This is a genomic window from Pseudomonas sp. TYF_14 (assembly GCF_043105275.1).
Classification (GTDB): Bacteria; Pseudomonadota; Gammaproteobacteria; order Pseudomonadales; family Pseudomonadaceae; genus Aquipseudomonas; species Aquipseudomonas alloputida.
This window is the reverse complement of record NZ_JBICLK010000016.1, coordinates 1-56939: the sequence shown is the minus strand read 5'-3', so window position 1 is coordinate 56939 and position 56939 is coordinate 1. Positions and strand designations below refer to the sequence as shown.

48 protein-coding genes and 1 pseudogene (1 of these 49 running past the window's edge) are annotated in these 56939 nt (G+C 63.6%); 16 read left to right on the top strand and 33 right to left on the bottom strand.

The annotated features are described in order from the left end of the window. The 6 genes from ACF8O8_RS04635 to ACF8O8_RS04610 all read right to left on the bottom strand — a co-directional run. On the bottom strand, positions 1–16 hold the 5' end (the start) of the coding sequence (locus ACF8O8_RS04635; RefSeq protein ID WP_392509313.1) for a C13 family peptidase. It extends 1718 nt beyond the left edge of the window; 16 of the gene's 1734 nt are visible here — the first part of the coding sequence; its start codon is at positions 14–16; its stop codon lies off the left edge, out of view. A 213-nt stretch (positions 17–229) separates the two neighbouring features. Beyond that, entirely contained in the window at positions 230–1294 is a 1065-nt protein-coding gene (locus ACF8O8_RS04630) for a 2,3-butanediol dehydrogenase (RefSeq protein WP_223843612.1), read from the bottom strand. 52 nt (positions 1295–1346) lie between these two features. Continuing rightward, the gene (locus ACF8O8_RS04625; RefSeq protein WP_266023382.1) at positions 1347–2453 is read right to left on the bottom strand and encodes an acetoin dehydrogenase dihydrolipoyllysine-residue acetyltransferase subunit; all 1107 of its coding nucleotides are present in this window, start codon (positions 2451–2453) and stop codon (positions 1347–1349) included. Beyond that, positions 2450–3472 carry an alpha-ketoacid dehydrogenase subunit beta gene (locus ACF8O8_RS04620; RefSeq protein ID WP_010951829.1) on the bottom strand — a complete coding sequence of 341 codons (1023 nt, stop codon included), beginning with the start codon at positions 3470–3472 and terminating at the stop codon, positions 2450–2452. Before ACF8O8_RS04620 ends, ACF8O8_RS04625 begins: the two co-directional genes overlap by 4 nt. A 33-nt stretch (positions 3473–3505) precedes the next feature. After that, the gene (locus tag ACF8O8_RS04615; RefSeq protein ID WP_392509312.1) at positions 3506–4483 is read right to left on the bottom strand and encodes a thiamine pyrophosphate-dependent dehydrogenase E1 component subunit alpha; all 978 of its coding nucleotides are present in this window, start codon (positions 4481–4483) and stop codon (positions 3506–3508) included. A gap of 22 nt (positions 4484–4505) precedes the next feature. Then, positions 4506–5561, bottom strand: coding sequence for an ATP-NAD kinase family protein (locus ACF8O8_RS04610; protein WP_010951831.1), 1056 nt, complete (start codon positions 5559–5561; stop codon positions 4506–4508). 283 nt (positions 5562–5844) lie between these two features. On the opposite strand from ACF8O8_RS04610, the gene ACF8O8_RS04605 reads away from it, so the two are divergent. Beyond that, positions 5845–7698, top strand: coding sequence for a sigma-54-dependent Fis family transcriptional regulator (locus tag ACF8O8_RS04605; protein ID WP_010951832.1), 1854 nt, complete (start codon positions 5845–5847; stop codon positions 7696–7698). A 90-nt stretch (positions 7699–7788) separates the two neighbouring features. On the opposite strand, the gene accC is transcribed toward ACF8O8_RS04605, so the two are convergent. From accC to ACF8O8_RS04575, 6 genes are all read right to left on the bottom strand, one after another. Then, positions 7789–9144, bottom strand: a complete 1356-nt coding sequence (gene accC, locus ACF8O8_RS04600) for an acetyl-CoA carboxylase biotin carboxylase subunit (RefSeq protein ID WP_003255333.1) — start codon at positions 9142–9144, stop codon at positions 7789–7791. Between the two features lie 17 nt (positions 9145–9161). After that, the gene (accB, locus tag ACF8O8_RS04595) at positions 9162–9623 is read right to left on the bottom strand and encodes an acetyl-CoA carboxylase biotin carboxyl carrier protein (protein ID WP_010951833.1); all 462 of its coding nucleotides are present in this window, start codon (positions 9621–9623) and stop codon (positions 9162–9164) included. A gap of 99 nt (positions 9624–9722) precedes the next feature. After that, positions 9723–10178, bottom strand: coding sequence for a type II 3-dehydroquinate dehydratase (aroQ, locus tag ACF8O8_RS04590; protein ID WP_010951834.1), 456 nt, complete (start codon positions 10176–10178; stop codon positions 9723–9725). 179 nt (positions 10179–10357) lie between these two features. Next, positions 10358–12130, bottom strand: a complete 1773-nt coding sequence (locus ACF8O8_RS04585) for a protein-disulfide reductase DsbD (protein ID WP_392509311.1) — start codon at positions 12128–12130, stop codon at positions 10358–10360. 117 nt (positions 12131–12247) lie between these two features. Continuing rightward, on the bottom strand, positions 12248–13801 hold the full coding sequence (locus ACF8O8_RS04580) for a methyl-accepting chemotaxis protein (RefSeq protein ID WP_371264247.1): 1554 nt from the start codon (positions 13799–13801) through the stop codon (positions 12248–12250). A 652-nt stretch (positions 13802–14453) separates the two neighbouring features. Then, positions 14454–15809 carry a diguanylate cyclase gene (locus ACF8O8_RS04575; protein WP_010951837.1) on the bottom strand — a complete coding sequence of 452 codons (1356 nt, stop codon included), beginning with the start codon at positions 15807–15809 and terminating at the stop codon, positions 14454–14456. 247 nt (positions 15810–16056) lie between these two features. Here ACF8O8_RS04575 and ACF8O8_RS04570 point away from each other — a divergent pair, with 247 nt between their 5' ends. The 5 genes from ACF8O8_RS04570 to ACF8O8_RS04550 all read left to right on the top strand — a co-directional run bounded on the left by ACF8O8_RS04570 (position 16057) and on the right by ACF8O8_RS04550 (position 20957). After that, positions 16057–17124, top strand: coding sequence for a DUF2333 family protein (locus ACF8O8_RS04570; protein WP_049587200.1), 1068 nt, complete (start codon positions 16057–16059; stop codon positions 17122–17124). Positions 17125–17126: 2 nt separating this feature from the next. Then, positions 17127–17660, top strand: coding sequence for an NUDIX hydrolase (locus ACF8O8_RS04565; RefSeq protein WP_010951839.1), 534 nt, complete (start codon positions 17127–17129; stop codon positions 17658–17660). A gap of 239 nt (positions 17661–17899) precedes the next feature. Next, positions 17900–18271, top strand: a complete 372-nt coding sequence (locus ACF8O8_RS04560; RefSeq protein WP_003255318.1) for a translation initiation factor Sui1 — start codon at positions 17900–17902, stop codon at positions 18269–18271. A gap of 150 nt (positions 18272–18421) precedes the next feature. Next, on the top strand, positions 18422–20335 hold the full coding sequence (gene speA, locus ACF8O8_RS04555) for an arginine decarboxylase (RefSeq protein WP_010951840.1): 1914 nt from the start codon (positions 18422–18424) through the stop codon (positions 20333–20335). A 166-nt stretch (positions 20336–20501) separates the two neighbouring features. After that, a complete protein-coding gene (locus tag ACF8O8_RS04550; RefSeq protein ID WP_392509310.1) occupies positions 20502–20957 on the top strand; it encodes a transposase in 456 nt (151 codons plus the stop codon). A gap of 126 nt (positions 20958–21083) precedes the next feature. Here ACF8O8_RS04550 and ACF8O8_RS04545 read toward each other — a convergent pair whose 3' ends face one another. Then, positions 21084–22421 carry an MATE family efflux transporter gene (locus ACF8O8_RS04545; protein WP_392509309.1) on the bottom strand — a complete coding sequence of 446 codons (1338 nt, stop codon included), beginning with the start codon at positions 22419–22421 and terminating at the stop codon, positions 21084–21086. A gap of 180 nt (positions 22422–22601) precedes the next feature. On the opposite strand from ACF8O8_RS04545, the gene ACF8O8_RS04540 reads away from it, so the two are divergent. Beyond that, positions 22602–27503 (top strand): alpha-2-macroglobulin, encoded by a 4902-nt coding sequence (locus ACF8O8_RS04540; protein ID WP_392509308.1) that lies wholly within the window; start codon positions 22602–22604, stop codon positions 27501–27503. A 151-nt stretch (positions 27504–27654) separates the two neighbouring features. Here the strand turns inward: ACF8O8_RS04540 and ACF8O8_RS04535 are convergent, their stop codons facing one another. Continuing rightward, positions 27655–27948 carry a hypothetical protein gene (locus ACF8O8_RS04535; protein ID WP_004577004.1) on the bottom strand — a complete coding sequence of 98 codons (294 nt, stop codon included), beginning with the start codon at positions 27946–27948 and terminating at the stop codon, positions 27655–27657. 77 nt (positions 27949–28025) lie between these two features. Here ACF8O8_RS04535 and pbpC point away from each other — a divergent pair, with 77 nt between their 5' ends. Next, positions 28026–30380 carry a peptidoglycan glycosyltransferase PbpC gene (gene pbpC, locus ACF8O8_RS04530; RefSeq protein ID WP_054889225.1) on the top strand — a complete coding sequence of 785 codons (2355 nt, stop codon included), beginning with the start codon at positions 28026–28028 and terminating at the stop codon, positions 30378–30380. 92 nt (positions 30381–30472) lie between these two features. After that, positions 30473–32137, top strand: coding sequence for a ShlB/FhaC/HecB family hemolysin secretion/activation protein (locus tag ACF8O8_RS04525; protein WP_392509307.1), 1665 nt, complete (start codon positions 30473–30475; stop codon positions 32135–32137). Positions 32138–32209: 72 nt separating this feature from the next. Here the strand turns inward: ACF8O8_RS04525 and ACF8O8_RS04520 are convergent, their stop codons facing one another. From ACF8O8_RS04520 to ACF8O8_RS04485, 8 genes are all read right to left on the bottom strand, one after another. Further along, complete coding sequence (locus tag ACF8O8_RS04520; RefSeq protein ID WP_392509306.1) at positions 32210–32986, bottom strand: response regulator; 777 nt, start codon at positions 32984–32986, stop codon at positions 32210–32212. 119 nt (positions 32987–33105) lie between these two features. Further along, the gene (locus ACF8O8_RS04515; RefSeq protein ID WP_010951848.1) at positions 33106–33576 is read right to left on the bottom strand and encodes a prepilin peptidase; all 471 of its coding nucleotides are present in this window, start codon (positions 33574–33576) and stop codon (positions 33106–33108) included. 305 nt (positions 33577–33881) lie between these two features. Continuing rightward, positions 33882–34451: a DUF4136 domain-containing protein gene (locus ACF8O8_RS04510; protein ID WP_180688901.1), complete on the bottom strand. Its 570-nt coding sequence runs from the start codon at positions 34449–34451 to the stop codon at positions 33882–33884. A gap of 19 nt (positions 34452–34470) precedes the next feature. Further along, positions 34471–35106, bottom strand: coding sequence for a DUF4136 domain-containing protein (locus ACF8O8_RS04505; RefSeq protein ID WP_003255302.1), 636 nt, complete (start codon positions 35104–35106; stop codon positions 34471–34473). A 22-nt stretch (positions 35107–35128) separates the two neighbouring features. After that, positions 35129–35878, bottom strand: coding sequence for a methyltransferase domain-containing protein (locus ACF8O8_RS04500; RefSeq protein WP_012051096.1), 750 nt, complete (start codon positions 35876–35878; stop codon positions 35129–35131). After that, on the bottom strand, positions 35875–36180 hold the full coding sequence (locus tag ACF8O8_RS04495; RefSeq protein WP_003255298.1) for a MazG-like family protein: 306 nt from the start codon (positions 36178–36180) through the stop codon (positions 35875–35877). Before ACF8O8_RS04495 ends, ACF8O8_RS04500 begins: the two co-directional genes overlap by 4 nt. 78 nt (positions 36181–36258) lie before the next feature. Further along, positions 36259–37110: a MaoC family dehydratase gene (locus ACF8O8_RS04490; protein ID WP_392509305.1), complete on the bottom strand. Its 852-nt coding sequence runs from the start codon at positions 37108–37110 to the stop codon at positions 36259–36261. 2 nt (positions 37111–37112) lie between these two features. Next, a complete protein-coding gene (locus tag ACF8O8_RS04485) occupies positions 37113–38465 on the bottom strand; it encodes a 3-oxoacyl-ACP reductase (protein WP_392509304.1) in 1353 nt (450 codons plus the stop codon). Between the two features lie 117 nt (positions 38466–38582). Between ACF8O8_RS04485 and ACF8O8_RS04480 the strand changes: the two genes are divergently transcribed. Together ACF8O8_RS04480 and ACF8O8_RS04475 are read left to right on the top strand one after the other, a co-directional pair. Next, positions 38583–39860 carry an acetyl-CoA C-acetyltransferase gene (locus ACF8O8_RS04480; RefSeq protein ID WP_014755214.1) on the top strand — a complete coding sequence of 426 codons (1278 nt, stop codon included), beginning with the start codon at positions 38583–38585 and terminating at the stop codon, positions 39858–39860. Between the two features lie 89 nt (positions 39861–39949). Then, a complete protein-coding gene (locus ACF8O8_RS04475) occupies positions 39950–40729 on the top strand; it encodes an AraC family transcriptional regulator (protein WP_392509303.1) in 780 nt (259 codons plus the stop codon). 65 nt (positions 40730–40794) lie between these two features. Here the strand turns inward: ACF8O8_RS04475 and ACF8O8_RS04470 are convergent, their stop codons facing one another. The 5 genes and pseudogenes from ACF8O8_RS04470 to ACF8O8_RS04450 all read right to left on the bottom strand — a co-directional run bounded on the left by ACF8O8_RS04470 (position 40795) and on the right by ACF8O8_RS04450 (position 46151). Then, positions 40795–41523 carry a methyl-accepting chemotaxis protein gene (locus ACF8O8_RS04470; RefSeq protein ID WP_392509328.1) on the bottom strand — a complete coding sequence of 243 codons (729 nt, stop codon included), beginning with the start codon at positions 41521–41523 and terminating at the stop codon, positions 40795–40797. Between the two features lie 129 nt (positions 41524–41652). Beyond that, a pseudogene (locus tag ACF8O8_RS04465) lies at positions 41653–42540 on the bottom strand (cache domain-containing protein); the annotation flags it as partial. Between the two features lie 365 nt (positions 42541–42905). Continuing rightward, positions 42906–43316: a Cu(I)-responsive transcriptional regulator gene (cueR, locus tag ACF8O8_RS04460; RefSeq protein ID WP_004576995.1), complete on the bottom strand. Its 411-nt coding sequence runs from the start codon at positions 43314–43316 to the stop codon at positions 42906–42908. Beyond that, positions 43313–45712 (bottom strand): heavy metal translocating P-type ATPase, encoded by a 2400-nt coding sequence (locus tag ACF8O8_RS04455; protein ID WP_392509302.1) that lies wholly within the window; start codon positions 45710–45712, stop codon positions 43313–43315. The genes cueR and ACF8O8_RS04455 overlap by 4 nt, the downstream gene beginning before the upstream one ends. A 52-nt stretch (positions 45713–45764) precedes the next feature. Continuing rightward, positions 45765–46151, bottom strand: a complete 387-nt coding sequence (locus tag ACF8O8_RS04450; protein ID WP_010951859.1) for a hypothetical protein — start codon at positions 46149–46151, stop codon at positions 45765–45767. A gap of 145 nt (positions 46152–46296) precedes the next feature. On the opposite strand from ACF8O8_RS04450, the gene ACF8O8_RS04445 reads away from it, so the two are divergent. Together ACF8O8_RS04445 and ACF8O8_RS04440 are read left to right on the top strand one after the other, a co-directional pair. After that, the gene (locus ACF8O8_RS04445; protein ID WP_392509301.1) at positions 46297–46494 is read left to right on the top strand and encodes a heavy-metal-associated domain-containing protein; all 198 of its coding nucleotides are present in this window, start codon (positions 46297–46299) and stop codon (positions 46492–46494) included. Positions 46495–46601: 107 nt separating this feature from the next. Further along, a complete protein-coding gene (locus ACF8O8_RS04440) occupies positions 46602–47783 on the top strand; it encodes a multidrug effflux MFS transporter (protein ID WP_003255285.1) in 1182 nt (393 codons plus the stop codon). Here ACF8O8_RS04440 and ACF8O8_RS04435 read toward each other — a convergent pair. Next, the gene (locus ACF8O8_RS04435; protein ID WP_003255284.1) at positions 47734–47931 is read right to left on the bottom strand and encodes a hypothetical protein; all 198 of its coding nucleotides are present in this window, start codon (positions 47929–47931) and stop codon (positions 47734–47736) included. The two genes, ACF8O8_RS04440 and ACF8O8_RS04435, sit on opposite strands and share 50 nt — an antisense overlap. 489 nt (positions 47932–48420) lie before the next feature. On the opposite strand from ACF8O8_RS04435, the gene ACF8O8_RS04430 reads away from it, so the two are divergent. Next, positions 48421–49134: a transcriptional regulator gene (locus ACF8O8_RS04430; RefSeq protein WP_392509300.1), complete on the top strand. Its 714-nt coding sequence runs from the start codon at positions 48421–48423 to the stop codon at positions 49132–49134. 20 nt (positions 49135–49154) lie between these two features. Here ACF8O8_RS04430 and ACF8O8_RS04425 read toward each other — a convergent pair whose 3' ends face one another. The 5 genes from ACF8O8_RS04425 to ACF8O8_RS04405 form a co-directional block, all read right to left on the bottom strand. Beyond that, positions 49155–50102 (bottom strand): adenosine deaminase, encoded by a 948-nt coding sequence (locus ACF8O8_RS04425; protein WP_010951862.1) that lies wholly within the window; start codon positions 50100–50102, stop codon positions 49155–49157. Positions 50103–50187: 85 nt separating this feature from the next. Further along, entirely contained in the window at positions 50188–50874 is a 687-nt protein-coding gene (locus tag ACF8O8_RS04420; protein WP_392509299.1) for an SDR family oxidoreductase, read from the bottom strand. A gap of 368 nt (positions 50875–51242) precedes the next feature. Further along, a complete protein-coding gene (locus ACF8O8_RS04415; protein WP_010951864.1) occupies positions 51243–51827 on the bottom strand; it encodes a YigZ family protein in 585 nt (194 codons plus the stop codon). 9 nt (positions 51828–51836) lie between these two features. After that, entirely contained in the window at positions 51837–52499 is a 663-nt protein-coding gene (locus ACF8O8_RS04410; protein ID WP_012051106.1) for a TetR/AcrR family transcriptional regulator, read from the bottom strand. Between the two features lie 90 nt (positions 52500–52589). Then, positions 52590–53507, bottom strand: a complete 918-nt coding sequence (locus tag ACF8O8_RS04405) for a LysR family transcriptional regulator (protein WP_003255278.1) — start codon at positions 53505–53507, stop codon at positions 52590–52592. Positions 53508–53625: 118 nt separating this feature from the next. Here ACF8O8_RS04405 and ACF8O8_RS04400 point away from each other — a divergent pair, with 118 nt between their 5' ends. Continuing rightward, positions 53626–54972 (top strand): aspartate aminotransferase family protein, encoded by a 1347-nt coding sequence (locus tag ACF8O8_RS04400; protein WP_010951866.1) that lies wholly within the window; start codon positions 53626–53628, stop codon positions 54970–54972. Positions 54973–55045: 73 nt separating this feature from the next. Beyond that, entirely contained in the window at positions 55046–56539 is a 1494-nt protein-coding gene (locus tag ACF8O8_RS04395; protein ID WP_003255276.1) for a CoA-acylating methylmalonate-semialdehyde dehydrogenase, read from the top strand. Positions 56540–56939: the final 400 nt, after the last annotated feature.

The window sequence follows — 56939 nt, the reverse complement described above, 5'->3', positions numbered from 1 at the left end:
GGAGCAGTGGACGCATGGCGAGGACCGGGCAATAGGTCTGCCGAGTATGACGCAGAATGGGATCCTGAGACAGCGAGCCCCTGTGCCAGCGCACAGCCTTGGAACCTTGCCAGTACCCTGTAGGAGCGGCTTCAGCCGCGAACACCGGCAAAGCCGGTGTCCTCCACCATGTTGCATTGTTCGCAGGCCCACCCGCTCCCACAGGTGCCACGTTGCCTTAAAGGTGCAATCAGCGCACACCTGGTGAAACGATGATCTTCACGTTCTCCTCTTTGTTGTTCACCAGTTCCTCGAAGCCCAGCTCGACAATCTGCTCCAATCCGATCCGGCCGGTTACCAGCGGGCGAATATCCAGCCGACCATCAGCAATGAAGGCAATCACGTCGGCAAACTCGCCGTTGTACGCCAACGCCCCCAGCACTTGCTTCTCGGTGGACACCAGCTCGAAGAAGTTGAACTCGCTGGGCTCTTCGAAAATACCCACCAGCACGCATTTGCCCGCCTTGCGGATGGTGTCGATGGCCAGCTTGGCCGTATGTTTGTTGCCAATGCACTCAAAGCTCACATCGGCGCCCAGCCCTGCAGTCAGTGCGCGGATTTCCGCCAGGGCATCGCATTGGCTGGGGTCCAGCACCACGTTGGCGCCCACTTCCTTGGCCTTGGCTTTGCGCGCAGAGGACATCTCAAGGGCGATGACCTGTGCCGCACCTGCAGCCTTGGCGCACATGATGGTGCACAGGCCGATGGTGCCGGCCCCCACCACTACAACGGTTTGCCCAAGCAGGCTGCCGGCCTTTTTCACCGCGTGCATACCCACCGCCAGCGGTTCGATCAGTGCCCCGGCTTCGGCAGGGAAGCCCTGCGGCAGCCGGTAGAGCAGGTTGGCGGGCACGTTGACCAGCTCGGCGAAGGCACCGTTGTTCATCAGGCCGGTGAACGCCAGGCGTTCGCAGATGTTGTACAGGCCATGGGTGCAGTAATAGCAGGTGCCGCAATGCTGGCAGGCGTCTGCCGCCACCGGGTCGCCTACGGCATAGCCTTCCACGCCTTCGCCAAGCTTGGCGATGTGGCCGCAGAATTCGTGGCCGAGGATGCACTGGCCCTGAATGCCGGTCAGCGGGTGCGGGGCCTCTACCGGGATGAACACCGGGCCGGCAACATATTCGTGCAGGTCGGAGCCGCAGATGCCGCACCAGTCCACCTTGATCTGCACCCAGCCTGGCGCAGGATCGGCCGGCAAAGGTACCTGTTCGACACGAATATCGTGGCGGCCATGCCAGACGGCCGCGCGCATGTGGGTGTGGCTCAGGTCATTCATTGTTGTTCTCCAGGCTCACGAAAAGGGCTTAGTGCTTGCGCAGGAATGCGAGCAGTTGCTGGTTGACCTGTTCGGCCGCCTCCATCTGCACCATGTGGCCGGCCTCTGGCAGCACCTGTACTTCGGCTTCCAGGCCCTCGGCATGGCTGGCCGGGATGATCGCATCCTTGCCACCCCACACCACCAGTGCCGGGTGATTGCCAAGGACCCCGCGCAAGTCGTGGCGCTGCCGGTCGCCGTCGGCGAGCGCCCCTGCCAGCTGCTGCAGGGCCTGGTCCACACCTTCCAGGCGCTTGAACTTGAGCATGTCCTCCAGCATTTGCCGGGTGACCAGCGCCGGGTCGGCAAACAACTGCACCATCTGCGGTTTGAGTGCATTGCGGTTGGCCGCAGTGACGAAGCCTTGCAAGTACTGCCCGTTGATCGCTTCGCCCAGGCCGGCGCTGGCCACCAGGCTCAGGCTGGCCACCCGCTGCGGGGCCAGGCGCGCCACGTTGAGGCTGACGGCTCCGCCCATGGAATGGCCGGCCAGGTGGGCCTTGGCGATGTCCAGGTGGTCGAGCAGGGCGAGCACGGTTTCGCTCAACTCATCCAAGTCGCCCCGCAGCAGGGCCTTGGCCGACTCGCCGTGGCCCGGCAGGTCGAGGGCGATGACCCGCCGCTCGGCAGCCAGCGCCGGGTGGTTGAACAGCCAGTTGTTGAGGTCACCACCAAACCCGTGCACCAGCACCAGCGGTGTGCCGCCTTCACCCAGCTCGAACCAGCGCAGCAGGCGCCCGCCTACTTCCGCCTTCTGAGGGGCCGGCCCCTGGCTTTGGTCGGCGCCACCTTCGGCGACGAACTCGGCCTGGAAGCGCTGTACCACGGCATCGATCTCGGCCTCCTCTGCTTCGCCTTCGACTACCACCGCCAGCAGTGCGCCGACGGGCAGGGTTTCATCCGGCTTGGCTACCTGGCGGCGCAGCACGCCGCTGAAAGGCGCTTCGACGCTGCTGCTGATCTTGTCGGTCTCGACGTCCAGCACCTCGTCGCCCTTGCTGATTTCGTCACCTTCCTGCTTGAGCCAGGTGTCCACCCGGCCCTCGGTCATCGACAGGCCCCACTTGGGCATAGTCAGGGTATGGATCTGGCTCATGCGGCACTCCTTGCGGCTTCGATCACCTTGCGCACGGCGGCTTCGATCTTCGCCGCGTCAGGGATGTACAGGTCTTCCAGGGCGTCGGAGAACGGCACCGGGGTATGCGGCGCGGTGACCATTTCGATCGGGCCCTTGAGTGCGCCAAAAGCCTTCTGTGCCACCAGCGCGCTGATGTCGGTGGCCATCGAGCAGCGCGGGTTGGCTTCATCGATCACCACCAGGCGGCCGGTCTTCTCCACACTTTCCAGAATGCTGTCCTCGTCCAGCGGGCTGGTAGTGCGCAAGTCCAGTACCTCGCAGTCGATGCCCTGGCGGGCCAGGTTGTTGGCGGCCTCCAGCGCCACATGCACCATGCGCCCGTAGGTAACGAGGGTCACGTCGTCGCCATCGCGCAAGAAGTTGGCTTCGCCGAACGGTACGGTGTACACCTCTTCCGGCACCTCGCCCTGCATGCTGTACAGCAGTTTGTGTTCGCAGAAGATCACCGGGTCGTTGTCGCGGATCGCCTGGATCAACAGGCCCTTGGCATCGTAAGGCGAGGATGGGCACACCACCTTCAGGCCGGGGATGTGCGTCCATAGCGAGGTGAGCATCTGCGAGTGCTGGGCAGCCGCGCGCAGGCCGGCGCCATACATGGTGCGCATCACCAGCGGGGTCACTGCCTTGCCGCCGAACATGTAGCGGAACTTGGCGGCCTGGTTGAGGATCTGGTCCAGGCAGCAGCCGGCGAAGTCGACGAACATCAGTTCGCACACCGGGCGCAGGCCCTGGGTGGCAGCACCGACGGCCGCGCCGACGTAGCCGATTTCCGACAGCGGCGCGTCAAGCACGCGGCCGGGGAATTGGTGATACAGGCCTTTGGTCACGCCCAACACGCCACCCCAGGCGTCATCCTCGCCGGGCGCACCGGCACCGCCGGCGACGTCTTCGCCAATGATGAATACTGTGCTGTCGCGGCGCATTTCCTGGGCCAGGGCCTCGTTGATGGCCTGCTGGTAGCTGATCTTTCTTGCCATGGTGGTTCTCCTGTTGTTCTTGTAATCCGCGGCTCAGGGGTAGGCGACGTAGACGTCGGTGAGCAGGTCGGCGGGCTGTGGCTTGGGATCGGATTTGGCGCGGCGAACGGCGTCTTCGATCAGGTCCTCGACGCGGGCGTCGATGGCGTCCAGTTGCTCGGCCGTGAGCAGGCCGGCGCGGGTGGTCTTGTTGCGAAATTGCATGAGGCAGTCGCGGGATTCGCGCAGGCTCTTCACTTCATCAGGGGCGCGGTAGGTTTGCGCATCGCCTTCGAAATGGCCGTAGTAACGGCTGAGCTTGACCTCGATCAGCGACGGCCCTTGCCCGGAGCGGGCGCGCTCGATGGCAGCGCCGGCGGCCTCGTATACGGCAAAGAAGTCAAAGCCGTCGATGGTGACGCCTGGCATGCCGAAGCCGGCAGCGCGGTCGGCAATGTGGTCGCAGGCTACGGACCAGTTGGAGGCAGTGGCCTCGGCGTAGCCGTTGTTCTCGGCCACGAAGATGCAGGGCAGGTTCATGATCGACGCCATGTTCATGGCCTCGAACACGGCGCCCTCGTTGGATGCCCCATCGCCGAAGAAGGCTACCGACACGTCATCGCGGCCCTTGAGCTTGGCCGCCAGCGCCGCCCCGGCCACCAGTGGTGCGCCGGCGCCGACGATACCGTTGGCACCGAGCATGCCCTTTTCCAGGTCGGCAATGTGCATCGAGCCGCCTTTGCCACCGCACACGCCGGTCTTCTTGCCGTAGATCTCGGCCATCATGCCGTACACGTCCACGCCTTTGGCGATGCAGTGGCCATGGCCGCGGTGGGTCGAGGCGATGCAGTCGCTGTCGCGCAGGTGGGCCATGACCCCGGCGGCAGAGGCTTCTTCGCCGGCATACAGGTGGACGAAGCCGGGAATTTCGCCGGTGGCGAACTCCACATGCAGGCGTTCTTCGAAGGCGCGGATGGTCCGCATGACTTCATAGGCATGCAGCAGTTGTTCAGTACTGAGTTGATTGGACATCTTGTTGTTCTCCGGGGTTGTCTCAACACGGGTTTGCAGGGTGCAGCCGGTGGCCGCGCGGGACGGCCAGCAGGTGGTGGCGGGCGGCATGCGCCAGCACGGCCTCGACGTCCACGCTGAGTGGGCCTTGGTGGTCGAGGGTGATGGTGGGCGTGTCATGCTCGGCAAATTCGATTTCGCGTTCGCCATCCAGCGCCAAGGTGCCGCTGGTCAGGCTCAGGCGCTGGGCGACGCCGGGTGTCAGCGGACCGCAGGCAGTGATGCCGCAGGCTTGCAGCAGCCCGGGCGCCAACGGCGCCAACAGCGCCTGTTCGGCGTCGGGGGCCAGGCGTACCCAGGCGCCGTGCGGATCTTGCCGTGACACCGGGCACCACAGACCGCACAGGGCCGACAGGCCGATGGCGTGGGGCTCGGCGAAGCAGGCGAAGACTTCGCAGAGGTCCTCGCTGCGGCTGAGTGCACGGGCACCGATGAAGCGCTGCGGCGACACGGCCACCTCGACCAAGGCCCACTCGGCCAGCTGTTGTTCAGGCACGTTCACCAGTAAGCGTTTGTTGCGGCGCAAGCCGATGCTGGCCGGTACCCGGCCACTGGCAAGCAGGCCACCGGCCAGGCCCGCGCTGGTGGCTTCGCGAAGTTCGGGGAAGGCGTTGTTGGTGCCGGTGGACAGGGTCAGCAGCGGCACGTCACCGGCCTCGGCGGCGACCGCCTTGTGGGTGCCATCACCGCCCAGCACGGCGATCATCGCCACGCCGCGCTGGACCATGTGCCGGGTAGCCAGGCGGGTATCGGCCACGGTCTGGCTCAGTGGCAGGTCGAGGATTTCGATGGCCGGCCAGTGCTGGTCACGGGCCCCCGGGCCCTGGCTGGCCTTGAGCACGGCGGCAGCGATGCCGGTCATGTCGCTGGGCAACAACACCTGGCCAATGCCGGTGGCACCGAAAGCGGCCAGCAGGCGCTGGATAGCCGAGGCCTTGTCGGTGCTCGAATAGAGCCCGGCATTGGCGGTCAGGCGGCGCAGGTCGCGGCCAGAGGCAGGGTTGGCAATGATCCCGACAATCGGGGCGGGTAGCGGCATGGCGCACCTCGTATTTTTGTTTGCAAGGGCAGGAGCAAGCGGGGTGCCAGCTTTCTTCGCGATGGCTGAAGTGGCCGGGCTAGAGGGCTCTGGTCGTGTTCGGGCAGGTTTTCACGGGTAGGGTGGCGAGACGCCGGGTGCCAGCGCCGGGCCTGCGTTGCCGAGACACTGAGACGCTGCGTCTCAAGCCAGCCGGTAATCACACAGTGCTTGTCGGGGCATGCCCAGAGGCGCTTAATGGCCGGACAACGATAAAAACAGTAACGAGAACCGGAGGGCCTGAATGCTTGCCGCGAACTCCCGAGCCCATGTGGACTGCGTCAGCAGGGTGTTGAAGAATGCCGACCGCCTGCCGCAGGCGCCGGTACCACCGCTGATCCTCGATTCATGGCGCCGCTCCATGGATGTGTACCGCCTCGACCCCGGTTCCCAGCAGGGGCCGCGTATCCTTTCCCAAAGCCTGCTCAACGAATGCCGCGAACGCGCCGAGCTGTTCCTGCGCATCGCCAGCGATGCCGTGGCGCGCTTGCATGAGCGGGTGCGCGGCGCTGACTACTGCGTGCTGCTTACCGATGCCCAGGGGCGCACCATCGATTACCGGGTCGAGTCGGCCATCCGCAACGACTGTCGCAAGGCCGGGCTGTATCTGGGGACCTGCTGGTCGGAGGGCGAGGAGGGCACATGCGGCGTGGCGGCGGTGCTGACCAGCAAGGCTCCGGTCACGGTGCACAAGCGCGATCACTTTCGCGCCGCCTTCATCGGCCTGACCTGCACAGCGGCGCCGGTGTTCGACCCGTTGGGTGAGTTGTTGGGCGTGGTAGATGTGTCGGCCTTGCAGTCGCCGGACGATCGGCGCAGCCAGCACCTGATCCGCCAGTTGGTCGAGCAAACGGCCCGCGAGATCGAAAACGCCTTCTTCATGCACAGCGCCCAGGGCCACTGGGTGATGCGCGCCCATGGTACGCCGGGCTATGTGGAGAGCCAGCCCGACTACCTGCTGGCCTGGGATGCCGATGGCCGCTTGCAGGCGATCAACAGCCTGGCGCGGCAGCGCTTGGTGGAACGCCTGGGGCGCTTGCCCGAGCATATTGGCGAACTGTTCGACATCGACCAACTGCGCCGGGTGAGCGCGTCGTCCGCCCAGCGCCTGCCTGGTCTGGGCGGTTTGTATGGCCGGGTCAGCGCACCGCAGCAACGCCAGCGTGCGCAGCCTTTGCGCCAGGCCCAGGACACCCGTATTGAGCAACACCTGCGGTTGGCCACGCGGGTCAAGGACTGCAACCTGGCGGTGCTGGTACTGGGTGAGACCGGGGCCGGCAAGGAGGTATTCGCCCGCCAGTTGCACCAGCAAAGCCAGCGCTGTGATGGCCCGTTCGTTACCCTGAACTGCGCGGCCATCCCGGAAAGCCTGATCGAGAGCGAGTTGTTCGGCTATGTGGCCGGGGCCTTCACCGGGGCTTCCAGCAAAGGCATGCAAGGGCTGTTGCAGCAGGCCGATGGCGGCACGCTGTTCCTCGACGAGATCGGGGACATGCCGCTGAACCTGCAAACCCGCCTGCTGCGGGTGCTGGCGGAGGGCGAGGTGGCGCCGCTGGGGGCCGCGCGGCGGGAGCGGGTGGATATTCAGGTGATCTGTGCGACCCATCGCGATCTGGCGGCGATGGTGGAGGACGGGCGATTTCGTGAAGACTTGTACTTCCGCCTGGCCAATGCCCGCTTTGAGCTCCCCCCCTTGCGTGAGCGTGATGACCGGCTGGGGCTGATTCACCAGTTGCTGGCCGAAGAGGCTGCGGCCTGCGGGGTGGAGGTGGTGTTGGCGGATGACGCGCTGCAGGCGCTGCTGGTTTATCGCTGGCCGGGCAATTTGCGCCAGCTGCGGCAGGTGTTGCGGTATGCCTGTGCGGTGAGTGAGGGCGGGCAGGTGCGGCTGCAGGATCTGCCGCAGGAGGTGCGCGGTGAAGCGGTTGGCTCGGCTGAAAGCGGGGTGTCGTGCCCGGCCCGGCAGCTGTTGCTGGACGCGCTGATCCGCCATCGCTGGAAGCCGGCTGATGCGGCACGGGCTTTGGGCATTTCGCGGGCGACGCTTTATCGGCGAGTGCATGAGCACCGCATCGACATGCCGCGGATGAAGGGGTAGAGCCCTGGGGCCGCGACGCGGCCCCAGATTCTGGCAGGCAATAAAAAACCCCGGCACAGGGCCGGGGTTCTGGTACATCACACTACACGATCACTCCTGGTTGGCCAGTTTGTGCTCGAGGTAGTGAATGTTGACGCCGCCTTTGCAGAAGCCTTCATCACGCACCAGGTCGCGGTGCAGCGGGATGTTGGTCTTGATGCCGTCGACGACGATCTCGTCCAGGGCATTGCGCATGCGCGCCATGGCCTCGTCGCGGTCCTTGCCGTAGGTGATCAGCTTGCCGATCAGCGAGTCGTAGTTCGGCGGAACCGAATAACCGCTGTACAGGTGCGAATCGACGCGTACGCCGTTGCCGCCCGGGGCGTGGAAGTGCTTCACCTTGCCTGGGCTCGGGATGAACTTCTTCGGGTCTTCGGCGTTGATCCGGCACTCCAGCGAGTGGCCACGGATCACCACGTCTTCCTGGCGGAACGACAGCTTGTTGCCAGCGGCGATGCTCAGCATCTCCTTGACGATGTCGATACCAGTGACCATCTCCGACACCGGGTGCTCAACCTGCACGCGGGTGTTCATCTCGATGAAGTAGAAGCGGCCGTTTTCGTACAGGAACTCGAAAGTACCGGCACCACGGTAGCCGATCTCGATGCACGCATCGACGCAGCGCTTGAACACTTCCTGACGGGCTTTCTCATCGATGCCCGGGGCTGGTGCTTCTTCCAGTACTTTCTGGTGACGGCGCTGCAGCGAGCAGTCGCGGTCGCCCAGGTGAATGGCGTTGCCCTGGCCGTCGGACAGTACCTGTACTTCCACGTGGCGTGGGTTGGTCAGGAACTTCTCCAGGTAAACCATCGGGTTGCCGAAGGCTGCACCGGCTTCGGTACGGGTGAGCTTGGCCGAGGAAATCAGGTCCTCTTCCTTGTGCACCACGCGCATGCCGCGACCACCACCGCCACCGGCGGCCTTGATGATCACCGGGTAGCCGACGTCACGGGCAATCGCCAGGGCAACTTCTTCGTCTTCTGGCAGTGGGCCATCGGAGCCCGGTACGGTCGGTACGCCCGACTTGATCATCGCGTCCTTGGCCGAAACCTTGTCGCCCATCAGGCGAATGGTGTCGGCTTTCGGGCCGATGAAGGCGAAACCGGATTTTTCCACCTGTTCGGCGAAGTCGGCGTTTTCCGCCAGGAAGCCGTAACCCGGGTGAATCGCAGTGGCGCCAGTCACTTCGGCGGCAGCGATGATCGCGGGGATATGTAGGTAGGAATCCTTGGACGATGCAGGGCCGATGCAGACCGACTCGTCTGCCAGGCCCAGGTGCATCAGTTCACGGTCGGCAGTGGAGTGCACGGCGACGGTCTTGATACCCAGCTCTTTGCAGGCACGCAGGATCCGCAGGGCAATTTCCCCGCGGTTGGCGATCAGGACTTTTTCGAGCTTCCCAGACATCGTTGGCTCTCCGCGATTCAAACGATGGTGAACAGCGGCTGGTCGAACTCAACCGGCTGGCCGTCTTCTACCAGGATGGCGTCGATGACACCGCCAATATCGGCTTCGATGTGGTTCATCATCTTCATGGCTTCGACGATGCACAGGGTGTCGCCTTTCTTCACGGACTGGCCAACTTCAGCGAAGTTAGGCGAGGTCGGCGAAGGCTTGCGGTAGAAGGTACCTACCATTGGCGAACGGACCACGGTGCCTTTCAGGGCCGGGGCGGCAGCAGTGGCTTCGGCGGCTGGCGCAGCAGCGGCAACCGGCGCAGCGGCAGGGGCGGCGGCCATAGGCGCCGGTGCGTAGAACTGCTGGGCAGCTGGGGTCTTGCTGTGACGGCTGATACGGACCGACTCTTCGCCTTCCTTGATCTCCAGTTCGTCGATGCCAGACTCTTCCAGCAGCTCGATCAGTTTCTTGACTTTACGGATATCCATTAATCATCAACTCCCAAAGGTTCGGTCAGGGGGCGAAATACAAAAAACGTATCTGAAACGTTTCTCTCGAACCCCGGCCCACTTAGGCCAGGGTTTTCATCATTTGGGCTGTGCGTTGGCAGCCAGTTGTTCCAGCGCGGACTCCAGGGCCAGGCGATAACCGCTGGCGCCCAGACCGCAGATCACCCCTACGGCAACATCGGAAAAGTAGGAGTGGTGACGGAACGGTTCGCGTTTGTGCACGTTGGACAGGTGCACTTCGATGAATGGGATGCTCACCGCAAGCAATGCGTCACGTAATGCGACGCTTGTGTGGGTGAAAGCAGCCGGATTGATCAGGATGAAGTCCACACCCTCGTTGCGTGCGGCGTGAATGCGGTCGATCAGTTCGTATTCGGCATTGCTCTGCAGGTACAGCAGATGGTGGCCTGCGGCGCGGGCACGTTGCTCCAGGTCCTGGTTGATCTGAGCCAGGGTCACGGCGCCGTAGTGGCCTGGCTCGCGAGTACCGAGCAGGTTGAGGTTTGGGCCGTGGAGCACCAGTAGCGTTGCCATCTGCGGATTCCTTGGATTTGTAGGGCAATTCGACACAGCGCGGCGAGTGTGCCGTAAAGCAACGGCAAGTGTCCAGTTCCCGGCAATAGCCAGCACGATGTCCGAGGTTCGCGCGAAGTATGTGACCGGATAATTAAATCCGGTCACTCATTTCAGGATTTTTCCGAGCTCGCGGGAAGTTATAGACCGACTTTGCCGCGCACGCGCGTCAGAATCTGCGCGAATTCACCGGCATTTATCTCGCCAATCACCCGATCAGCGGTAATTTCGCTGCCGTTCGCAGCAAAGAACAGCAGGGCAGGTGGGCCGAACAGCTGATAGCGGTCGAGCAGCTTGCGTTGCTCGGCATTACTTTCGGTGATGTCGAACCGCAGCAGTTTGAAGCCGGCCAGCTGTGTTTGCACCTGCGGTGCATTGAGCACATCATGCTCGATCACCTTGCAGCTGATGCACCAGTCGGCGTACCAGTCCAGCAGCACTGGCTGGCCGGTGGCCTGGGCCTGCGCGAGGGCCGCGTCCAGAGCATCAGGTGTGGTGATGGTCTGCCAGGCATCGGCTTTTGCTGCCGGCAGACCGCCGCTGGCGGCCATTGACGCAACTGGCAGTGGGCGCAGTGGGTCGCCCTGGCCAGTGAGGGCGCCGTACCAGCAAGCCAGCGCGTAGACCAGCAAGGCCAGACCGAGCAGTTGCGCCAGGCGTTGGGCCGTCGTCTTGACGACGAATTCCAGCGCACCAAGGAACAGTGCCACACCCGCAGCGAGGAAACCGACCAGCAGCAAGGTCGCAGGGCCCGGCAGTACACGGCTGAGCAAGCCGATGGCCAGCCCCAGCAGCAGTACGCCAATGGCGTTTTTCACCGTGTTCATCCATGGGCCGCTTTTGGGCAGCCAGGCCGCGCCACCGGTGGCTACCAGCAGCAGCGGTGCACCCATGCCCAAACCCAGGGCGAACAGCTTTAGCGCGCCACCCAGGGCATCGCCGCTGGCGCTGATATAGAGCAAGGCACCGGCCAGGGGCGCCGATACACACGGAGAAACCAGCAAGCTGGAGAGCACACCGAGCACAGCTGCGCCCAGCAGCGAGCCGCCGCGGGTGTGGTTGGCGACGTTGTTCAGGCGGTTGCTCAGGGCCTGGGGCAGCCTCAGTTCGAAGAGGCCGAACATGGCCAGGGCGAACACTACGAAAAACAGCGCGAAAGGTACCAGCACCCAGGCCGACTGTAGGCGCGCCTGCAGGTTCAGGCTTGCGCCGAACAGGCCCATCAGTGCGCCGAGCACCGCGAAGCTGGCGGCCATTGGCAGCACGTAGGCCAGCGACAGCGCCAGGCCGCGCACGCCGCCAACCTGGCCGCGCAGCACGACACCGGAAAGGATCGGCAACATCGGCAGCACGCAGGGGGTGAAGGTCAGGCCGACCCCAGCGAGGAAGAACAGCAGCAGCGACTTCCAGTTCCAGCCGTGTTCGCGGGTGGCTGGCGTGTTTGCAACGCCTTCGCCATCGATACTCAGGCGTGCGGTTTCCGGCGGGTAGCACAAGCCCTTGTCGGCGCAACCCTGGTAGCCCACCAGCAGGGTGAAGGCGCGCGGGTCTTTACGTGGCAACTCGATATCGAGCACGCCGTGGTACACCTCGACGTCGCCGAAGAATTCATCGTGCTTGGCCTCACCCTTGGGGATGTTCGGTGTGCCCAGGGTGATATCGGCCGGTTCCGTGCGGAACTGGAAGCGGTGGCGGTAAAGGTAGTAGCCATCGGTGGCAACGAAGCGCAGCTTGATTGTTTGCGCATCGGCCTGGACCAGGTTGAGCTTGAAGGCCTCGTGTACCGGCAGGAAGTCGGCGTTGTTGGCCAGCGAAGCGGCGCCAAGGGTGGCGCTGGGGCGGTTGTCGAGCAGGCCTGCGGCGAAGGCCGGGCTGGCCAGCAGTAGGAACAGCATGAAAAACAGGCGGCGCATGGCGGACTCGCGAGGTGGAACGTGCCCGGCATGATAACGGATGCGCAGGAATAATTGGCCCGAAACAAACGTAGGAGCGGGTTTACCCGCGAAGCGCCGCGCGGGCGGCGCTCGATCTCAGACCCTGAACGCTCGCACCGCCCGGTTCAGCTCACCGCCCAGGCTCAGCAGCTGTTCACCCTGTTTACGCCCCTCGCCAATGCGCTGCAGGTTGTCTTCACCCAGTTCGTGAATCCGCTCGCTGTGGTCACGAATCTCGCTCACCGCGCCACTCTGCTGTGCCGTGACATCGGCAATCCGCACCGCTGTATCGGAAATGGTGCGAATGGCACAGACAATCTCATCCAGTGCCCCATCCGCCGCCTGGGCTTGGTTGGCCGTGGCCTCGGCATGTTCCAGTTGCGCGCGCATCCCCGCCACCGAACTTCTGGCGGCCTGCTGCAGGCGGTCGATCAACGCCTGGATCTCGCCGGTAGCCCCCGTGGTGCGCTGAGCCAGTGAGCGCACCTCATCGGCGACCACGGCAAAGCCACGGCCCATCTCGCCGGCACGGGCCGCTTCGATCGCGGCATTCAGTGCCAGCAGGTTGGTCTGCTCGGCAATCGCGCGGATCACCGTCAGTACCCCGCCAATGGTGGCCGACTCTTCCGCCAATTGTTCGATCATGCGGGCGTTGCCTTGCACTTCATCGACCAGCTCACGCAAGCCCGACAGGCTCTGGCCGATTACCGCCTGGCCTTGTTCCACCGCACGCCCGGCATCGCGGCTGGCCTCGGCGGCTGCGCTGGCATCACCAGCCACTTGTTGAATGGTTGCTTCCAGCTCGCCCAAGGCATCGCGGATCTGCCCGGTATCGCCGGCCTGTCGCTCGGCGCCGCCGTGCAGCGCAGCGCTCATGCCGGCCAGGGCATGGCTGCTGCCGGCCACCTGCTCGGCATTATGACGGATGGTGCCGACCAGCTCCACCAGGTACTGACGCAGGCGGTTGAGCGACTCCTGGATGTCGTGCAGTTCGCGGTTGGTCTTGCCCAGGGCGATGGCTTGGGCGAAATCGCCCTCGGCCCAGCGTGACAGGGCCGGGGCCAGTCCGGTCAGGGTCCGGGCCAGGCGCCGTTGCAGCGTGTCGATCAATAGGGCGATCAGCAGGATCAGGCCGATCATCAGGCCTTGGATGATGCGCACCTCGGCAGCGATTTTCGCATGCTGGCCGCGTACTTCGGGTTCCAGCGCGGCGATGGCCTGTTGTACGGCTTCCAGGCGCTGGCCGGTGGTGGCGGCCAGTTCGGCGCGGCGCTCGATCTGTTCGCGGGTGCGTTGCAGTTCGGCCGGGTAGCGGTTGAGCAGGCTTTGCAATTCACGCTTGAGGCCCACGGCAATGTCTTCCTGCTGGGCGCTGCTCTGGGATTCCAGGCCCATCATCGCAGCGAAGTCGTCGGCTCCGGATTCGGCCGTGCGGGTTACGCCGAGCAGTGGCAGGCCGTCGACCGTCTGGGCCTGGGCGCGGATCAGTTGCAGCTCGCGCTCCACCTCGTCGGCCAGCTCTGGGCGGCCGCTGCTGACCAGCTTGTCGCGAGCCAATGACAGCCGCCCCAGATGCAGGGTGGCGTCTAGCAAGGGCAGCAAGTAGCGATTGGCCTCGGCGTTGCCACTGTCGCGGGCGTAGCTGGCCATCTGCTCGAAGTTCGCCCCCAGCTCCCGCTCGGCTTGCAGCAGCAGGGCTTGTGGGTCGCCGGCCAGCTTGCCGGCGGCCAGCAGTTCGTTGGCGGTGAAGGCCTGCAGGCTATCCAGGCTGGGGCGCAACTTCTCGGCCAGCTCTACCGGCCAGTCCGTCAGTGCGGCCTGCAACTGCTGGGTCGCCTCCATGGCGGCGGCCTGGCGCAGGGCGTCGCCGCTGCCCAGGTAGGCCTGGATATTGCGCGCCGCCTGGTTCTGGAACTGCTGGGACAGGCCCAGATAGCGCTCCATCAGCTGGTAGGGGCGCTCGAGGGCGCGCTGTGACCACCACAGGGTGGCGCCCAAGGCGATACACACGGTCACCAGCAACAGCGTGTTGAAATTGGTCAGCCACTTCAGGCGCATAGCCGCGAACTTCCTGCGCAGGGGAGAGGTAGGCGCCTGAAGTTATTGCGATTTTGTGACGGGGTGATGACGCCAGGGGCTTGGTGTCAGAAAAAAAGTGGCACAGTGCCTCTATTGGTGTGGCCGGCACTGGCCTCTTCGCGGGCTTGCCCGCTCCCACAGGTTTACCTCCAGACTTGAGGTATGTGAAATGCCTGGGGAAGCGGGCGAGCCTGTGAAGAAGCCGGCACCGTGAGTGCGAATTTCAGGGCTCTACACGAACGACGCAATTGCGCCCCGCATGCTTGGCCCGGTACAGCGCCTCGTCAGCTGCACTGGCCATGGTCAGTGCATCCAGCCCCTCGTCCAGTTGCACCACGCCGGCACTGAAGGTGCACTGCAAATCGCGCGGCTGCGCCGGGTAGAGAATTTCGGCAAAGCGCCGGCGAATTTCGTCCAGCACCTTGTGTGCGGCATCCAGCGCGGTATTGGGCATGACGATGGCGAACTCCTCGCCACCGTAGCGGCCAATGAAGTCGGTCTTGCGCAAGCGCTGCTTGAGGAATAGGGCAAGGCTCTTGATCACTCGGTCGCCCATGGGGTGGCCGTGGCGGTCGTTGATCTTCTTGAAGTGGTCGATGTCGAGCATGGCAAAGCTCAACGGCTGCTGCTCACGGCGGGCGCGGAAGCTGCAGTCTTCCAGCAGCTGCAGGATATGGGTGTGGTTGTACAGCCCGGTCAGGCTGTCGCGGACCATGCGCGCCTTCAAATGGCGGGCGCGGGCGGCGCGGTTGCGCACGGTGGTGATCAGGTGGCGTGAGCGAAACGGCTTGGTCAAAAAGTCATCACCGCCTTCGCTCATGGCATCCAGTTGCTTGTCCAGGTCGTCCTCGGCAGACAGGTAGATGATCGGCACACTCACATAACGGTCACTGTGGCGGATTACCTTGGCCAGCTCCGGGCCGGTGCAGGCCGGCATGTACAGGTCGAGGATGATCAGGTCGGGCTGGAAGTCGGCAAGCTCGGCCATGGTGCGGATCGGGTCGGTCAGGCTGCGGGTGAGCATGCCGGCGCCGGCCAGTACACGCTCGGTGTACATGGCCTGTGTGCGCGAATCGTCGATGATCAGCACGCGCAACGGGTCGTGAGGGGCGGTGTTGGTCAGCAGTTCGACCTTTTCCAGCAAGCTGGAAGCTTCCAGACTGCCGGTGAGAAAGTCCTGACCGCCGGCGCGCACTGCGGCAAGGCGGGTAGGGGTGTCGGCTTCGTGATGGCTGAAGAACAGCAACGGAATGGAGCGTGCCAGGCCCTGCTGCACCTGAGCGGCCAGCAGCAAGCCCAGGCCGGCGCCGGTGAAGTCGACATCCATGATGATGGCCGACGGCGGGTACTCGCTGATCGAGGCGAGAAACGCTGCGGCGCTGGGCAACGCCTGCACCACCAGACCAAAGAATTCCAGTTGCTGGGCCAGGCGCTGGGCGCGCTCGTGGTCCTGCAGCAGGATGTACACCGGTTTGCGCACGGGCAGCAGCAGTTGGTCGAGCGGGTCGTCCTTGCGCAGGCCGTTACGCGTCAACTGTTGGACGGGGCACTGCGGGCTCGGCTCGACTGCTTGGCTCATGTCCTGGCTACTTATAGGTTGGGATGTGCAGGGGCAATGATGGCTCTATGCTAGCAGCTCTTTTCACGTGAGTGAGTGCCCTGCGTCAACAAAGCGGGCAGAACGAATATTCAGTTGCTGACTGAATGGTCGCTTATGCGTACGGTGGTGTCTGCTTTATAGTGCAGCCATTCGGGCTTCCCGTGGCACGCTAGCGCAGGCCTGTGGTCAAAGCCCCTGAACCGTCGTGACTGATAAGGACAAAGCCATGCTGGACTGGAAAAACCGCGAGGCCAAAGCCGAGCCCCGTGAGCGTGTCGACGGGCGCGGCGCTGCCGCCCGTAGCTACCTTGGCGGCCTTTGGAGCCGTGCCCTGGGGACCCTGATCGGGTTGTACCTGCTGGTGTGTATCGGCCTGGGCTGGTACTGGAGCCAGGAACCTGCTCTGTTCCCGGTGCAGCAAAACGCCCAGGCAGCAGCCGAACGTACTGGCCAGCAGATGGTGGTGGGCTATACCACCGTCGAAACCCTCAAGACCGTGGCCGGCACCTTGCTGAACAAGCCGGGCGGCTACATTTCCAACGACCGCTTCCCGCCAGGGCTGTGGATGGACAACATGCCAAGCTGGGAATATGGCGTGCTGGTCCAGGTCCGCGACCTGTCCCGTGCCCTGCGTAAAGACTTCGCCCGTTCGCAGTCGCAGTCCACCGAAGACGCCGACCTGGCCAAGGCCGAGCCGCGCTTCAACTTCGACAACAAGAGCTGGATCCTGCCATCGAGCGAGTCGGAGTTCGAAGAGGGCATCAAGTCGCTGACCCGCTACCAGACCCGTCTGGCTGCCGGCGACAAGGGCGCTATCTTCTATACCCGCGCCGACAACCTGAACAACTGGCTGGGTGACGTCGCCACCCGTCTGGGCTCGCTGTCGCAGCGCCTGTCGGCCAGCGTTGGCCGGGTCAAGCTCAACACCACGCTGAAGACCGAGTCGGTCGTTGCCGGCCAGGCGCCGCAGGTGGATGAGGAGCTGGTGGAAACCCCATGGCTGCAGATCGACAACGTGTTCTATGAAGCCCGTGGCCAAGCCTGGGCGCTGTCGCACCTGCTGCGTGCCATCGAGGTGGACTTCGCCGACGTGCTGGCGAAGAAGAATGCCACCGTCAGCGTGCGTCAGATCATCCGTGAGCTGGAGGCCTCGCAAGAGTCGCTGTGGAGCCCGATGGTGCTCAACGGCAGTGGCTTCGGCATGTGGGCCAACCACTCGTTGGTCATGGCCAACTACATTTCCCGGGCCAACGCTGCGGTTATCGATCTGCGTCAGCTGCTGTCGCAGGGCTGATGATGGCTATCAGCCCAACCGAGGCCGCCCATCGGGCGGCTTCCGACCGCGAGCTGGTCACCTGGGTGGACGAAACCGACCAGGTACTGGGCGCCTTGCCCCGTGCCGAGCTGCGCGAGCGTGGCCTGATCGGTCGTTGCACGTTCATTCTGCTGTTCAACAGTGCCGGTGAATTGTGTGTACACCGGCGTACGCTGAGCAAGGCGCTGTACCCCGGCTATTGGGATGTGGCAGCGGGCGGCATGGTCGCGGCTGGCGAAGCGTATGCCGAGTCGGCCGCGCGCGAGCTGGCCGAAGAGCTGGGCATCGAGGGCGCCGAGCTGCGCTTTCACGAGCGGTTCTATTTCGACCAGCCGGATAACCGCTTGTGGTGCGCGGTGTATTCGGCGGTGTCGGATGCGCCGTTGCGGTTGCAGCCGGAAGAGGTTATTGAAGCGCGCTTCATCGGTCTGGAACAGGCTGAGCAGGAAAGCCTGAGCAAGCCTTATTGCCCGGACTCGTTGGCGGCGTTGCAGCGCTACAAGGCCACTTTGTAGGCTCGGGTTTGCCCGCGAAATACCGGCCCAGACACCCGTTTCCCAGGGCAAGGGCTTTGCCCTTGTTCGCGGGTAAATCCGCTCCTACACAACCGGCGTATTTATCGTTACACTGCGCGCCCTTTTCGGGCTGCCGCAATTCTTGCAGCAGTAGCGCCGCCCCTGCCAGAGTGGGGCTTCGCGGTCGGCCTCAACCCCAAGGCACGACCAGTTTTTGTCCTCAGCACCGAGGAACAAAAGTGGCCAAGAAAGCTTCTTCCTTTTCCGCCCTTGGCGGTCTCGTGTACTCCACCGACGCCGGTCGGCACTGCCCCGACTGTGGCCAGCCGGTGGACGCCTGCACCTGCAAGCAGCAAATCATCCCCGAAGGCGACGGCATTGCCCGCGTGCGCCGCGAAAGCAAAGGCCGTGGCGGCAAGACCGTGACCACCGTCACCGGCGTGCCGCTGCCGCCCGATCAGCTCAAAGAGCTGGCGACCACGCTCAAGCGCCGCTGCGGTACCGGCGGCGCCTTGAAGGACGGGGTTATCGAGATCCAGGGCGACCATGTCGAGCTGTTGATCGGCGAGCTGACCAAACAGGGTTTCAAGGCGAAAAAGTCCGGCGGCTGAGGCCATCGCGCGATTTTTTGCCCAGCGCTTTCTAAACTCGTTCCCGTGGTCAGAGTCTATGCCTGAGCACGGATGAATCGTCATTTTCAGCTTTTACACTCGCCCCGCTGCCTGCGGGCAGTGTCTTCGACTTATCTATAGGGGACTTGAATGTCCGTACGACGCACACGCAAAGACGATGGTAGCCAATGGACCGTGGCCGACAGCCGCAGTGTTTATGGTATCCGCCATTGGGGCGCTGGCTATTTCGCCATCAATGAAGCCGGGCGCGTCGAAGTACGCCCCAACGGCCCTCAAAGCGCTCCGATCGACCTGTTCGAACAGGTCGACGAACTGCGCCAGAGCGGCTTGTCGCTGCCCTTGCTGGTACGCTTCCCTGACATTTTGCAGGACCGTGTGCGCCAGCTGACCGGTGCCTTCGACGCCAACATCGCGCGCCTGGAATACCAGAGCCAGTACACCGCGCTGTACCCGATCAAGGTCAACCAGCAGGAAGCGGTGGTGGAAAACATCATCGCCACGCAAAACGTTTCCATCGGCCTGGAAGCCGGCTCCAAACCCGAGTTGCTGGCAGTGCTGGCGCTGGCGCCGAAGGGCGGCACCATCGTCTGCAATGGCTACAAGGACCGTGAGTTCATTCGCCTGGCGCTGATGGGTCAGAAGCTTGGCCACAATGTGTTCATCGTCATCGAGAAAGAGTCGGAAGTGGCCCTGGTGATCGAAGAGGCCGCCGAGCTCAAGGTGAAACCACAGGTTGGCCTGCGCGTTCGCCTGTCGTCGTTGGCCTCGAGCAAGTGGGCCGACACCGGTGGCGAGAAGTCCAAGTTCGGTTTGTCCGCCGCCCAGTTGCTTTCGGTGGTGCAGCGCTTCCGCGATGCGGGCCTGGATCAGGGCATCCGCCTGCTGCACTTCCACATGGGTTCGCAGATCGCCAACCTGGCTGACTACCAGCACGGTTTCAAGGAAGCCATCCGTTATTACGGCGAACTGCGTGCGCTGGGCCTGCCGGTCGACCACATCGACGTGGGTGGCGGCCTGGGTGTGGACTACGACGGCACCCACTCGCGCAATGCCAGCTCGATCAACTACGACATGGACGACTACGCCGGCGTGGTGGTGGGCATGCTCAAGGAGTTCTGCGACGCGCAGGGCTTGCCGCACCCGCACATCTTCTCGGAGAGTGGCCGTTCGCTGACCGCGCACCACGCCATGCTGGTGATCCAGGTGACCGACGTCGAGAAACACAATGACGACGTACCGACCATCGAGAACAAGGAAGCCCTGCCCGAGACCGTGCAGTGGCTGGTCGACCTGCTTGGCCCGACCGACATCGAGATGGTCACCGAGACCTACTGGCGCGCCACCCACTACATGGGTGATGTGGCCGCGCAGTACGCCGATGGCAAGCTGAGCCTGGGCGAGAAGGCCCTGGCCGAGCAGTGCTATTTCGCCGTGTGCCGCCGCCTGCACAACTCGCTGAAAGCCCGCCAGCGCTCGCACCGCCAGGTGCTGGACGAGCTGAACGACAAGCTGGCCGACAAGTACATCTGCAACTTCTCGGTGTTCCAGAGCCTGCCAGACACCTGGGCCATCGGCCAGGTCCTGCCGATCATCCCGCTGCACCGCTTGGACGAAGAGCCGATGCGGCGTGCGGTATTGCAGGACCTGACTTGCGATTCCGACGGCAAGATCAACCAGTACGTTGACGAGCAGAGCATCGAAACCAGCATGCCGGTGCATGCGGTGAAGGAGGGTGAGGATTACCTGCTGGGCGTGTTCCTGGTGGGTGCCTACCAGGAAATCCTGGGTGACATGCACAACCTGTTCGGTGACACCGATTCGGTGAACATCTACCAGAATGCCGACGGCAGCGTGTACCACGCCGGTATCGAAACCCACGACACCATCGAAGACATGCTGCGCTACGTGCACCTGTCGCCGGAAGAGTTGATGACGCATTACCGCGACAAGGTTGCCAGCGCCAAGATCACTGCGCGTGAGCGGACCCAGTATCTGGATGCCTTGCGCCTGGGCTTGACCCGGTCTTCGTACCTGTCGTCGTAATTGACGGGGCCGCTCCTGCAAAAGCCTGTGCTGCCTTTTGTGGGAGCGGCCTTGCGTCGCGATATGAGGGCGAAGCCCTCACCAGCGTCACAACCGGTAAATATCCGGCCCTGGTCCATCGCACCAATGCCGCTACCTTTGAATGCAATGTTCAAAGGAGGACGATATGCAACGTCCAGGCTCCCATCGTTTACGTGGCGGTCGAGTGTCTGAATCCGGGCGCCTTTATCTGCTCACCACAACCACTCGTGACCGAACGCCGTTGTTCAAAGACTTCCGATTCGCCAGGACCGTGATCCAGCAGTTGCGGTTCAGCGATGAGCGCAAGGCTTGTCGATCGCTGGCATGGGTGTTGATGCCGGATCACCTTCACTGGCTTATCGAGCTGGGTCCAGTGAGCCTGGGTAGGCTGATGTGCGAGTTCAAATCCAGAAGCAGCTGTGCCTTGTACAAGGCCGGTGCTGAAAGACGGCATATCTGGCAAACCAGCTTTCATGACCGGGCTTTGCGTCGCGAGGAGGATGTGCGAGCGGTGGCCCGCTACATCATCGCCAACCCCATTCGGGCGGGCCTCGTGCGGCGGGCTGGCGAGTATCCCCATTGGGACTGTGTATGGCTGTGAGCATGTGAGGGCTTCGCCCTCATTTCGCGACACAAGGCCGCTCCCACAGGGATCGCAAAAGCAGGCCGACTCGCTATCCCCTGTGGGAGCGGCCTTGCGTCGCGATGGGCCGCAAAGCGGCCCCAATCAGCCAAACCACAGGTCTCTCTGCTGCAACCGCCACCCGACCCACCCCAACGTCACCGCCCGCAACCCCATGAACCCAAGAAACGCCATCCACAACCCATGGTTGCCCAACCCGCTCATGGCCACTGCCACCGGCAGCGCAATCAACACCGAAACCAGCATTGCATTACGCATTTCCCGCGCCCGGGTCGCGCCGATGAACAAGCCATCCAGCAAGTAACTCCACACCGTGATCAGCGGCAGCAACGCCAGGTAGGGCAAATACGGATAAGCCGCCGCCCGCACACTGTCGATATCAGTCTGCAAGTCGATGAACAGGTGCCCACCCAGCAGGAACAGCCCGGCAAAGCCCAGGCTGGTGATCAGTGACCAACCACAAGCGACCACCAGCGAGCGGCGCAAGGTGTCGCGGTCACGGGCACCAATGGCATGGCCGCACAAGGCCTCCACCGCATGGGCCAGCCCATCCAGCGCATAGGCCGTCAGCAGCAGGCCGTTGAGCAGCAGGGCGTTGGCCGCCACCGTGGCCTCACCCAGACGCGCGCCCTGCACGGTAATCAGCAGGAACACCAGTTGCAGTGCCAGGCTCCGCAGGAAGATGTCGCGGTTCACCGCCAGCAGTGGCCTCCAGGCCTGCCAGCGCTTGAGCGCTGCCCACACGATCTGCCCCGGGTATGCCCGCAGAGCCGGGCGGGTCAGGGCCAGGCCGAGCAGGGCGGCACTCCATTCGGCAATTACCGACGCCCGCGCCGAGCCCAGTACACCCCAGTCCAGGCCCAGCACGAACCATAGGTTCAAGGCGATGTTCAGCAGGTTGGTGGTCAGCAGGATGGCCAGTGGAGCCCTGGCGTTCTGCGTGCCGAGGAACCAGCCGACCAGCGCGTAACTGGCCAGCGCCGCAGGCAGGCCAAGCAGGCGGGTATGGAAGAAGTCTTCGGTGGATTGCTGCAGGGCTGCGCTGGGTTGCATCGCATGGAGTGCCAGCTGGCTGAAGGGCAGGGCCAGCAGGCCGATCAACAGGGCGAAGCCGACCGCCAGCAGCAGCCCTTGCACCAGGACCTGGCGTAGCGCTGCACCGTCGCCACGGCCGGCGGCCTGAGCAGCGAAGCCGGTGGAACCCATACGCAGGAAGCCCATCAGGCCGACCATGAAGGTGAACAAGGTGGCGCCGACGGCTACGGCGCCCAGTTGGTGAGCGTGCGGGAGATGCCCGATGACCGTGCTGTCGACCAGCGCCACCAGCGGTACCGAAATGTTGGACAGGATCATCGGCGCGGCCAGCGCCCAGACCTTGCGGTGGGTGGGGCGGTGGCGCCAGTCGGCAGCGAGTTGGGGCATGTGCATTCCATGAGATTTTGGGGCCGCTGTGTGCCCCTTTAACGAATGGCCACAGTGTAACGACCAGGCAACCATTTAGCGCGACCATGGTCTGACCTGGCGCGCAACGCCGGGTGCTGCACCTGACGTTGAGCTATAGTTGCTGCCCTCACGTACACGCTGCCCAAGAGTTCCTATCTCATGTTCAACAAAGGATTGTTGCTGGCCTGCGCGCTGGCGTTGCTCAGTGCCTGTGACTCTTCCACGCCGGGTAAACCCGCACCGGTCGAGAAGTCTGTGGCACCCGCGCCCGCCGAAGCCTCCGCCCCCAAGCGTGAGGACCCGACCGTGCTCGCCAAGCGCTACGAGGGCCGCGAACTCACGGTGCTGGACGTATCGGAAGTGCAGCTCGATGGCGCGGCAACGCTGTCGATCAGCTTCTCCGTACCGCTGGATGCCAAGCAGGACTTCACCACCAAGGTGCACCTGGTAGACACCGTCAAAGGCAAGCTCGACGGTGCCTGGGAACTCTCCGACAACCAGATGGAGCTGCGCTTGCGCCACCTGGAGCCGCAGCGCAAGCTGGTGCTGACCGTCGACAAGGGGCTGCTGGCAGTCAACGGCAAGCAGTTGGACAGCGAGTCGATCACCCGCCTGGAAACCCGCGACATGCAGCCGACCATCGGCTTTGCCAGCCGCGGCTCTTTGCTGCCTACGCGCCTGGCCGAAGGCCTGCCGGTGATTGCCCTGAACGTCGACAAAGTGGATGTCGAGTTCTTCCGCATCAAGCCAGACATGCTCTCGACCTTCCTGGCCAACTGGGGACGCAACAGCAGCCTGTACTACTACCAGTCCAAGGAAACCCTGGACATGGCCGAGCTGGTCTACAGCGGCCGCTTCGATCTCAACCCGGCGCGCAACACGCGCGAGACCGTGTTGCTGCCGATTGCCGGCATCAAGCCGTTGCAGGCGCCAGGCGTGTACCTGGCAGTGATGCGCGCCTCGGGTACCTACGATTATTCTCAGCCGGCAACCCTGTTCACCCTTAGCGACATCGGCGTGTCGGCCCACCGCTACCGCGATCGCATCGACGTGTTTGCTCAAGCCCTGGAAGGCGGCAAGGCGCTTAGCGGCGTCAACCTGGAAATCCATGACGAGAAGGGCAAGCTGCTGGCCCAGGCCACCAGCGATGGCAAGGGGCATGCCCAGCTGCCGATCACGCCCAAGGCCGATACCCTGATCGCCACCCAGGGCGTGCATACCACGCTGCTGCGCCTGAACACCGCAGCCTTGGACCTGGCCGAATTCGACATTACCGGGCCTCAGGCCAACCCGCTGCAGTTCTTCATCTTCGGCCCGCGTGACCTGTACCGCCCGGGTGAGACGGTGCTGCTCAACGGCCTGCTGCGCGACCAGGACGGCAAGCCGGTCAAAGCCCAGCCGGTGAGCGTGGAAGTGCGTCGCCCGGATGAACAGGTGAGCCGCAAGTTCGTCTGGGAAGCCGACAGCAATGGCTTGTACCAATACCAGTTGCAACTGGCCACCGAGGCCCCGACCGGCCGTTGGCAACTGCTGCTCGACCTGGGTGGCGGGCGCAAGCAGGTCTATGAATTCCTCGTTGAAGACTTCCTGCCCGAGCGCCTGGCGCTGGAGCTCAAGGGCAGCAGCACACCGCTTTCGCCGGATGAAGATGCGCGTATCCAGGTCAATGGCCGTTACCTCTATGGTGCGCCGGCCGCCGGCAACCGCCTGAGCGGTCAGGCCTATGTACGCCCGCTGCGCGAAGCAGTACCGGCGTTGCCTGGCTACCAGTTCGGCTCTGTCACCGAAACCGATCTGAACCAGGACCTGGAACTGGACGAAGTCACCCTTGACCAGGCCGGCAAGGCGGTGGTCGATATCGAAAGCCGTTGGGCCGAAGCCCGCTCTCCGCTGCAACTGACCGTGCAGGCCAGCCTGCAGGAGTCGGGTGGCCGGCCGATCACCCGGCGCCTGGAGCAGCCTATCTGGCCGGCTGAGCGCCTGCCGGGCCTGCGAGGCCTGTTCGAAGGTGAGGAGACCGATAGCGACGGGCCCGTGGAATTCGAGTTCCTGGTGGCCGACCGCGACGGTAACAAACTGGCGGCCGACGCGCTCAAGGTGCGCCTTGTTCGCGAACGCCGCGATTACTACTGGAATTACTCGCAAAGCGACGGCTGGAGCTACGCCTACAACGAGAAGTTCCTGACCCAGAACGAAGAGACGATCAGCGTCAAGGCAGGTTCCACCGCCAAACTCAGCTTCCAGGTTGAGTGGGGCCCGTACCGCGTCGAGGTCGAAGACCCGCAGACCGGTCTGGTGTCCAGTGAGCGCTTCTGGGCCGGCTACCGTGCCCAGGACAACGCTGAGGGCGGCGCGGTGCGGCCGGACCAGGTCAAGCTGGCGCTGGACAAACCCTCCTACACCGATGGCGCTAATGCCAAGGTCACCGTCACCCCGCCCGCGGCGGGCAGCGGCTACCTGATGATCGAGTCCAGCGATGGCCCGCTGTGGTGGCAGGAGATCGATGTGCCCGCCGAGGGCAAGACCTTTGACGTGCAACTGGACAAGGCCTGGGCCCGTCACGACCTGTACATCAGCGCGTTGGTTATCCGCCCTGGTGAGCGCAAGGCCAATGCCACGCCCAAGCGCGCCGTGGGCGTGCTGCACCTGCCGCTGGACCGCGCCGAGCGCAAGCTTGCGCTGAGCCTGCAGGCGCCGGAGAAAATGCGCCCGAAACAGCCGTTGACAGTGAAGGTAAAGGCCGCCAACGCCGATGGCAGTGTGCCCAAGCAGGTGCATGTGTTGTTGTCGGCGGTTGACGTGGGCATCCTCAATATCACCGATTTCAAAACCCCCGACCCGTTCGCCAGCCTGTTCGGGCGCAAGGCCTATGGTGCCGATCAACTGGACATCTACGGCCAGTTGATCGAGGCCGGCCAAGGCCGCCTGGCCAGCTTGGCGTTCGGTGGTGATGCGGCGATGGCCAAGGGGGGCAAGCGACCCAACACTACGGTAACCATCGTCGCCCAGCAGAGCCTGCCGGTGACGCTGGACGACAAGGGTGAGGGCCAGGCCACGGTCGACATCCCCGACTTCAACGGCGAATTGCGGCTGATGGCGCAGGCCTGGACCGAAGAGCACTTCGGCATGGCCGAAGGCAAGACCGTGGTCGCCGCGCCGTTGATTGCCGAGCTTTCGGCCCCGCGCTTCCTGGCCGGTGGCGACCGTACCAGCCTGGCACTGGACCTGGCCAACCTGTCCGGCCGCGCCCAGCAACTGAGCGTCGAAATCACCACGGATGGGCAACTGAGCCTGGCGGCCAATGCCGTGCAGAGCGTTAACCTGGCCGAAGGGCAGCGCTCGACGCTGATGATTCCGGTGCAGGCCCAGGGGGGGCTGGGGCAGGGCAAGGTGCATGTCCGGGTGACGGGCCTGCAACTGCCGAACGAGCCGGTCAATGCGTTCGAACGTGAGTGGACGCTGGGCGTGCGCCCGGCCTACCCGGCAATGCTCAAGCACTACCGTGTGGCCTTGAAGGACCAGCCGTGGACTCTGCCCGAAGCAGACCTGGCCGCCTTCGAACCCGCAGGCCTGGAAGCCAGCCTGGCCTTGTCGAGCCGGCCGCCGCTGAACCTTGCCGAGCAGATTCGCGCGCTGCAAGCCTACCCCTACGGCTGCCTCGAACAGACCACCAGCGGCCTGTACCCCTCGCTGTACGCCGATGCCGACAGCCTCAAGCGCCTTGGCATCAAGGGCGAGCCGGCGGATGTGCGCAAACGCAAGATCGAAATGGGCATCGAGCACCTGCTGGGGATGCAGCGCTACAACGGCAGCTTTGGCCTGTGGAGTTCGGACAGCGAGGAAGAGTACTGGCTGACCGCCTATGTGACTGACTTCCTGCTGCGTGCCCGTGACCAAGGGTATGGCGTACCCGCCGAGGCATTGAAGAAGGCCAGTGAGCGCCTGCTGCGTTACCTGCAGGAACGCAACCTGATCGAAGTGGACTACAGCGAAAATGCCGACCACACGCGCTTTGCGGTGCAGGCCTACGCGGCGCTGGTGCTGTCGCGCAGCCAGCAGGCGCCGTTGGGTGCCCTGCGCGGGCTGTTCGAACGTCGCGCCGATGCCCGCTCCGGTCTGCCGCTGGTACAACTGGCAGTGGCGCTGGACAAAATGGGCGACAAACCGCGTGCCGAGCAAGCCTTGCAGGCGGGCCTGGGCATCAGCCGTGGCAAAGGCTGGCTGGCCGATTATGGCAGCGCCCTGCGTGACCAGGCACTGATCCTGGCGCTGCTGCAGGAAAGCAACCTGGCCAGCAGCCAGGTCGATCAGCGCCTGTTCGCCTTGTCCGATGAACTGGCGGCCAACCGTTGGCTGTCGACCCAAGAGCGCAATGCACTGTTCCTCGCCGGCCGTGGTCTGCTGGGCAAGCCGGAAGGCCAGTGGCAGGCACGCCTGGACAGCGCGGGTGAAGTGCGCGAGTTGAACAATGCCGAGGCCGGTATGAAGCTGGAAGGCCCGTTACTGGCCTCGCCTCTGAGCGTGCAGAATGAAGGCAACGAGACGCTGTACCAGCAACTGACCTTGTCCGGCTACCCACGACAGGCACCTGCTGCTGGCGGCAACGGACTGCAGATTCACAGAGAGTACCTGGGCATGAATGGCCAGCCGCTGGACCTGCACAACCTGCGCAGTGGCGACCTTGTGCTGGTGCACCTGGCGCTCAAAGCTGAGGACCGCGTGCCGGATGCGTTGGTGGTGGACCTGCTGCCGGCCGGCCTGGAGCTGGAAAACCAGAACCTGGCTCAAAGCGCCGCCAGCCTGGACAACGCCAGCAGTGCAGTGAAGGCGTGGCGCGAGTCGATGCAGAATGCCAGCGTGGTGCATCAGGAGTACCGTGATGACCGTTATGTTGCCGCGCTCAAGCTTGACGGCTATGGCACCACCCACCTGCTGTACCTGGCGCGAGCAGTGACCCCGGGCACCTACCGCGTGCCGCCGCCGCAGGTCGAGTCGATGTATCGGCCGAACCTGCAGGCCGTGGGCGATGGGCAAGGGGAGATGACGGTGAAAGCCCGCTAGAGGCCCGCTCTACGCGGACAATGTGGGAGCGGCCTTGCGTCGCGATCGGGCCGCAAAGCGGCCCCGACAATTCAAGCGGCGAAGCTGAAAGCCTGGGGCTGCTGTGCAGCCCTATCGCGACGCAAGGCCGCTCCCACAAAGACCGCGCAGATCAGTGGATCACCCAGCTCATCACCCACAGCCCCAGCACCAGCCAGATGATTCCGAGGATGATCGAGGCGCGCATGAATGCGCGGATTGCCGAGTACAGCAGCATCAGGCCGATGATCAGGGCCAGGATGCTCAGCAGCGAAGTGTCCATGCCCAAGGTGCGCGACAGGCCATCGATGAAGTTGCCACCGGCATTGGCCAGCAGGTTGAACAACCCGCTCAATGCGTCGACGATGAAGCGGATCAACGACCCCAGTGCCTGGCCCAGCCACTCGAAAAAACCTTCTACATGCATAGTTGCTTCCTGATGAAAAAATCGGCGAGGTTGTCGTCCCAAAGCCTTTGGCCATTACCTGGCCAGGTCGGTTCCCGATGCCAAGCTTAGCGCGACCACGGTGCCGTGCGGGCAGGTTGTTGCGTGCCACGCTGATCAGTCTGCTGGTGCTCGGCAGCCTGTTCTGGCTGGCTGATCGTATCTGGCCGTTGCCGCTGCCGGGTGATGACCTGGCCCGGGTAGTGCTGGCCGAAGACGGCACGCCCTTGTGGCGCTTTGCCGATGCTGATGGCGTGTGGCGCTACCCCGTAAGCCCTGAAGAGGTTTCGCCGCTTTACCTGCAGGCTTTGCTGACTTATGAGGACCGTTGGTTCTACAACCACCCAGGGGTCAACCCGCTGGCATTGGTCCGCGCGGCCTGGCTGAACCTGCGCGGCGGGCGTGTTGTGTCGGGCGGCAGCACATTGTCGATGCAGGTGGCACGGCTGCTCGACCCGCACGACCGTACCTTGGTCGGCAAACTGCGTCAGCTATGGCGCACCTTGCAGCTGGAATGGCACTTGTCCAAGCGCGACATCCTGCAGATCTACCTGAACCGCGCACCTTTCGGCGGCACGCTTCAGGGCGTGGCGGCAGCCAGCTGGGCGTACCTGGGCAAGTCGCCCCTGCACCTGACACCTGCCGAAGCGGCACTGCTGGCCGTGCTGCCCCAGGCACCCAGCCGGCTGCGCCCGGACCGCCACCCCGAGCGTGCCCAGCGTGCCCGGGACAAGGTGCTGCAGCGCCTGGCTGAGTACCAGGTATGGCCGGCCCAGCAAATTCGCGAGGCGGCCGAGGAGCCGCTGGTGTTGGCGCCACGCCAGGAGCCGGCCCTGGCGCCATTGTTGGCCCGGCGCCTGAACAGCGCTGACAGCCCGCCGCTGATCCGTACCACGCTTGACGCTGCGCTTCAGCGGCGCCTTGAAGACTTGCTGCTGGGCTGGCGCGCACGGCTGCCGGAGCGTACCTCGGCCGCCATTCTGGTGGTCGAAGCGCAGAGCATGGCGGTGCGCGCGTACCTGGGCTCGATAGATTTGTCTGATGAGCGCCGCTTTGGCCATGTCGATATGGTGCGCTCGCTACGTTCGCCCGGCTCCACCCTCAAACCGTTTCTTTACGGCATGGCACTGGACGATGGCCTGATCCATTCCGAATCGCTGTTGCAGGATGTTCCGCGACGCTATGGCGACTATCGCCCTGGCAACTTCTCCATGGGGTTCAGCGGACCGGTGTCGGCCAGCTCGGCGCTGGCCCTGTCGCTCAACCTGCCCGCCGTGCAATTGCTGGAGGCCTACGGCCCGAAACGCTTTGCCGCACAACTGCGCATGGCGGGCATGCCGTTGATACTGCCACCTCTTGCCGAGCCCAACCTGTCGTTGATCCTGGGCGGTGCCGGCAGCCGGCTGGAGGACCTGGTCGGCGGCTACGCGGCGCTGGCGCGGGGTGGCAACAGTGCGCAGGTGCGCTTGCAGCCACAGGCCCCCCTGGTGGAGCACCGGTTGCTGTCACCGGGGGCGGCGTGGATCATCCGGCGTATCCTCAGTGGCCAGGCGCGCCCGGACCGCGACCCGCACGCCGAATTGGTGCAGCGCCCGCTACTGGCCTGGAAAACCGGCACCAGCTACGGCTTTCGCGATGCCTGGTCGATTGGCGTGGGGCCGCGTTACCTGATCGGCGTATGGATTGGCCGCCCCGACGGTACACCGGTGCCTGGGCAGTTCGGCCTGGCCTCGGCGGCGCCGCTGATGTTGCAGGTGCACGATCTGTTGAGCAATCGCGACAGCCAACGCGGCATCAGCGTCCCGGTAGCGCCGGTACCTGCGAATATCGGCGTTGCGGCGATCTGTTGGCCGCTGGGCCAGCCGATGAGCAAGCAGGACACCAACTGTCGGCGTCAGCGCTTTGCATGGACCCTGGACGGCACCACGCCACCCACCTTGCAGGCAGCCGACCAGCCGCTGGGCCTGGGCTTGCGCGAAAAAGTGTGGGTCAACGAGCAGGGCTTGCGGGTCGATGGTAGCTGCCCGGGCGCCAAGGCGCGTGACATCGCCCTGTGGCCGGCACCGCTGGAGCCTTGGCTACCCCGTGTCGAGCGGCGCATGGCGCGTTTGCCGGCCATCGACCCGGCCTGCCCGCCGCAGGCGCCGGCCAGTGCACCACCGCTGTCGATTGTCGGCGTGCGCCCAGGCGACAATCTGCGCCGCCCGGCCACCAGCACTGAGCCGTTGCAATTGCAGGTCTCTGCCTTGGGGGGTGGTGGACGGCGCTGGTGGTTCCTCAACGGCCAGCCGTTGGGTGAAACCCAGGGGCAGGACAGCCTGTTGCTGCGTTTGCCACAGGTCGGGCAGGCCGAACTCAGCGCGCTGGACGAAAGCGGTCAGACGGCGCGGGTGGCGTTCCAGGTCAGTGAGTAGGTGTTCGACGACAGCCGGGCCAGCACCTACGCTTGCAAGTGACGGGTGTGACCGGCTGGTGCCCCGCAACCCATGGGAACATGGAGTGCCCTATGCGTCCTCTGGTCGTGCCCCTGATGTTGCTGCTTTGGGCACTTGCTGCCCACGCCGACCCGTTGCCGGGGTTTCTCGACAGCCATGAGTACGAGCGGCGTCTGCCCAGCGCCAACCTGCCGATGACGGACTACTCCCCTGTGAACCCCCGCATACGGCTGGCCGGGGCGGCTATCGACAACCCCGACTGGGCCCCGGCCAACACCCGGCTGGTACTGCATAAAGTGCGCTTCGAGGGCGGCACGGTGTTCCCCCTGGGCGACCTGCGCGAACACTATCAGCCGCTGATCGGGCGCGAAACCACGGTGGGTGAATTGCAGCAATACACCCAGCGCCTGACCCAACGCTACCGGCAGGAGGGCTACTTGCTGTCGTATGCCTACCTGCCTCCTCAGGATGTGGCCGATGGCAGGGTCAACGTGGTGCTGGTCGAAGGTTACGTACGTGATTACTGCGTGGACGGCGATATTGGGCCGGCCAGCGAGTATTTGCAGCAGCTGCTGGCGCGCATTGAGGCCGAGCGCCCACTGACCCGCGAAACGCTGGAACGCTATCTGGGCCTGGCTACGCGCATGCCAGGGGTTGTGGTAGAGGCCGAACTGGCAATGGCGCGGGCTGCCGATGGTGTCGCCCAGCTGACCGTGCATGCACGGCGCAAGCCGCTCAGCGCCGCTGTGACCGTGGCCGACTCCAGCCGTGATGCTGCACAGGCCCTGATCACCGTAGCCAGCAATGCCCAGACCCGCCATGGCGAACGCGTCACGGCCAGCTGGCTGCTGCCCCCTGGCAATGACCGGGTCTACTACCAGCGTCTCGATTACAGCCAGTACCTGGACGCCGCCGGTAGCCAACTGCTGCTGTCGGCGTCGCGCTACCGCAGCGAGCCCGGCACGCGCATACGTTTGAACGATGGCCGCGATATCACCCGCGAGCACGACAGTGAGCGCTATGCGATCGGCCTGCGTCAGCCGGTGGTTGTCAGGCCGAATGAGTGGCTGGCGGTGCAGGGGCACGTGTACTCGGTCAGTGAGCATGATGAAGACCGGATGGCCGAGCAGCCATCGTCTCGCAAGTACGACACCTATGTGCGGGCGCTCTCATTCGAAGGTGACTGGCGCAAGGTGGAGCAGGGGCGTTTGCGTATCGTCAGTGCCGGGGTCCATCAGGGGCTGGACTACCTGGGGGCACGCAGCGATGCTGACTACGATCTCGACTTCCTGCGCGTGCGGCTTTCCGGTTTGCAGAGCGACACCCTGTTGGAAAACGTGCAGGGGGTGGTGTCCGGGGCGTTGTACTGGAGTGATGATCGATTGCCCGACAGCGAGCGTGCGGGGTTTGGCGGGCAGCATTTCGGGCGCGGTTACCCGCGCGATCAGGCGGACGGTGACAAGGGCTGGGGTGTGGCTTACGAGCTCAACTACAGCGTGCGCAGTCGCTGGCTTGCGCGGGTTCAGCCCTATGCGGTGGTGGATACCGCTCAGGCCTGGCATAACCGGGGACCGGTGGAGGACGCCCATCTGGCTTCGGTGGCGCTGGGTGTGCGGTTAGGGGGTGGGCATGTGTTCAATGTGGCGCTGGAAGTGGCCAAGCCGTTGGCGGATGTGGCGCTGGATAGCCTGGACCGTGGGCCTCGGCTGTCGTTGAACCTGGCGATCCAGTTGTAGCAGGCAACTATGGGCTTGCAGGAGCAGCCTTTGCAGCACGAGGCCGCTCCAGATGGTAAGCCGAGCCTTCACTCAATGGGTCGTGAACCGCTGGTGCACGGGTGACGAGCTGGGGGTCAGCGCCAGAGCCAGCTGGGTGCGGTTGTGCATATGCGTCAAACGCAATACCTGAGACACATAGAGCTTCACGGTGTTTTCGGTAATGCCCAGTTCGCAGGCGATCTGGTAATTGGTCTTGCCCTTGCCTACCAGGCGCGCCACTTCCAGCTGGCGTGGAGACAGTTTCTCGAACGCTGCTGGCAGCTCGCTTTCGCTTTCTTCTGCATCACTGGCACGCCGGTGGGTGCCTTGGCCACGGGCTTTTTCCAGGTCCTGATACAGTTCGTCCACCGACTCGGCCAGTTCCTGCAAGCGCTGGTTCAGCCCACCCAGATCGCGGATGTTGCGCTGGCGCTCCAGCAAGGCCTCTTCCTGCCGGCGGACGCCTGCCAGCAGTTCATCAAGGTCCATCGGCTTCTGGTAGTAATCGGCAAACCCTTCGCGTATCGCCCGGATCAAGTCCTGTTTCTCGGCACGCCCTGTCAACATGATGGCTTCGAACGTGCGCTGGCTGCCGTTGATTTCCTTCAAGGCGCGCACCAGCTCGATGCCATCCCGATCGGGCATGTGCAGGTCACAGATGAGCAAGCCGATGGTCGGGTCTGCCACATAGTGCTCGATGGCTTCGTCGGTTGAGAGGGCTGTAACGCAGGCATAGCCCTTGGTTTGAAGGAATTCACTCAGCTGTTCGACAATGACCGGTTGGTCATCAACCACCAACACCTTTACTTCACTCACTGATCTGGACACGATCAACTCCCTGTTCTTATACGGCCCTGCTCCCGTGCCAGACGCTCTGGCAGCTTAAAAGTAGTCGCACTCAGCGAATATGTACAAGGTCTGTACAAGTCATCGGACCACTGGAAGGGTTATTGGATCCATACGGCCGTTAGAAGAAAACCTGATAACACATAGGGGACGAACGCCTGCTTGTCGCCCATTTCTTCGGTTAGGGCCTGCAAACGCTTCTTTACCTTGGGGTTGAGCAGCGTCCACAGGCGGCGGCGGGTCAGTAGCCAGACCAGTACAGTGACACCCGCGCCAATGAAGGTGCCGAGCACATATTGCGGGCTGGTGGCCAGGGCCAGGGCGCCCATCAGCTTGACGTCGTCGGCGCCGAAGCGGCCGAGCATGTAGCCTGGCAGGGTCAGCAGCATGACGATGGCCAGCGCCCAACCGGCCTCGCTGGCTTCGGCGCCTATCCAGCTGTGACCGGTGCTGAACAGCCAGGCCAGGGCGCAGCCAGCCGCCCCCAGGGTCAGCACGTTGGAGATCTGGCGTTGACGCACATCCTGTTCGGAGCACAAGGCAAGCCACAGCAGGAGAACAATGCTTTGCATTGGCAGGTCGCCTTTCCCAAATGTTGAACACTTCTACCCGGTCAGTCAGGTTTCCTTAAAAGAAGATAGACGGGAACGTGCGGGGGAGTGCGGTTGGCATCGGAAAAAAGGCGTGCGTGGAATGGATTTTGTCGTAGCTGACACAGGCCAGGCCGGTGACGCAGTCGTACTCGGAGTCGCCATCTATGTAGGCGTGGGGTCACCCGCGAACATCCGCGAAGCCGGTGCCATGCACCGGGCCAATTGCTTCGCGGGTAAACCCGCTCCCGCCGGGCCACGGTGCATGCAAAAGCCGCGTTCCAACGCTATTTTTTGCTGCCCGGTGGGTAGTTGCCCAGCACCTTGGCCACGGTATTGCGGATTGCGCTGTTGCGTTCTTCCGGGCTTGGCGGGTAGTTGTTCATGATCTGCTCGGCACTGCCGCGCCATACCAGCTTGCCGTCACGCCCATCGAACATGTCGACCTGGATGGTGGCGACCTTGTAGTCGACACTGCGGGTTTCGTTGTACATCGGGCCACCCCAGTAGCCGCCCCAGTAGCCACCCCAGCCACCGCCGTAGTTGGTGGTGATCTGTTGTTGGCGCTGCTCCACGATCAGGTATGTGCGTACTGCCAGGTCGGGCCGCGCTCCGCCTTGTACCGGGCGCAGGCCGCGCTGGTCGAGTTGGTCTGCCACCGCCTGGCGAATGCGCTGCTCGGTGAGGTCGCTCTTGATCCGCGGGTCATCCGGGCGGTACTGCAGGCCTGGCTCCTGCCATGCCCAGCTGCGGTAGGCGGCAAAATCGCGGCTGGCATCGAAATCCTGCTGGACGTTATTGCTCGAGCAGGCAGCGAGCAATAACGCGAATGACAGTAGAACGAGACGGCGCAACATGATGGTTCTCCGTTAGCTATTAACTGGGAGGATAGCCGCTGAGTGCCTTGTGCACAGAATCGCGCAAGGCACTTTCGCGTTCGCGGGGCGAGTCCTTGTTGCTGCTGCTTTCGGCGCTGGCGCTCCAGACCGGCTGGCCGCTGCGGGCGTCGTACAGGTCGATGCGCACCACCAGGACTTCGACCTCGTAGGTACGCACGATGGGCACGCTGGCATAGCCTCCATAACCGTGGCGGTAGCCGCCATAGCCGACCCCCCCATAGGGATACGGCCCGTAGTAGGGGTCGTAGGTGTCGTAGTCACGCACTTGGCGCAAGCGTTTTTCCAGGCGCATATCGGCGCTCACCAGCAAGTCGCCAGGGCCTGTGCGAGCGGGGCGCAGGCCATGCTGGTCGAGCGCACCGCTGACGGCATCGGCCAGTTGCGCCGGGTCGGCATCGACAGCGCCGCTGGGCAACTGGCCGTTGCGCCAGCTCCAGCTGCGGTAGTGCCCATAATCACGAGCGGGCGCAGGGTATGCACTGGCGTCGAAGGTGGTGGCCGCCTGGGCAGGGGCTGGTGGTAACGGGCGGCTGCTGGCCACATAAGGGTTGCTGCCCTGGCAGCCAGCCAGGGCAATGGGCAGCAGGGCCAGGCACAACAGACGGTACGGCATGTGTTCCTCCTGGCGCGGCGGATTAGCGGGGGCGGCAAACCCAGTGCAGGTAGCGGCCAAGCCCGGCGAAGGTGGGGTGGCGACGGTGGGCCAGTTCCATTTCCAACAGGTCGAGCAGCTCGGCCTTGCCCTGGAATTCCTTGGGCATATAGTCGTGAAACACCCGCACGCCGCTTTCGCTTTCAACCTGCCACATAGGCTCAAGTTGCGCCTTGAGTTCGCGTGGATCAAGCGGTTTCTGTGGGGTCAGGCTCTGCTTTTCACCCTCCAGCCGGTTGCTGCGCAACTTGCGGAAATGGCCCTTGAGCAGGTTGCGATAGACCAGTGCGTCGCGGTTGTAGAAGGCCAGCGATAACCAACCGCCGGGGGCCGTGAGCTGGTGCAGCACCGGCAGGATGCTCTCGGGTTCGGCCAGCCATTCGAGCACGGCGTGGCAGAGCACCAGGTCGTAGCGCTCGGTCAGCTGGCCGAGCAGGTCTTGCCAGGGCGCCTGGATGAAGGTCGCGGTCTGGCCGGCTTCGGCAAAGCGCGCCCTGGCGCCGTCGAGCATGGGCGCCGCGGGTTCGGCCAGGGTCAGCTGGTGGCCGCGCTCTGCCAGCCACAAGGCCATGTGGCCCAACCCGGCGCCGATGTCGAGGATGCGTAGCGGGCGGTCGGGTAGCGCTTCGGCCAGGTCTGCCTGCAGCACGGCCAGGCGGATCGCACCCTTGGCGCCGCCATAGATCTTTTCGGCAAAGCGAGTGGCCAGCTCATCGAAATGACGGTCGTTCATCGGGCGAAGCGCCTCTCGCTGTCGGCCAGCTTGGCACGCACCACTTGGTCCATGTCCAGACCCAGTTCGCTGCACAGCAGCAACAGGTAGAGCACCACGTCACCGATTTCCTGGCCGGCGTGGGCCAGTTTGTCGGCAGGCAGCTGGCGCGATTCGTCCTCGCTCAGCCACTGGAAGATTTCTACCAGTTCGGCCATTTCGACGCTGGCGGCCATGGCCAGGTTCTTCGGGCTGTGGAAGCCGCGCCAGTCATTGGTATCGCGGATCTGATGCAGGCGTTGGGTGAGTTCTTGCAGGTTCATCGGGGGTCTCCTATTGCTGCATAGCTTCTGCCCAGGCCCGATGCAAAGCAAGCGTATACCGCCAGGACAGGCCCGGCCCTACAGGCACTCCCAACGGCCGACCATATGCAGCACGTCCCCGTGCCCGTCCAGGCGCAGTTGGCCCGAAGGGCCCGCTTCACTGGCACTGAGCACCACCTCTGAAGGCAACCTGACCGGCTTGCGGAAGTCCACCTCAAAGGCAAAGCCACTGTGCGGCAAGTGCCCGCGCAACGCGGCCAAGGCCATGGCCTTGGTCCACATGCCATGGGCAATGGCCGTTGGAAAGCCGAACAACCGCGCACTGACAGCACTGAGGTGGATAGGGTTGTAATCCCCGCACACCTTGGCATATCGCCGGCCGATATCACTGTCGGCATACCAGCGGGTGGCCTCGGGCAATGGATCAGGCTCAGGGTCGGCGGGCTCACTTGCCTCGCCTTCCAGGGCCAAGCCACGCACCAACATGCGGCTGGTCTCGCGCCAGAGCAGGCCGATGCCATCTTCAGCCTCGGTGACCAGGTCGAAGGTGCCACCTTTGGCATGGCGCTGCAGGTTGTGCGCGTACACCGCAAAACGCAGCCCTTCGACAGCACCCAGGGGGCGCAGCACTTCGATGCGGTTGTGCAGGTGTACCAGGCCAAGCAGCGGGAAGGGGAAATCATCGGCCGTCATCAGCTGCAATTGCAGGGCGAACGCCATCACATGTGGATAGGTCCCCGGCAGGCGGCCATCATCGGGAAAGTGGCAAAGCCTTCGATAGGCACCCAGATTGCCCGGTTGGACCCGCATGAAACAGCGCAGGCCATCGTCCGGCAGCCGTTCGCCGCTGATGGAGCGTTTGCTGGCTGCGCGCAGGTACAGGCTGGCGCGGGCGGCAGGGTTGTGCAGGTCGTGCCATTGTCGGCTCATGTTCAAGCCCCCATCAGTGCCTGGCCGCACACCCGCAGCACCTGGCCGTTGACCGACCCGGAGCCTGGCTGGCTGAGCCACGCAATGGCTTCGGCGACATCCTGCGGGCTCCCCCCCTGGCCCAGTGAACTCAGGCGCCGGCCCGCCTCGCGCAGGCCCATGGGCATGGCTGCAGTCATGTGGGTTTCGATGAAACCGGGAGCGATGGCGTTGATGCTGCCACCGCGCTCGGCGAGCCGTGGCGCCCAGGCCTGGGCCAAACCGATCAGCCCGGCCTTGCTCGCGGCATAGTTGGCCTGCCCGCGGTTGCCGGCAATGCCGCTGACCGAGGCCAGCAGGGTGATGCGCGCGTTTTCCCCCAGCGCACCGTTGTCATACAACGCCTGGGTGAGCACTTGCGGTGCCTTGAGGTTCACGGCCAGCACGGCGTCCCAGTATTCCGGCGTCATGTTGACCAGCGTCTTGTCGCGGGTGATACCGGCGTTGTGCACCACGATATCGATGCCGTCGGGCAGGGCCGCGAGCAGTTGCGTTGCCGCATCGCTCGCGCATATGTCCAGTGGCAGTGCCTTGCCGCCGAGGCGTGCAGCGAGGGCGTCGAGGTCCTGGCTGGCCTGCGGTACATCCAGCAGCAGTACATCGGCGCCGTCCCGTGCCAAGGTTTCCGCAATGGCGGCGCCGATACCGCGCGCAGCCCCCGTGACCAGCGCACGGCGGCCGCCGAGTGGGCGGGTCCAGTCCTCCACCTGGCTGGTGCAGGCTTGCAGGCGCAGTACCTGGCCAGAGATGAAGGCACTCTTTGGCGAGAGGAAGAAGCGCAGGGCGCCTTCCAGCTGATCTTCGGCACCGGGGGCGACATACAGCAGCTGGGCAGTCGCGCCATTGCGCAGTTCCTTGGCCAGTGAGCGGCTGAAGCCCTCAAGGGCACGCTGTGCAACGCTGGCCAGTGGGTCGTCGAGGCCTTCCGGTGCACGGCCCAGCACCAGTACATGGGCGCATGGGGCCAGGCTGCGTAACAGCGGCTGGAAAAATTCACGCAACTGCTTCAGTGCATCGCTGTCGGACAAGTGACTGGCATCGAATACCACGGCCTTGATTTTCGGCCCCAGGCCGGCCACCCAGGCTTCAGCCTGCAGGTTGTCGGCATTGAAGCTGTATACCTCGTCCGTGAGGCGCGGGGCGATGGCTTCGACCTGCTTCGCCAGTGGCCCGCCACCCAGTACCAGGGCACCTTCCACCGGCCGCAGGCGGCCAGCCTGCCAGCGCTCCAGTGGCGCCGGGCGTGGCAGGCCAAGGGCATCCACGAGGCGGCGGCCGAGATTGGAGTTGGCAAAACCGAGGTAGCGATCGCTCATGAGGGGTCTCCCGAAAGGCAAGCTTGAAAGTGTGGACCAACTTTGCGGCAGGGTCGTTCGAATGCGGTAAAAACACCTAGGCTGTACCGAACAAATTGTTTCAGGAGGAACACGCGCATGCGTTCAACTCGCCGGGTCGCGATCCTGGGCGGCAACCGGATCCCTTTCGCCCGCTCCAATGGCGCCTACGCTACGGCCAGCAACCAGGCGATGCTCACGGCCGCGCTTGAAGGCTTGATCGAACGCTATCGCCTGCACGGGCTGCGGTTGGGCGAGGTGGTGGCCGGTGCCGTGCTCAAGCACTCGCGCGACATGAACCTGACCCGCGAGTGCGTGTTGGGTTCGCGCCTGTCACCGCAGACCCCGGCCTATGACATCCAGCAGGCCTGCGGTACCGGGCTGGAGGCTGCACTGCTGGTGGCCAACAAGATTGCCCTGGGGCAGATCGACTGCGGTATTGCCGGCGGTGTCGATAGCACCTCCGATGCGCCGATCGCCGTCAACGAAGGCTTGCGCCATATATTGCTGCAGGCCAACCGTGGCAAAAGCCTTGGCGAACGGTTAAAGCCCTTCCTCAAGCTGCGGCCTCATCACCTGAAACCCGAGCTGCCACGCAATAGCGAGCCGCGTACGGGGTTGTCGATGGGCGAGCATTGCGAGCGCATGGCCCACACCTGGCGCGTTGGCCGCGCCGAGCAGGACGAATTGGCGCTGCTTAGCCACCAGAAGCTGGCTGCGGCCTATGCCGAGGGTTGGCAGGACGACCTGTTGACGCCGTTTCTTTCGCTGGCACGGGACAACAACCTGCGCCCCGACCTGAGTCTTGAACAGTTGGCCAGACTCAAACCAGCCTTTGACCGCAGCGGGCAGGGCACGTTGACGGCGGGTAATTCCACGCCGTTGACCGATGGTGCTTCGCTGGTGCTGTTGGGCAGCGAGGCGTGGGCGCAGCAGCAGGGGTTGCAGGTGCTTGCCTATCTGGTCGATGGCGAAACCGCTGCGGTGGATTTTGTCACGGGGCGCGAAGGGTTGTTGATGGCGCCGGTGTATGCCGTGCCGCGCTTGCTGGCACGCAATGGCCTGACGCTGCAGGACTTTGACTACTACGAAATCCACGAAGCCTTTGCTGCCCAGGTGCTGTGCACGCTCAAGGCCTGGGAAGATGCCGATTACTGCCGTGAGCGGTTGGGCCTGGAGGCGCCGCTGGGCGCGATCGACCGCAGCAAACTCAATGTGAAGGGCAGTTCGCTGGCGGCCGGGCACCCGTTTGCGGCAACCGGTGGGCGGATATTGGCCCACCTGGCCAAGCTGCTGGCGACGGCGGGTAAGGGGCGCGGGCTGATTTCGATCTGTGCGGCAGGCGGGCAGGGGGTGACCGTTATCGTCGAGCGCTGAAGCACCTCGAGGGTAACTGCAGAGGCGGTGAGTGCCTCGATCATGATCCAGCTGTTAGGCTTGTCTGGTCAGAACTACAAGAACATACCATGCCGATCATCGGACACCCCCGCGCTATCCCCGCGCTGGAACACCTGCCCAGACCGCTCTACGCCCGTGCCGAAAGCCTTGGCGCCGGTTCGTGGACTACCCGCCACCAGCACGACTGGGTGCAGTTCTCCTACGCCATCAGCGGTGTACTTGGCGTGTACACACGCGACGGCAGTTACTTCGCCCCACCGCAGTGGGGGGTGTGGATCCCTGCCGATGCCGAGCATGAAGTGGTCACCTCGATGCAAGCCGAGATGCGCAGCCTGTATGTGCGCCGCGATGCCTGCCCATGGGCGCCGGAACAATGCCGAGTGCTGGAAGTCACGCCGCTGGCGCGCGAGCTGATCAAGCAGTTCTGCCTGTTCCCGGCAGATTACCCAGAGGACGACAGCGCCGAATCGCGTCTGGTGGCAGTGCTGCTCGATCAGTTGCGCACCTTGCCGGAAGTCGGTTTTTCGCTGCCGTTGCCCCGCCACCCTGGTTTGCTGGCGCTGTGCAATGGCTTGATCGCTGCACCAGACCAGCCGCAGACCTTGCAGCAATGGGCGCGGGAGCTGGGGTGTTCGGAGAAGACACTGATGCGGCTGTTTCAACGGGAGACCGGCTTGAGCTTTCGTAATTGGCGCCAGCGCATGCGGTTGTTGTCGTCGCTGGCGTTGCTGGAGGCGGGGGAGACTGTGACCGAGGCGGCGCTGGGGTGTGGGTATGACTCCACGTCGGCCTACATTGCGGCGTTCAAGCAGCTGTTTGGCGCGACACCGGGGGAATTGAAGCTCTGATTTTCGGTTGCCTGTGCCGGCCCTTTCGCGGGGTTATCCGCGAAAGGGCCGGCACAGGCCATACGTCAGGTGCGGAACCTGCGCACCAGCGTATCCAGCTCATTGGACAGCCCGGCCAGGCTCTCGGAGTCCTGGCGCGCCGCCTGGGCCAGCTCGGCCACCAACTGCGCATCCCCGTGAATCTGGCTGATGTGCCGGTTGATGTCCTCAGCCACCTGATGCTGTTCTTCGGCTGCCGTGGCGATCTGGGTGTTCATGTCGCGGATCACATCCACCGACTCACGGATCTGCCCGAAGCTGTCGCGGGCCAGACCAATGCGGCTCACCGACTGCTGCGACACTTCCAGGCTGGCGTGCATCTGCTCGGCCACTTCGGCGGTACGGCTGGCCAGGTTGCCCAGCAAACCGTCGATTTCAGCGGTGGAGTCGGCAGTACGCTTGGCCAGCGCCCGTACTTCGTCGGCCACCACGGCAAAGCCGCGGCCCTGCTCACCGGCACGGGCCGCTTCGATGGCGGCGTTCAGGGCCAGCAGGTTGGTTTGTTCGGCAATCGAACGGATGGTGCCGAGGATCGACTGAATGGCGTTGCTGTCACGCTCCAGTTGCTGGATCGACTGGGCCGATTGCTCGATCTCCTGGCTCAGGCGATCAACGCTGTGTACCGCTGCATCGATCTGCTGCTGCCCTTCGCGGGCCTGCTGCTGGCCGTTGTCGGCCGACTGCGCCGCCTGGCTGCAGGACCGTGCCACTTCATTGGCGGTGGCGACCATTTCGTGGAATGCAGTGGAAACCATATCCACGGCTTCGCGCTGGCGGCCGGCCGCCTCGGCCATGTCGCTGGAGACGCGGGTCGAGCTGCTGGAGGTGCTGAGGATCTTGCTGGCGGCAGCACCGATGTGCTGGATCAGGCTGCGAATGGCACCGAGGAACTGGTTGAACCAGCTGGCCAGTTGCGCGGTTTCGTCGCGGCCGCGGATTTCCAGGTTGCGGGTCAGGTCACCCTCACCTTGGGCAATGTCCTCCAGGCCGTTGGTGACGCTGTTGATCGGGCGCACGATCAGTTTGGCGAAGGCCGCACCGACCACCGCGAACAGCGCGGCCAACACCACAGCGATGACACCGATCAGCCAGGTGAGCCGGGTGGTGGTCTGCATCACTTCGCTTTGTTCGATCAGGCCGATGAAGGTCCAGCCCAGCTGCTGGTCGGGGTAGACGTTGGCCATGTAGTGCACGCCATTGAGTTCGACCTCGACCAGGCCTTTGCCGGCTTTGGCCAGCTTGGCGTAACCGTCGCCAAAGCTTCCCAGCTGCTTGAAGTTGTGGGCGGCGTCGCGCGGGTCGACCATCACGTTGCCGTTGCTTTCCACCAGCATCAGGTAGCCGCTCTCGCCCAGTTTGATCTGCTTGACGATCTCGGTCAGGCCCTTGAGCGACACGTCGATGTTGACCACGCCGCCGGGGTTGCCCAGCTGGTTGGCCACGGTGCGCACGGTGCTGACCAGCACCGCATCGTCGGCGGCCCAGTAGTAGGCGCCGGTACGCATCGTCTTGCCAGGGTTGGCCATGGCAAGTTGGTACCAGGGGCGCGTGCGTGGGTCATAATTGACAAACTTCTGGCCGGCCGGCCAGCCGGTGTAGCCGCCGTCATTCACCCCGTAGGACAGGTAGGCGTAGGCGGGATGTGAGTTGGCCAGGCGAGTCATGAAGTCGAGAATTTTGCTGGCCTGCTCGCCCAGTTCGTAGGACGGGGTTGCGCTCATGTACTTGTTCAGCTCGCTGCCCGTGGCGGCAACCATTGGCTGGGAAGCCATGTACTCGACGTTCTGGTTGATCCCCTGGAAGAAGATGTTCATCGCATTGCTGACCTGGCGGATTTCCCGGCTGCTGCTGTCGAGGAATCCGTCGCGGGCTTCGCCGCGCAGGTTGATGACCACCAGGGTGGCCACCAGAACGATGGGCAAGCCGGCGATGACCGCGAATGCCCAGGTCAATTTCTGTTTGATGCTCATCGACGCTCCCGGAATTTTTGTTTTCGACACACGAGGCAGGTAGCAACTGCATCGGCAGCATCCGGGTTTTATGAAGCCAAAACGCCCGTATTTATTGGATAAAGTCGTGGTTGGTGACTATTCGGTCGTGTTTGGACATTTATGGCATGCCAAAGGCGCGTGGCAGCTCAGTGACAGCAGCTACCTGCAGCGCCATTGGCCAGGTCTTTGAGGATCGGGCAGTCCGGGCGGTCGTCACCCTGACAGTGCGAAACCAGCTCGCCGAGGGTGTCGCGCAGGCTCACCAGCTCCTCGATGCGCCGGTTCAGTTCATCGATGTGGTGCATGGCCAGCGCCTTCACATCGGCGCTGGCACGTTGGCGGTCCTGCCACAAGGTCAGCAACTTGCCGACCTCCTCGAGGGAAAAGCCCAGGTCGCGGGAGCGCTTGATGAAGGCCAGGTTGTGCAAGTCTTGCGCCTGGTACAGGCGGTAGCCGCTGTCGCTGCGAGTGGCGGGTTTGAGCAGGCCGATGGATTCGTAGTAACGGATCATCTTGGTGCTGAGCCCGCTGCGGCGGGCGGCCTGGCCGATGTTCATGGCGCCTCCTGGGTGCTGCTGGTGGGTTTCCACGTTTTAAGCCACAGTGCATTGCTGACGACGCTGACACTGGACAGGGCCATGGCGGCTCCTGCCAGTACCGGGTTGAGGTAACCCAGCGCGGCGAGCGGAATGCCGATCAGGTTGTAGATGAAGGCCCAGAACAGGTTCTGGCGGATCTTCGCGTAGGTCTTGCGGCTGATTTCCAGCGCGGCGGGCACCAGGCGCGGGTCGCCACGCATCAGGGTGATGCCGGCGGCCTGCATGGCCACGTCGGTACCGCCACCCATGGCAATGCCGATGTCGGCCGCGGCCAGCGCCGGTGCATCGTTGATACCATCGCCAACCATGGCGACCACTCCTTCCTGCTTGAGCGCGGCCACGGTCGCGGCCTTGTCGGCCGGTAGCACTTCGGCATGCACATCGTCGATGCCCAGGGCCTCGGCAACCACGTTGGCGCTGCCACGGTTGTCACCGGTCAGCAGGTGGCTGCTGATGTGTTGGGCGTGAAGGGTTTCGATGGCCTGCGCAGCGCCAGGCTTGAGGCTGTCACCAAAGGCGAACAGGCCCACCACTCTCGGTTGCTTGCCGCGCTCGATCAGCCACGACAGTGTGCGCCCTTCAGCTTCCCAGGCCTGGGCCTGGGCGGCCAACTCGCCGGGCTGCAGACCGCTTTCGTCAAGCAGTCGGCGGTTGCCCAGCGCCAGTTCACGGCCTTCAACGCGACCGGCAATGCCGCGCCCGGTCAGCGACTGGCTGTCGGCAACGGTTGGCACGTCCAGCCCTTGCTCTGCACAGGCCACCAGCACCGCCTTGGCCAGCGGGTGTTCACTCCCACGCTGCAGGGCGCCGGCCAGGCGGTAAAGGTCGGCGCTGTTGCCGTCCAGCGCCTGGCTGTGAACCACCTGCGGGCTGCCGGAGGTGAGGGTGCCGGTTTTGTCGAACACTACGCGGTTGACCGCATGGGCACGCTCCAGGGCTTCGGCATCCTTGATCAGGATGCCGTGGCGGGCGGCGACCCCGGTACCGGCCATGATCGCGGCGGGCGTGGCCAGGCCGAGGGCGCAGGGGCAGGCGATGACCAGCACGGCGACGGCGTTGATCAGCGCGGTTTCCAGCGGTACCCCAGCCAGCCACCAGCCAATCAGGGTGATCAGCGCCAGTACCAGCACGGCCGGGACGAACACCTGGCTGACACGGTCGACCAGCTTCTGGATCGGCGCTTTGGCGGCCTGGGCGTCTTCCACCAGGCGGATGATGCGCGCCAGCACGGTCTCGGTGCCCAGCGCCTGGGTACGCACCAGCAGCCGGCCTTCGCCATTGATGGCGCCACCGGTGACGCTGTCGCCGGGTTGCTTGGGCACTGGCAGGCTCTCGCCGCTGATCAGGGCCTCATCGGCATGGCTGCTGCCGTCTTCGACCACGCCGTCGACCGGGAAGCGTTCGCCGGGCTTGACCAGTACCAGGTCGCCCACGCGCAAGTGGGCGATGGCCACGTCCTCTTCCACGCCGTCGACCACGCGCAAGGCGCGTTCCGGGCGCAGGGCTTCGAGGGCTCGGATGGCACTGGCGGTCTGGCGTTTGGCGCGGCTTTCCAGGTACTTGCCCAGCAATACCAGGGCAATCACCACGGCTGAGGCTTCGAAGTACAGGTGCGGGGCCATGCCGGCGGGAGCCTGTGCCCATTGGTACAGGCTCAGGCCATAACCAGCGCTGGTGCCCAGGGCCACCAGCAGGTCCATGTTGCCGGCGCCGGCGCGCACGGCCTTCCAGGCTGCAATGTAGAAGCGGGCACCGAGAATGAACTGCACGGGTGTGGCCAGCAGGAACTGCGCCCAGGCGGGTAGCATCCAGTGCAAGCCGAACGGTTGTACCAGCATGGGTAATACCAGCGGCAGGGCCAACAGCAAGGCTGCACCGACTGCCAGGCGCTCGTTGCGCAGGCGGCGCTGGACAGCGCTTTGGTCGTCTTTGGTCGATTGCGGCAGGCTGGCGCTGTAGCCTGCCTTTTGCACAGCGTCGATCAGCAGGTTGTCATCAAGCGCGGCAAGCACTTCGAGGTGCGCGCGTTCGCTGGCCAAGTTGACGCTGACCTGCTCGACTCCGGCCAATTTGCCCAGGGCGCGCTCTACTCGGCCGACACAACTGGCGCAGGTCATGCCGCCTATCTGCAGTTCGAGGGTGCGGGTTGGTACCCCGTAACCGGCCTCGCGCACGGCTTCGACCAAGGCTGGCAGGCTGGCAGGCGGGGCCAGAACCCGAGCTTTTTCAGTGGTGAGGTTTACGCTGACCTGTTCAGCGCCGGTGACCTTGCGCAGGGCGCGCTCGACCCGGCCAGCACAGCTGGCGCAGGTCATGCCGGAGATCGGCAGGTCGTATATGGTGGATGCGGGCATGGCTCTCCTCCTTGGACAGGCCTCCAGCATCAACCTTGCCACGCAGGCAAGGTCAATAGCCCAGGTCGGCTCGTTTCAACTCCAGCCCATATTGCCCCATGGCGATGCGGTATTTGTTGATCTGGCCCGCCTGCAGATTCAAACGTGTGCTGCGCTGGTCCTCTATACCTGGGGCGCAACCCGGCATTTGCCCAGGCAGCAGGCGCAGGCGCACATCCACCGTGCCAGGCGGCAGGTTGAACGAGGTGGACTGCTCCTGGAAAACGCGCCCGGAAAGCTGGTCGTTGAGGTACACGCCGATTTCGCAACTGGTGGCCACTTCCAGGCGCTCCCGGGAAATGATCAGTACGCTGTAGGCCGAGTTGCCCTCGGCGAATGCCGGTGGCACCACAGCCAGCGCGCCCAAGAGCCCGACAACGCCCAATGCTGCCCTGAACATGAAAAATCTCCTGCTTGCCTGATCGTCAAAGGCGCAGCTTGGCCGACGCGGACGCGGATTTCCACCCCGGGTGTTGCAGGCAGGGCTTGACCTTGCCCTGATGGCAAGCTTGAGACTTGTGAAAAACCTGAAGGAGGTAACCCCCATGCAAGTGTTCAATGTACAAGGCATGACCTGCGGCCATTGCGTGAAAGCCGTGACCCGCGCGGTGCAGGAGCGGGATGCGGCGGCCAGGGTGGAAGTTGATCTGGCAGACAAACAGGTGCGTGTGCAGAGCGAGTTGGCGCAGGAGCAGATCCTCACTGCGATTCGGGATGAGGGGTATCAGGCCGAACTCGCCTGAAGACCTGATTGCTCCCTCCGGGGCTAACAGTGTTGCAAATCTTTTCACATTGACAGGGTCCACAGCAGGTAGAATCAGTCACTTGCTTAGCCTGCTATGGATTCCTGATGAACCTGCGAATGGTGCTCATCCTGGGCGCACTCAGTGCGTTCGGGCCCTTGGCGATCGACTTTTACCTGCCAGCCTTCCCGGCCATGGCGCAAGCGTTCGCCACCGATGAAAAACACGTCCAGGCCACGTTGGCCGCCTACTTCCTGGGCCTGTCTATCGGGCAGTTGGCCTATGGGCCGGTTGCCGACCGCTTTGGCCGACGCAAACCGCTGATGTTCGGCGTTACGCTGTTCACCTTGGCATCACTGGCCTGTGCCTACGCCCCCAACCTCGATACCTTGGTAGTGGCGCGTTTCATCCAGGCACTGGGTGGTTGTGCCGGCATGGTGCTTTCGCGGGCCATCGTCAGCGACAAGTGCGACCCGGTAGCTTCCGCCAAAGTGTTTTCGCAACTGATGCTGGTCATGGGCTTGGCGCCGATCCTGGCACCGATGTTGGGTGGGGTGCTGGTGAACCTGGCCGGCTGGCAGTCGATCTTCCTTGCGCTGAGCCTGTTCAGTGCTGGCTGCCTGCTTGCGGTAAGCCTGGGCCTGCCGGAAAGCCTGCCCGAGCATATACCCCGCCAACCGCTGTCTGGCGCTTTACGCCAGTACCTGCGGCTGCTGGCTGACCGGGTTTTCCTCGGCCATGCCCTGACCGGCGGTATCGCCATTGCCGGCATGTTCGCCTATATCGCCGGTTCACCTTTCGTGTTCATCAAACTGTATGGCGTGCCCGCTGAGCACTACGGCTGGCTGTTCGGTACCAACGCCGCAGGTTTTATTCTGGTGGCGCAGGTGAACGCCCGCCTGCTGGCCAAACGCGGGCCGGCCTTCCTGCTGGGCCGTGCGGTGTGGCTGTATCTGGTTGCGGGCCTGGTGCTGCTGGGCGTGGCGGCGTTGCGCCCTGCGCAATTGTGGCCGCTACTGGTGCCGCTGTTCATCTGTATCGCCAGCCTTGGTTGCATCATTCCCAATGCTTCGGCCTGCGCCATGAGTGGACAGGGCGCGCGTGCCGGCAGCGCCTCGGCACTGATGGGCTGCGTGCAGTTCAGCGTAGCTGCGGGTGCTGCGGCGCTGGTCGGGCTACTGCATGATGGCAGTGCGGTGCCCATGGCAATCGTGATCAGCCTGTGCGGGGCGCTGGTGGTCAGTGTTGCGCTGTTGACCCGGCGTTTGCAGGCCAAGGCTCCCGCATAAGCGGGTGAGGTGCCTGCAGCCGGGTTTCCAGCGTGGCGACGAAGGCGCGCGCCTCAGCCTCGCTGCGAAAACTGACCACATGCTGATCGAGCTGGACTTGCCAAGGGCAGGCGGGGTTTCGGCTCGACGCACTTACGATAATTTTCATCGCGGCATACCTCCAGGAAGGGGAGCCGCTCAAGTGTAGCGCTGGCCCGCCAGCCTGCCATGACACGGCTTCAGCGTCCTGACTGACGGTAAGTGTGCGCATTTCCCTGGCGGTGTTTCCTACTTTGGGCGCAATGCCTGCAAACCCGCAGAACCTTCGCTTTGTTTCGCGCTATTTGTGGAAGGTTGCTGTGGGCCACATCTGAAATGGCTGCAAGTTTGTTTTCATCAAGATGTTTCAGCGCATTTGTGTGGGCGTACCGGTGCCTTGTTTGACTTGGTTCCGGGGCGTTTTCGAAGCCGCTTCGCTGCTTGCAATGGGTAGGCATACCCAGTGGTTTTTCGTCATGAGTACGACGGCACCTGGTCGTCTGACCGGCGTTTTTCTGCGGCTTATACTGGCGAGCCAGGCCAGTGCCAGCGAGAGGCGCTTCCCCGGCAGGGTTGGCCATCGCATCCCCACCGTGAACTTGCAGGGAGTTACAAGGACATGAACGCAGCCAGCAGTATCAGCCAAATTGCCAGCCTGATGGCCGACCCCAAGCGCAGTGCCATGTTGTGGGCATTGATCGATGGCACACCACGGTTGGCCAATGAGCTCGCGATAATGACTGGCCTGACTTCATCGTCAGCCTGCGCACACCTTTCGCTGCTGTCGTCGGCCGGTTTGCTCAGGCATGAAGCCAGGGGCCGCAAACGTTACTTCTGCCTGGCTACCCCTCAGGTCGGAGCAGCGGTAGAGGCCTTGGCCAGCGTACAGCTGGATAGCGCCAGGGGAACGCGTGCCGAAGCGCCGGTATCGTCGCTGCCGCTATCAATGCGCCGGGCGCGCCGTTGTGGCGATCACCTGGGTGGGGAGTTGGCCAGTGAGCTGTACCATCGCATGGTGGTGGCTGGCTGGTTGGAAGGCAGCGGACGGCACTTGAGGGTCAGTGACGAGGGGCGGGCGCAGTTGGCCTTGGTCGGGGTGTACATCGATGCCCTGGCGCCACACCAGCAACGAGGTTGCGTGATCTGCCGCTGCACCGAATGGAATGACCAGGGCCCGCATCTGGGTGGCGTACTGGGCCAGGCCTTGTTCAGGTTGTTCCTGCAATCTGGCTGGATGCGCGAGTTGGAGGACTCGCGGGCACTGCATATTTCGGCGCTGGGTATCCAGCAGATCAATCGCATAGCCCGCGTGGCGACGTTGCAGGTCGGTTGAGCGCAACGTCGTCATGCTACTCAAACCAGCCGTGCGTCCAGGCTGTTCTGCGCCAGGCGACGTGCCTGGTCTTCGGTCATGCCCAAGTGGGTATGCAGAGCGTGGAAGTTCTCCGTGACGTAGCCACCGAAGTAGGCCGGGTCGTCCGAGTTGACCGTGACTTTCACACCACGCTCGAGCATGTCGAGGATGTTGTGCTGGCTCATATGGTCGAACACGCAGAGCTTGGTGTTGGACAGCGGGCACACCGTGAGCGGGATCTGCTCGTCGATGATGCGCTGCATCAGGCGCTCGTCCTCGATGGCGCGCACGCCATGGTCGATACGTTTGATCTTCAGCAGGTCGAGGGCTTCCCAGATGTACTCGGGCGGGCCTTCTTCGCCAGCATGGGCAACGGCGACGAAGCCTTCGCTACGGGCGCGGTCGAACACCCGCTGGAACTTGCTGGGTGGGTGGCCCATCTCCGAGCTGTCCAGGCCTACGGCAATGAACGCATCGCGGAACGGCAATGCCTGATCGAGGGTCTTTTGCGCTTCATCCTCGCTGAGGTGGCGCAGGAAGCTGAGGATCAGGCCGCTGCTGATGCCCAGTTGTTCGCGGCCATCCTTGAGCGCCTGGCTGATGCCGTTGAGCACCACTTCGAAAGCAATGCCGCGGTCGGTGTGGGTCTGCGGGTCGAAGAAGGGTTCGGTGTGGATCACGTTCTGGGCCTTGCAGCGTTGCAGGTAGGCCCAGGTCAGGTCGTAGAAGTCCTGCTCGGTGCGCAGCACATCCGCGCCCTGGTAATACAGGTCGAGGAACTCCTGCAGGTTGTTGAAGGCATAGGCACCGCGCAAGGTCTCCACATCGGCCCAGGGCAAGGCGATCTTGTTGCGCTCGGCCAGGGCGAACAGCAACTCTGGCTCCAGTGAGCCTTCCAGGTGCAGGTGCAGTTCGGCCTTGGGCAGGGCGTTCAACCAGTCATACATAGTGGTCATCTCAATCAGGTACGGTTGCGGCCATTCTACAGGGGCTGGCTGGGCAATGCGCCCAGCCGGGCTGCGACCTGGTGAATCACCAGACCAAGGGTTCGCCCTTGTAGTTGATGAAACGCAGGCCGCCCTTGCCGCTTTGGGCCTTGATCTGTTCGATCATGCCGCGGGTGCTGGTGAGCACATCGATTTCGGCGTTTTCGCCACCCATGTCAGTTTTCACCCAGCCCGGGTGCATGGCCAGCACGCACAGGTCCGGGCGCTTCTGCTCAACGAAGAAGCTGTTGATCATCGAGTTCAGTGCCGCCTTGCTGGCCTTGTACAGGCAGATTTCGCCACCGTCTGGGATGGTGACGCTTCCCAGGATCGAGCTCATGAAAGCCAGCACACCACTGCCTTCGCGTATTTGACCCACCAGGCGGCGAGCCACGCGTATCGGCGCCACGGCGTTGGTCATGAACAGATCGCCAATGTCGCTGTTGTGTACTGCCTCCAGGTCTTGCGGCAGGGGGCCCATGACCCCGGCGTTGACGAATATCAGGTCGAACACCTGGCCTTGCAGGCGTTGCTGCAGGCTGTCGAGCTGAACGGTGTCGTTCATTTCCAGCTGCTCGATGTGCACGCCGGGGACGTTCGCCAGGCCGCCGGGCTGCTGCGGGTTACGGACGGTTGCAGTGATGTGCCAGCCGTCTTCGTGCAGGCGTTGTACCAAACCCAGGCCAAGCCCGCGCGAGGCGCCGATGATGAGGGCAGTTCTTGAATTAGCCATCGGAACATTCCTTTATCGGTGTAGGAGAAAGGAATTGAGCATACGTCACGGCGAATACGCGTGCCTGGTTTGCGTCTGGTTAAAAAATGGTCAGTTTTGTCTGGGCCTTGCGGTGCCGGGCGCTTCGCCCGTTGGCGCACGGGTTATCCACAAGCTGGTCCACAGTTATTGTGTGCAAGGTGAGCAAGAGGGGTGCGGCTTGGATGGGCGGTTCGCTGGGGATAAGTCGCGCACATTCAGCAGTTTACGACTGTCATCAAATAGTGATCAAAATATGATCAAAGCTCTGGGGGCCTCGAAATCACTAGCCTGCAAGAGAGTGCCCCAAGCTTATCCACAGGCGGGCCCACAGTTGTTGTGGGCAATGTTCAGCGTGCTTCGAGCAAAATACGCCCGCGGCTCAGGTCCGCCAGTTGCTGTTGCAATGGCGCCAGGTGGGCGTCACCGAGGGCAATCACCAGGTCCACACCATTGGCGGTGAACTGTTCATCCAGGACCAGGCCGTCAACCTCGGCCAGACGCAGCTTCACCAGCGCCAGCTCGCTGAAACTGCAACTGCAGCTGAAATGGCTGCGCTGCACCAGCAGGCGTTTGGGCGCCTGTTGCAGGCACTTGTTGGCGCCGCCGCCATAGGCCCTGGCCAGGCCGCCGGTACCCAGCTGGATGCCGCCGTACCAACGGATCACCAGCACCACCACCTGATCGCAGTCCTGCGCTTCGATGGCTGCCAGGATCGGCCGCCCTGCGGTGCCGCCGGGTTCGCCGTCGTCACTGCTGCGGTACTGCGCGCCGAGTTTCCAGGCCCAGCAGTTGTGGGTAGCGGCCAGGTCGCTGTGACGTTCGATGAAACTCATCGCTTCGGCGGCGCTGCTGATCGGCCCGGCGAGGGTGATGAAGCGGCTTTTGCGGATTTCCTCGCGGTATTCGCAGAGGTCGAGCAGGGTAGAAGGCATAAAGGACGGTCAGGCAGCCGGCGTGATGCCGCAGCCCTTCAGAATGATGTGGATAAGGTTGTTGCTCGCGTCTTCCATGTCCTGCTTGGTCAGGCGGCTGCGGCCAGTCACCTGGCAAATCTGGGTGGCGAAGTCAGCGTAGTGCTGGGTGCTGCCCCAAAGCAGGAAGATCAGGTGTACGGGGTCGACCGGGTCCATCTTGCCTGCTTCGATCCAGGCCTGGAATACCGCAGCACGGCCGCGGAACCATTCGCGGTAGTCGGCACTGAAGTATTCGGTCAGGCAGGTGCCACCGCTGATCACTTCCATGGCGAAAATGCGCGAAGCTTGCGGGTTGCGCCGGGAGAACTCCATCTTGGTGCGGATGTACTGGCTCAGGGCTTCACCGGGGTCGTCATCGACGCTCAAGGCGTTGAAGGTGCTGTCCCACAACTCGATGATGTTGCTGAGCACGGCGATGTACAGGCCCAGCTTGTTGGTGAAGTAGTAATGCAGGTTAGCCTTGGGCAACCCCGCCTTGAGGGCGATGGTGTTCATGCTGGTGCCCTTGAAACCATGGCGGGCGAATTCATCTTCGGCGGCCTGGATAATGGCCTGTTCGTTCTTCTGGCGGATACGGCCCGCGGGCTTGCCCGAGGCGGAGAGGCGATGCGCAGGGACTTCTAGGGTCATGGACGATTCCGTACGGTGCAGTGGCTGCGGCTGTGGGACAAGATTACCTGCCTGTGCCGAAGTGACAAGCGTTTGCGGCACAGACAGGCATCAACGTGTCGCAGCCAGGCTTTCGAGGAAGCTTTCCAACACCAGGTTGGGGCGCCGGCCTTTGCGGGTAACCCAGCTCAGGCTCAGGTCATAAAAACGCTCCTTGGGTTTGAGCGCACGCAAACGGCCTTGCTGCACCCAGAACATGGCGTAGTGGTCGGGCAGGTAGCCGATATAGCGCCCGGTAAGGATGAGAAACGCCATGCCCTCGCGGTCAGAAGCACTGGCTGTGCAATTCAGCGCCTGGTAGTGCGCCTGGATGTCGGCCGGCAGGCGGAAGGTGGGGGTGATGGCTTCCTGGCTGTTGAGGCGCTCGTCGTCTATCTGCTGGTCGTCGGCGTAGAACAGCGGGTGGCCAACCGCGCAGTACAGCAGCGAGCGTTCGCTGTACAACGGTTGATACTCAAGCCCCGATAACGGGCTGGTCTGTGGTACGACGCCAACGTGCAGGCTGCCGTCGAGCACGCCGTGCTCGACCTGGCTGGGGGCGATCATGCGGATCTGGATGCGCACATCAGGGCCCCGATCCTTGAGTTCCGCCAGGGCATGGGTGATACGCATGTGCGGCAGGGTCACCAGGTTGTCGGTCAGGCCGATGTTCAGCTCGCCGCGCAAATGCTGGTGCAGGCCGTTGACCTCGGTGCGGAAGGTTTCCAGCGCGCTGAGCAGTTGCAGGGCTGAATGGTAGACCTCGCGGCCTTCCTCCGTCAGCGAGAAACCGGCGCGGCCGCGCTGACACAGGCGCAGGCCGAGGCGTTGCTCGAGGTCGTTCATCTGCTGGCTGATGGCCGAGCGACCAATGCCCAGTACGTTTTCGGCAGCCGAGAAGCCACCGCACTCGACGACGCTGCGATAGATCTTCAGCAGGCGGATGTCGAAATCGCTGACTTGGGCGAGTGGATCGGGGCGTCGGCTCATTAGTTTAGTCACGGCCTGTCTGAAGGTTAGAAATGTAGGCTTTTTCAGACTCTATCGCCGTGCCAATTTAGCTGCAACAACATCCATCGTTGCCTAATCGTCTTCCGAGGAACCGCCGATGAACATGCCCGAAACTGGTCCTGCCGGTATCGCCAGCCAGCTCAAGCTGGACGCCCACTGGATGCCCTACACCGCCAACCGCAACTTCCAGCGCGACCCACGCCTGATCGTGGCGGCCGAAGGCAACTACCTGGTCGATGACCACGGGCGCAAGATCTTCGACGCCCTGTCCGGCCTGTGGACCTGCGGCGCAGGGCACACTCGCAAGGAAATCGCTGACGCGGTGACCCGTCAACTGAGTACGCTGGACTACTCCCCAGCGTTCCAGTTCGGCCACCCGCTGTCGTTCCAGCTGGCGGAAAAGATCGCCGAGCTGGTTCCGGGCAATCTGAATCACGTCTTCTATACCAACTCCGGTTCCGAGTGCGCCGATACCGCACTGAAGATGGTGCGTGCCTACTGGCGCCTGAAAGGCCAGGCAACCAAGACCAAGATCATCGGCCGTGCCCGTGGTTACCATGGCGTGAACATCGCCGGTACCAGCCTGGGTGGCGTCAACGGTAACCGCAAGATGTTTGGCCAGCTGCTGGACGTCGACCACCTGCCTCACACTGTATTGCCGGTGAACGCCTTCTCGAAAGGCTTGCCGGAAGAGGGCGGTATCGCGCTGGCTGACGAAATGCTCAAGCTGATCGAGCTGCACGATGCCTCCAACATCGCAGCAGTCATCGTCGAGCCGCTGGCCGGTTCGGCCGGTGTGCTGCCGCCGCCAAAGGGTTACCTGAAGCGCCTGCGTGAAATCTGCACCCAGCACAACATTCTGCTGATCTTCGACGAAGTGATCACAGGCTTCGGCCGCATGGGCGCGATGACCGGCTCGGAAGCCTTCGGCGTTACCCCGGACCTGATGTGCATCGCCAAGCAGGTGACCAACGGCGCCATCCCGATGGGCGCAGTGATTGCCAGCAGCGAGATCTACCAGACCTTCATGAACCAGCCGACCCCGGAATACGCCGTGGAATTCCCACACGGCTACACCTATTCGGCGCACCCGGTAGCCTGTGCCGCCGGTCTCGCCGCGCTGGACCTGCTGCAGAAGGAAAACCTGGTGCAGTCCGCGGCTGAACTGGCGCCGCATTTCGAGAAGCTGCTGCACGGCGTGAAGGGCACCAAGAATATCGTCGATATCCGCAACTACGGCCTGGCCGGCGCCATCCAGATCGCCGCCCGTGACGGTGATGCCATCGTTCGCCCATACGAAGCGGCCATGAAGCTGTGGAAAGCGGGCTTCTATGTACGCTTTGGTGGCGACACCCTGCAGTTCGGCCCAACCTTCAATACCAAGCCGCAGGAACTGGACCGCTTGTTCGATGCTGTTGGCGAAACCCTGAACCTGATCGACTGATCTTTCCGATATTGATGCCAGGCGTATGCCCGCAGCGCGCGCCTGGCTCTCCTTTGTTTATCTGGAGTTTTGCATGAGCATTGTTCAGCACCTGATTCACGGCGAACTGGTTACCAAGGGTGAGCGCACCGCCGATGTCTTCAACCCGTCCACTGGCCAGGCCGTTCGCAAGGTCGAACTGGCCAGCCGCGCAACCGTGCAGGAAGCGATCGACTCGGCCAAGGCAGCCTTCCCGGCCTGGCGCAACACCCCTCCGGCCAAGCGCGCCCAGGTGATGTTCCGCTTCAAGCAACTGCTGGAGCAGAACGAAGCCAAGATTTCGCAGATGATCAGCGAAGAGCACGGCAAGACCCTGGAAGACGCCGCCGGCGAACTGAAGCGTGGTATCGAGAACGTCGAGTTCGCGTGTGCAGCCCCAGAAGTGCTGAAGGGCGAGTACAGCCGCAACGTCGGTCCGAACATCGACGCCTGGTCCGACTTCCAGCCGCTGGGCGTGGTTGCCGGTATCACCCCATTCAACTTCCCGGCCATGGTGCCGCTGTGGATGTACCCGCTGGCCATCGCCTGTGGCAACGCATTCATCCTCAAGCCTTCCGAGCGTGACCCGAGCTCGACCCTGTACATTGCCCAATTGCTGCTGGAAGCCGGCCTGCCGAAGGGCATCCTCAACGTCGTGCACGGTGACAAGGAAGCGGTGGATGCGCTGATCGAAGCGCCGGAAGTCAAAGCACTGAGCTTCGTGGGCTCGACCCCGATCGCCGAGTACATCTATGCCGAAGGCACCAAGCGTGGCAAGCGTGTACAAGCCCTGGGTGGCGCGAAGAACCATGCGGTGCTGATGCCGGATGCCGACCTGGACAACGCAGTCAGTGCACTGATGGGCGCGGCTTACGGTTCGTGTGGCGAGCGTTGCATGGCCATTTCGGTAGCCGTGTGCGTGGGCGACCAAGTGGCCGATGCCCTGATTGCCAAGCTGGAGCCACAGATCAAGGCGCTGAAGATTGGTGCCGGCACCTCGTGCGGCCTGGACATGGGCCCGCTGGTGACTGCGGCAGCGCGTGACAAGGTCGTGGGTTACATCGATGACGGTGTTGCTGCTGGCGCCAAGCTGGTGGTGGATGGCCGTGGCTTCCGTGTGGCGGGTAATGAAGATGGCTACTTTGTGGGTGGCACCCTGTTCGACAAGGTGACCCCGGAGATGCGCATCTATAAAGAGGAGATCTTTGGCCCGGTGCTGTGCGTGGTTCGGGTGAATAGCCTGGAGCAGGCCATGCAGCTGATCAACGATCACGAGTATGGCAACGGCACCTGCATCTTTACCCGTGACGGTGAAGCGGCCCGTCTGTTCTGCGACGAGATCGAAGTGGGTATGGTGGGTGTGAACGTACCGCTGCCGGTGCCGGTGGCCTACCACAGCTTCGGTGGCTGGAAGCGTTCGCTGTTTGGTGACCTGCATGCCTATGGCCCGGATGGTGTGCGCTTCTATACCCGTCGCAAGGCCATTACCCAGCGTTGGCCGCAGCGGGCCAGCCATGAAGCGTCGCAGTTTGCATTCCCTAGCCTGTAAGGGAAGTAGATGAAGCGGGGAGGCCGTCAGGCCTCCCCGCTTTGTTTTTGGGGGTTGGTTGTTGCTGTTGGGGAGGAACTGTTTTGAGAGGGTGTTGGCTGTGAGATGTGTCCGCCACAACCCTTGCAGTGCCTGTGAGATCGAGCGCCGCCCGCGCGGCGCATCGCGAGCAAGCTCGCTCCTACATTTGTTTCGGGCCAGTCCCTCCTGTGCCTGGCGCGCGCGACCGCCTTGTTTGTTCGACGCGATATCGAGACAGGCACCAAAGCGTTCGCGCGCGAATCTCACAGGCATAATTGGCCCGAAACAAATGTAGGAGCGAGCTTGCTCGCGATGCGCCGCGCGGGCGGCGCTCGGTCTCACAGGCGCCAAATGCGTTGTGGCGAACACCTGGTAGCCT

Excerpts from the sequence above, each read along its gene's own strand:
- ACF8O8_RS04630 (WP_223843612.1), bottom strand. The coding sequence starts at position 1,294 with ATGCGCGCGGCCGTCTGGCATGGCCGCCACGATATTCGTGTCGAACAG.
- ACF8O8_RS04625 (WP_266023382.1), bottom strand. The coding sequence starts at position 2,453 with ATGAGCCAGATCCATACCCTGACTATGCCCAAGTGGGGCCTGTCGATG.
- ACF8O8_RS04620 (WP_010951829.1), bottom strand. The coding sequence starts at position 3,472 with ATGGCAAGAAAGATCAGCTACCAGCAGGCCATCAACGAGGCCCTGGCC.
- ACF8O8_RS04615 (WP_392509312.1), bottom strand. The coding sequence starts at position 4,483 with ATGTCCAATCAACTCAGTACTGAACAACTGCTGCATGCCTATGAAGTC.
- ACF8O8_RS04610 (WP_010951831.1), bottom strand. The coding sequence starts at position 5,561 with ATGCCGCTACCCGCCCCGATTGTCGGGATCATTGCCAACCCTGCCTCT.
- ACF8O8_RS04605 (WP_010951832.1), top strand. The coding sequence starts at position 5,845 with ATGCTTGCCGCGAACTCCCGAGCCCATGTGGACTGCGTCAGCAGGGTG.
- accC (WP_003255333.1), bottom strand. The coding sequence starts at position 9,144 with ATGTCTGGGAAGCTCGAAAAAGTCCTGATCGCCAACCGCGGGGAAATT.
- accB (WP_010951833.1), bottom strand. The coding sequence starts at position 9,623 with ATGGATATCCGTAAAGTCAAGAAACTGATCGAGCTGCTGGAAGAGTCT.
- aroQ (WP_010951834.1), bottom strand. The coding sequence starts at position 10,178 with ATGGCAACGCTACTGGTGCTCCACGGCCCAAACCTCAACCTGCTCGGT.
- ACF8O8_RS04585 (WP_392509311.1), bottom strand. The coding sequence starts at position 12,130 with ATGCGCCGCCTGTTTTTCATGCTGTTCCTACTGCTGGCCAGCCCGGCC.
- ACF8O8_RS04580 (WP_371264247.1), bottom strand. The coding sequence starts at position 13,801 with ATGGCCAGCTACGCCCGCGACAGTGGCAACGCCGAGGCCAATCGCTAC.
- ACF8O8_RS04575 (WP_010951837.1), bottom strand. The coding sequence starts at position 15,809 with ATGAGCCAAGCAGTCGAGCCGAGCCCGCAGTGCCCCGTCCAACAGTTG.
- ACF8O8_RS04570 (WP_049587200.1), top strand. The coding sequence starts at position 16,057 with ATGCTGGACTGGAAAAACCGCGAGGCCAAAGCCGAGCCCCGTGAGCGT.
- ACF8O8_RS04565 (WP_010951839.1), top strand. The coding sequence starts at position 17,127 with ATGGCTATCAGCCCAACCGAGGCCGCCCATCGGGCGGCTTCCGACCGC.
- speA (WP_010951840.1), top strand. The coding sequence starts at position 18,422 with ATGTCCGTACGACGCACACGCAAAGACGATGGTAGCCAATGGACCGTG.
- ACF8O8_RS04550 (WP_392509310.1), top strand. The coding sequence starts at position 20,502 with ATGCAACGTCCAGGCTCCCATCGTTTACGTGGCGGTCGAGTGTCTGAA.
- ACF8O8_RS04545 (WP_392509309.1), bottom strand. The coding sequence starts at position 22,421 with ATGCCCCAACTCGCTGCCGACTGGCGCCACCGCCCCACCCACCGCAAG.
- ACF8O8_RS04540 (WP_392509308.1), top strand. The coding sequence starts at position 22,602 with ATGTTCAACAAAGGATTGTTGCTGGCCTGCGCGCTGGCGTTGCTCAGT.
- ACF8O8_RS04535 (WP_004577004.1), bottom strand. The coding sequence starts at position 27,948 with ATGCATGTAGAAGGTTTTTTCGAGTGGCTGGGCCAGGCACTGGGGTCG.
- pbpC (WP_054889225.1), top strand. The coding sequence starts at position 28,026 with ATGCCAAGCTTAGCGCGACCACGGTGCCGTGCGGGCAGGTTGTTGCGT.
- ACF8O8_RS04525 (WP_392509307.1), top strand. The coding sequence starts at position 30,473 with ATGCGTCCTCTGGTCGTGCCCCTGATGTTGCTGCTTTGGGCACTTGCT.
- ACF8O8_RS04515 (WP_010951848.1), bottom strand. The coding sequence starts at position 33,576 with ATGCAAAGCATTGTTCTCCTGCTGTGGCTTGCCTTGTGCTCCGAACAG.
- ACF8O8_RS04510 (WP_180688901.1), bottom strand. The coding sequence starts at position 34,451 with ATGTTGCGCCGTCTCGTTCTACTGTCATTCGCGTTATTGCTCGCTGCC.
- ACF8O8_RS04505 (WP_003255302.1), bottom strand. The coding sequence starts at position 35,106 with ATGCCGTACCGTCTGTTGTGCCTGGCCCTGCTGCCCATTGCCCTGGCT.
- ACF8O8_RS04500 (WP_012051096.1), bottom strand. The coding sequence starts at position 35,878 with ATGAACGACCGTCATTTCGATGAGCTGGCCACTCGCTTTGCCGAAAAG.
- ACF8O8_RS04495 (WP_003255298.1), bottom strand. The coding sequence starts at position 36,180 with ATGAACCTGCAAGAACTCACCCAACGCCTGCATCAGATCCGCGATACC.
- ACF8O8_RS04490 (WP_392509305.1), bottom strand. The coding sequence starts at position 37,110 with ATGAGCCGACAATGGCACGACCTGCACAACCCTGCCGCCCGCGCCAGC.
- ACF8O8_RS04485 (WP_392509304.1), bottom strand. The coding sequence starts at position 38,465 with ATGAGCGATCGCTACCTCGGTTTTGCCAACTCCAATCTCGGCCGCCGC.
- ACF8O8_RS04480 (WP_014755214.1), top strand. The coding sequence starts at position 38,583 with ATGCGTTCAACTCGCCGGGTCGCGATCCTGGGCGGCAACCGGATCCCT.
- ACF8O8_RS04475 (WP_392509303.1), top strand. The coding sequence starts at position 39,950 with ATGCCGATCATCGGACACCCCCGCGCTATCCCCGCGCTGGAACACCTG.
- ACF8O8_RS04470 (WP_392509328.1), bottom strand. The coding sequence starts at position 41,523 with ATGGTTTCCACTGCATTCCACGAAATGGTCGCCACCGCCAATGAAGTG.
- cueR (WP_004576995.1), bottom strand. The coding sequence starts at position 43,316 with ATGAACATCGGCCAGGCCGCCCGCCGCAGCGGGCTCAGCACCAAGATG.
- ACF8O8_RS04455 (WP_392509302.1), bottom strand. The coding sequence starts at position 45,712 with ATGCCCGCATCCACCATATACGACCTGCCGATCTCCGGCATGACCTGC.
- ACF8O8_RS04450 (WP_010951859.1), bottom strand. The coding sequence starts at position 46,151 with ATGTTCAGGGCAGCATTGGGCGTTGTCGGGCTCTTGGGCGCGCTGGCT.
- ACF8O8_RS04445 (WP_392509301.1), top strand. The coding sequence starts at position 46,297 with ATGCAAGTGTTCAATGTACAAGGCATGACCTGCGGCCATTGCGTGAAA.
- ACF8O8_RS04440 (WP_003255285.1), top strand. The coding sequence starts at position 46,602 with ATGAACCTGCGAATGGTGCTCATCCTGGGCGCACTCAGTGCGTTCGGG.
- ACF8O8_RS04435 (WP_003255284.1), bottom strand. The coding sequence starts at position 47,931 with ATGAAAATTATCGTAAGTGCGTCGAGCCGAAACCCCGCCTGCCCTTGG.
- ACF8O8_RS04430 (WP_392509300.1), top strand. The coding sequence starts at position 48,421 with ATGAACGCAGCCAGCAGTATCAGCCAAATTGCCAGCCTGATGGCCGAC.
- ACF8O8_RS04425 (WP_010951862.1), bottom strand. The coding sequence starts at position 50,102 with ATGTATGACTGGTTGAACGCCCTGCCCAAGGCCGAACTGCACCTGCAC.
- ACF8O8_RS04420 (WP_392509299.1), bottom strand. The coding sequence starts at position 50,874 with ATGGCTAATTCAAGAACTGCCCTCATCATCGGCGCCTCGCGCGGGCTT.
- ACF8O8_RS04415 (WP_010951864.1), bottom strand. The coding sequence starts at position 51,827 with ATGCCTTCTACCCTGCTCGACCTCTGCGAATACCGCGAGGAAATCCGC.
- ACF8O8_RS04410 (WP_012051106.1), bottom strand. The coding sequence starts at position 52,499 with ATGACCCTAGAAGTCCCTGCGCATCGCCTCTCCGCCTCGGGCAAGCCC.
- ACF8O8_RS04405 (WP_003255278.1), bottom strand. The coding sequence starts at position 53,507 with ATGAGCCGACGCCCCGATCCACTCGCCCAAGTCAGCGATTTCGACATC.
- ACF8O8_RS04400 (WP_010951866.1), top strand. The coding sequence starts at position 53,626 with ATGAACATGCCCGAAACTGGTCCTGCCGGTATCGCCAGCCAGCTCAAG.
- ACF8O8_RS04395 (WP_003255276.1), top strand. The coding sequence starts at position 55,046 with ATGAGCATTGTTCAGCACCTGATTCACGGCGAACTGGTTACCAAGGGT.